The organism is Saccharibacillus brassicae, from assembly GCF_006542275.1.
GTDB lineage: Bacteria > Bacillota > Bacilli > Paenibacillales > Paenibacillaceae > Saccharibacillus > Saccharibacillus brassicae.
In genome coordinates this window covers 747,016-804,686 of sequence record NZ_CP041217.1, presented here as the reverse complement: position 1 = coordinate 804,686, position 57,671 = coordinate 747,016, and the positions used below count along the sequence as shown (strand labels likewise).

Genomic DNA, 57,671 nt, shown 5'->3' with positions numbered 1-57,671 from the left:
GCGATACGACGTGGGACAAGATCGATACCGTCTACGCCGAATACGACAAGATCAAGATTCCTTATCCGTACGGTCAATTCGTCTTCGACAAAACACCGGTCGAAAGCGAACTGACAGCCATCTCGCAGGTCGCCGGCGAACTCGGTCCCGCGATCAACTTCGGCAAAGTCGCCGATCCGGTCCAGGCTGTCGAAGAATTCCGCGCCAAGCTCAAAACGGCCGGCTACGACAAAGTCAAAGCCGAGCTGCAAAAACAGCTGGACGCGTACAAAGCGAAAATGGAAGCTCAGAAGTAAAGGCGCAAGCTTTGACTCGGGGCGAAGCGGAGAAATCCAAGCGATCGTTGTATGCGATCTAAAGAAACCCTCGACTGTCCAGTCGGGGGTTTCTTTTTTTGTATTCGGTTTGCGGTTCGGGATCAGATTCCGGCCCGAATATTTTTGACCGTCCTGGCTTCCAGCGAAAAGTCCGAATAGATGCGTTCTCCGCCTTGTCCGGTCGGGGCCTGCGGCACGAATCCGACTTTGACCGTATCGCCGACAGGCAGCGTGAAGTAGCGAATCATATCGTAGCGAATCCCGTCTACCGAATAGTGGAAAGCGAACGACGGACCGACGCGTGCGATCTGAAGCCAGGCCTGCTTGCTGTCCAGATTGCTGCCGTTGGCATCGTCGGATACTTGATTGGTGACGACGCTGACCACCGCATTCGTTGCGAAATCGGTACGCTCCAAGCAGAGTTTGGCCCAGACGTTCAAGTCCTGCATGACCATGACCGAAGCGGAATCGTAGACGTCTTTGAAGTCGTGTTCGACTTTGACCCGCATCACAAAATCGCCTTCCGCTTCCGTGTAAAAGAAAGGAGCGTTCGTGAGCGATTCGGGAGTCGTCCCTTCTTCGGAAGCATTCCCATGATTGCAAAAAAAATCGCTGTTCGCAGGAGCTTCCAGAACGATTCGATGCTCTTCGAAACGGATCTTGCTTTCGTTCAACCAGCGGAAATGTTGGAAATCGGACAGATTCAAACAAAATTCCTCCTTTATGTAATTCGGATTGGAGAAGCTTCCCCTCAAGGAACGTTTCTCTCTATGATTATACCCTCTATTATGATAGTTTGGATTTCGGACCGAACATCAAACGGAGGGGAGCGGAAATTCCGAATACCTGTCGGTCCCTATTCGGAGTTTCTTCGTGAAGAACTATGATTACTTTGCTGCTTATTATGATTTATTTGGCTTTTATCGGCTTGGGTCTGCCCGATTCGCTGCTTGGCAGCGCCTGGCCGGTCATGAAGTCGGACTTGAACGCGACGACGGAAATGGCGGGCCTCGTCCCGTTCGTCGTCTCGCTGTGCACGGTCGCGTCCAGCCTGCTGGCGAACAAGCTGCTGTACCGGTTCGGCACGGGCAAAGTGGTCGCGTGCAGCCTGCTGTCGACAGCGCTTGCGCTCGTCTGCTACGCGCTTGTGCCGAACTTCGCACTGCTGCTTGTCGGCGCGGTGCTGCTCGGATTCGGGGCGGGCGCGGTCGATGCGGCGCTCAGCAATTACGTGGCGCTGCACTTCAAAGCCAGGCATATGAGCTGGCTGCACTGCTTCTGGGGGATCGGCGCGACGGCCGGTCCGCTGGTGATGGCGGCGCATCTGCGCGGCGGCGAAGACTGGCGCGGCGGATTCATGACGGTCGCGCTGATCCTGCTCGGGCTCGTCGCCGTACTGCTGCTGGCGCTGCCGCTGTGGAAAATATTCGAGAGCCGCGTGCAGCCGGAAGAAGAAGAGCCCAGGTACATGAGCGGCCGCGAAGCTTCCCGTATTCAGGGAGTCAAGCCCGCCATGCTCGTGATGCTGCTCTATAACGGTTCGGAGACGGCAATCGGCTTATGGGCGGCGTCTTATCTGATCGCCGGCAAAGGATTGGCCGTCAACGAAGCCGCGGCGTATTCGTCGCTGTATTTTATCGGCATCATCGTCGGCCGCGTCCTGTCGGGCTTTTTGTCCGAACAGCTATCCGCCAAACGGCTGATCCGCTACGGCATCCTGATCGGCGCTGCGGGATTGATCGTATTAATCGGTTCTTCGAGTCTTCTGCTGGCGGGAGTCGGATTGTTCGTGCTCGGCTTCGGCGGCGCGCCGATCTATCCGAGCCTCGTGCATATGACGCCGGAACGATTTGGCAAAAAAGCTTCGCAAAGCGTCATCAGTCTTGAAATGGCGAGCGCGTATACCGGTTCCACCGTCATTCCGCTGCTCGTCGGCCTCGTCGTCGGATCGCTTGGCATGGGAATGATGCCGGTCGTCATCCTGGTCCTGTTCGCGGGGATGTTCGTCTCGTCGGTGTTGGTGCGCTGACTCCGGGCAGCGGGCCATACTCCTCGGCCATACTCCCCGCCGCTGCGCCCGGCGCGTGCCGCTTGCCCGACAGCAAAAAGAGCAGACCGCGGTCTGCTCTTTTTGCTTGGCGTATTCGGCTTGGGCTTGGCGCGTTCCCGGCCGATGTCGGGTTCGCCGGGGCCGCGGAAGCACCACGTTAGGACTTAACGCTGCAATTTCTTCGCCCGTTCTTCGTCTTCGGCCGCGATCTCGCGGCGCCATTCGTCGAGCTCGGGCAGCAGGCGGCCCATCATGACGCAGCAGGCGTAGACCGACTCTTTCAGTTCGACGTAGTCTTTGTCGTAGCCGATCTTCACGAGTTCCTGCACGACCGGCAGCGCCTGCTCGGAGCCGAGGCGGCACAGGCCGTCGGCGAGTTTGGCGATGCGGGTGAAATGGTCTTCTTTTTCGAGCAGGGCAATCAAGGCTTCTTCGGCGGACGGCAGCAGGATACGCGACAGAATATCGACGATGCCGAGCAGCAGGAAGCCGTCTTTTTCCTCGGCGTACATCTGTACCAGCTTCTCGACCACTTCTTCGCTGCCGACGCGAACGAGCGCATCGGCGGCCTGTTCGGCCACGAGATCGTTGTCGGACTTGAGCGCGTCGTAGAACAGCGGCAGCGCGTACGCGATCTTCAGTTTGCCGGCCGCCTGCATCAGGTACACCGTGCGGACGGATGCCGGGTCTTTGGTATACTGTTCCTGCAGTTCGTCCATCGTCTCGCGCGGCTGCAGCATCTCGCGTTCGATCATTTCGCCCAGCAGCAGATCGAGCGTATCGTAGTCGATCTCGCCGTAATCGAGGCCGCTGTTTTTTTGCGTTTCTTCATTAAAAAGACGACGGACCCATTCGTCGGTCAATTCCGACACGCGCACGCGCTCGGCCGCTTCGCCTTGCCAGTCTTCGTCCAGCTCCCGGATCGCCGCCAGATGGGGCTTGAGCAGTTCCGGGCTGCTGCCGAGCAGCATGCGGGACAGGAAGATGCGCGCGTTGCCGGTCACGAGATTCGCTTTGAGCAGATGGAGCATCGCCTGTACGGTGATTTTGGTCTGCGGAAAAGCCGCGGCGCGGTGCAGATACACGTCTTCTTTGCGCGGGGCGGCGACCAGTTTCTCCAGCACCAGCGCGGAGATGTCCTGCGGGTATTTATACGTCTCGGCCAAAAACCGGATCGCCGCGTTGCTGACGAGCGGGTCGGCGTGCGTGATAAACGGTTTGACCTGTTCGGGTGTGAACATATGAAAATTCCTCCTCAAGTGCTTCGAGTGCGCCTACCAGTATACCACAGCTTGAGAGCGGAAGGCGCGGAGTCATTGACTTTTTGCGTTTGTTTTCTATATAATAGGGGCATTGCACAGGTAAAAAAACTCGTCGATGATGAGGAGCAGTAGGCAGCGGTGCGTTTCCAAGAGAGTCGGCGGATGGTGGAAGCCGGCAGCGAACCCTGTACGAACTCGCCTCGGAGATATGCGGCAGAAGGCGGCACGTCCGGTATGACCGGCATGCGCGCGGTAAGTCGCATCGGCTCATCCCCGATAACGGATGCTTAAGTGAGCGGCAGCAGAGAACATTCGGCCGCTAACTAGGGTGGTACCACGGGAAGCAGCGCCTCTCGTCCCTAGCGTCGTTGACGCTGGAGACGGGAGGCTTTTTGATTTCAGAAGCGAAGGGGACAGATGACGATGAGCGAAAGATACGAGCAGGGAAGCGGTCCGCAAGGTTACCGCGCCCAGACGATCGAACCGAAATGGCAGCAAAAATGGGACGAGGAAAAAACGTTCAAAACGGACGACGCCGATCATTCCAAACCGAAATTTTACGCGATGGACATGTTCCCGTATCCGTCCGGCGCCGGCCTGCACGTCGGTCACCCGGAAGGCATGACCGCCACGGACATCGTGTCGCGCTACAAACGGATGAAAGGCTACAACGTCATGCACCCGATGGGCTGGGACGCGTTCGGCCTGCCGGCCGAGCAGTACGCGATCGACAAGGGCGGCCATCCGCGCGAATTTACGATTCAGAACATCAACAACTTCCGCCGTCAGATCAAATCGCTTGGCTTCTCGTATGACTGGGACCGCGAGATCAGCACGACCGACCCGGAATATTTTAAATGGACGCAGTGGATCTTTATTCAGCTGTACAACAAAGGACTGGCTTACGTCGCCGAAATTCCGGTGAACTGGTGTCCGGCGCTTGGCACGGTGCTGGCGAACGAAGAAGTCATCGACGGCAAAAGCGAGCGCGGCGGCCATCCGGTCATCCGCAAGCCGATGCGTCAGTGGATGCTGAAAATTACCGAATATGCCGACCGTCTGCTGGAAGATCTGGACGAACTGGATTGGGCGGAAAGCATCAAGGACATGCAGCGGAACTGGATCGGCAAGTCCAAAGGCGCGGAAGTGACGTTCCAGGTGGAAGGCACGAACGAGTCGATCGACGTGTTCACGACCCGTCCGGACACGCTGTACGGCGCGACGTACTGCGTGCTGGCACCGGAGCATCCGCTCGTGGACGTCATTACGACCGAGCACGAAAAAGAAGCGGTCAAAGCGTACCAGGAAAAAGCTTCGCATAAAAGCGATCTGGAGCGCACCGACCTGAACAAAGACAAAAGCGGCGTATTCACCGGCGCTTACGCGGTCAATCCGGTCAACGGCGCGAAGCTGCCGATCTGGATCGCCGATTACGTGCTGGCCGCTTACGGTACCGGCGCGATCATGGCCGTACCGGGCCACGACGTGCGCGACTGGGAATTCGCCAAGAAGTTCGGCATTTCGATCATCGAAGTCGTCAAAGGCGGCGATATCGAACAAGAAGCCTATACGGGCGAAGGCGAACACGTCAACTCCGGCTTCCTCGACGGCCTGAACAAGGAAGACGCGATCGCGCGCATGATACAATGGCTGGAAGAAGGCGGCAAAGGCGCAGGCAAAACGACTTACCGTCTGCGCGATTGGCTGTTCAGCCGTCAGCGCTACTGGGGCGAGCCGATTCCGATCCTGCATCTGGAAGACGGCAGCATGAAGACCGTGCCGGAAGACAGCCTGCCGCTGCTGCTGCCGGAAATGGACGAGATCAAGCCGTCGGGCACCGGCGAATCGCCGCTTGCGAACGCGACCGACTGGGTCAACATCATCGATCCCGAGACGGGCATGAAAGCCCGCCGCGAGACGAACACGATGCCGCAGTGGGCCGGCAGCTGCTGGTATTATCTGCGCTACCTCGATCCGACCAACGATCAGGAGCTGTGCAGCAAAGAGAAGCTGGATCACTGGCTGCCGGTCGATCTGTATATCGGCGGCGCGGAACACGCGGTTCTGCATCTGCTGTACGCAAGATTCTGGCATAAAGTGCTGTACGATCTCGGCGTGGTCAGCACGAAGGAACCGTTCCAGAAGCTGGTCAACCAGGGCATGATCCTCGGCCCGAACAACGAGAAAATGAGCAAATCGCGCGGCAACGTCATCAACCCGGACGAGATCGTGAACGAATACGGAGCGGACACGCTGCGCATCTACGAGATGTTCATGGGACCGCTGGAAGCGACCAAACCGTGGAACACGAACGGCGTCGAAGGCGCGCACCGTTTCCTGGCCCGCGTCTACCGCATGTTCGTCGACGACAACGGCAGCTTGAGCGCGAAAATTTCCGATACGGCAGCCGGAACGGACGAATTCAAGCGCACGTGGCACAAAACGATCAAAAAAGTGACGGAAGACATGGAAGCCCTGCGCTTCAACACGGCGATCAGCCAGCTCATGATCTTCACGAACGACGCGTACAAGCAGGAAGAACTGCCGCGCCAGGCGATGGTGGACTTCATTCAACTGCTGTCTCCGCTTGCGCCGCATCTCGCGGAAGAGCTGTGGGAAAAAGTCGGACGCGGCGACAGCCTGACGTATGCGGCCTGGCCGGCGTTCGACGAAGCGTGGACGACGGAATCCGAAGTCGAGATCGTCGTGCAGGTAAACGGCAAAATCGTGCAGCGCGCCAACGTCCAGAAAGACTGGGACGCCAAAGCGCTGGAAGATCACGCGATGAGCCTGGAAAACGTGCAGAACGCGCTGGCCGGCAAAACGGTCCGCAAAGTGATCGCCGTACCGGGCAAACTGGTCAACATCGTCGCGAACTAAAAGTTTATCCGGTCGGATAAGCGGTGCTGTATGTGCAGGATTCGTACAGGCTCGAAAGCGAATCCGGCGGATAACGGGAGTGGGAATGACATGGGGAGCAGTCCGCGCAAAGATTGGGATACGTATTTTATGGATATCGCATTTATGGTGTCGACGCGTTCGCAGTGTCCGAGGCGGCAGGTCGGCGCGGTGCTGGTGCAGGGCAAAAAGCTGCTCGGCACCGCCTATAACGGAGCGCCGATGGGCGTGCCGGACTGTTCGGAAGCGGGCTGCATGATCGCCGAAGAATACGAGCTGGTGCAGGCAAACGGCGCGGAACAGGTAATCAAAAAGCAGCGCTGCGTGCGGACGATCCACGCCGAGCAGAATCTGCTGCTGTTCACCGACCGCGCCGACCGCGAAGGCTCGACGGTCTACGTGACCGACGAGCCGTGCTGGACGTGCGCCAACATGTTGGCGAACAGCGGCATCACGGAAGTGGTCTACTGCCGCGCCTATCCGAAAGACAGCGGCAAAGTGCAGGCGATGATGAAGCAAAAAGGCATCGCTTTTCGCGGCATCGGACCTTACAGCCCGCCGACGGCTTCGGCGGAGCCGCTTGTCTGAGCGTCATGCCGTATGGATTCGGCTCGGTTTATTTTTGGATCGATCCAATTTCAGTGTGATATAATGAGGGCAGTCGATGGCTCTTTTTACGAATCATGCAGATTCCGGTTCATCTCCGTTAGCGGATGATAGTCAATGACGGGCGAAGCACGCCCGGTCATTCACTAGGGCAGCAAGGGAATCCAACCCCTCGTCCTAGCGTATACCGCTGGGGACGAGGGGTTTTTGCGTTTTCCAACGAGGGGTCAAATCCAGTGTCGAGCAGGAGAACAGGGTTTGCGGCCGGCTGCTTGCAGCGCAAGGCACAGCTCACCGAAGAAGCAGGCATCGCTGGCGATGCCGCTTCACATAGCCCAAGGAGCGTCCGAACGAATCGCCGCCTGACCCGAAGCGAAGAATCTTACATCTTTACATTCGGGAGGCAAAAAAGATGAAAAAGCAAGTATGGATCGCAGTGTGCGTATCGGCGATGTTGGGAACGGGCGTCCTGCTGCTGTCGGGAGGCCGCGAAGCGGAAGGTCTGCCCTGGCAAACGTTGAACGGGAAAATCGAGACGGCGTTGGCGGTGCAGGAAGAGACGAACGAAGCGGCGGAGCGGAGCCGCAGCGGGGGGACGCAGGCCGAGTGCGCGAGCGCAAGTTCAGGCCAAAGTCAAGCCGGGAGCGGCCGGTCTGCCCGCGGCGCTCTTCCCGCGCAGCCGAGCCGGCCAAGCGCGAAGCCGGCCGCGGAGAACGGAAACGCCGAACCCAAGGCGAAAACGGCTCCACGTTCGACTACGGCGCAAGCGGCTTCGGGCGCGACCACGGCGAAATCTTCCGCAGCCGAATCTCCGCCGGGCGACGCAGCGCCGGGCGAAGCCGGAAAGATCCGGCTGAACTCCGCCGATGCGGCCGCCCTGATGGAACTGCCCGGCATCGGGGCGAAGAAAGCGCAGGCGATTCTCGATTATCGCGCCGAGCACGGTCCGTTCCGCGACGTGACCGAGCTTTTGGAAGTCAAAGGCATCGGGGCAAAAATGCTGGAGAAGATGATGCCGGAGCTGGCACTGTGAGGGGCGGCCGATGAATCGAAGACCTCTGGTCGCTTTTACGGTCTGTTGGCTGTGCGGCGCGGCGTCCGCGCATTTGTACGGAGGGATCAGATTGGCGGCCGTGCTGTCCGGGTTGACGCTGCTGCTGATCGCGGCCGCGCTGTGCGCCCAAACGCCGCGCAGGCTGCTGCTCCTCTTGGCGCTGGCGTTGTGGACCGCTGCCGGTTACGGCACGTTTCGCGAAGCTTCCAACGTCTCCGCCGTGCCGCAGCGGCTCGGCGCCGCGGTCGAAGGCGGTTACGCCGGCGTCCGGCTTCAAGGGGAAATGGCCGGTCCCGCGAAAGTGGACGGCGATCTGGCGATGTTCGAAATGAAAGTGGACCAGGTGGCGGGCGGTACGGCGGCCGACGGTCCGAAGCCGGCGGCGGCAGGAACCGCGCACGCCCCGAACACCGGCAAAGCGTTCAAGCCGCTGTCCAAAAGCGAAACCGTGGTCGTGCGCGTCAAGCTGGCGGCGGAAGCCGAGCAGGCGGTTGCCGCTTCGTGGCGCCGGGGCGACCGGCTGGTCGTCTCCGGCGATCTGGAACGGCCTGCGGAAGCGCGCAATTTCGGCGCGTTCGATTATCGCCGTTATTTGCGCGACAAACGTATTCATTGGGTCGCACGCGCGGCGGGGGTTTCCGGCGTAAGACGATCGGAAGCGGCGCCGGGCGGATTCAATCTGCTGCGCCGCAACGACGAACTGCGCGCCTTGTTGGCCGGGCGGCTGGATCGGCTCTATCCCGGTATCGGGGCCGGGTACATGCAGGGGCTGCTGCTCGGCCTGCAGGACGGCCTCGATCCCGCGACGTATACCGATTTTATCCGGCTCGGTATGACGCATGTCCTGGCTATTTCCGGTATGCATGTCGCGCTGTACGTCGGCGGAGCGCTTCTGCTGCTGCGCCGAAGCGGGATGCCCAGAGAAACGGCGCTGCTGATCGTGCTCTGCCTCGTTCCGCCTTACGTGCTGCTGACCGGCTCGTCGCCGTCCGCGGTTCGCGCCGGGATCATGGGCATGATCGCCCTGTACGCGGCAAGGCGCGGCTGGCTCAAGGACGGCCTGCCGGTTCTGTGCCTCGCCGCGCTGCTGATGCTGGTCTGGGACCCGTATTATCTGACTTCGATCAGCTTCCAGCTGTCGTTTGCCGTGACGGCGGGCATTATTGTGCTGACCGCTCCCATGCGGCGTATCCTGCGCGTGCTGCGCGGTCTGCCCAAAGCGGTCGCGGCGGGAGCCGCCGTCTCGCTCGTCGCGGACCTCGTTTCTTTTCCATTGAGCCTGTATTATTTCAATCAATATCCGCTGCTGGGACTGGCCGCGAATCTCGTGCTCGTGCCGCTGATCAGCTTCGTGTCGATCCCGGTCGGAACGATCTCGCTCCTGCTCGGCACGTTCTGGATGCAGGGCGCGCAGTGGACCGCGTATCCGGTCCGGCTGCTGAACGCCGCCGTGTTCCGCAGCGCGGAAGCGGCCGGTTCCGTGCAGGCGGCCCGAACGATCTGGGCGTCGCCGTCGCCGCTCTGGATTCTGCTGTACGAAGCGGCGCTGATCGGCGCCCTCTGCCTGCTTGCCGCACATCTCGAAGCGAGGCGTCCGTCGCCCGCCGACGACTCGGAAGCGCTCGGCGGAGCGCCCGCGCCGCCGCAGGCAGACTGTTCGCCGGGCGGCTTCGCTCCCGACACCGTGCCGCTTGCGCCGGGTCTGCGCGCGGCCGGACTGCCCGCCGCAGCGGCGTCGCCGTCGGTCCGTTACGGCGGCCCGCTGGACGATCGCCGCGCGAAGCTTCGGCCGATCGGGGCGGCTGCGGCCGGCTTGGTATGGGCCTGCCTGATCGCAAGCGCGTATACGCCCCGCTTCGATCCGGCAGGCGTCGTGCAGATGCTGGACGTCGGGCAGGGCGATTCGATCCTCGTGACGACGCCGCAGGGCAAACAGATTCTGATCGACGGAGGCGGAACGGTAACGTTCGAGCGTCCGGGCGAAGCCTGGAAGCGGCGGCTCGATCCGTATGAAGTGGGCCGCGAAGTGGTCGTGCCGCTGCTTAAGCAGCGCGGCGTCCACGCGCTGGATGCGGTCATCCTCACGCACGGCGACCGGGACCATTACGGCGGGCTGCTCGCCGTGCTCGACGAGATTCCGGTCGATCGCTTCATTATGAACGGCACCCGCAGCGGCGGCGAAGACCTCGACAAGCTGTTCGCCGCGGCGCTTGCGCACGGGACCGGGATCTACGCGCCGCAGGGCGGGGATCTGTGGCAGCCCGACGAGCGGACGTCGCTGGAATTTTTGAGCCCTTCGGGCGCTTTGGCCGACACGTCCGTACTTCCCCGTCTGGAAGAGCAGAACGAACATTCGGTCGTGTTCCGCATGGAGATGAACGGTCACTCGTTTGTGTTTACCGGAGATATCGGAGCCGAGGCCGAACGCGATATACTGGAACATTTCGGCGGAAGCGAGCAGGCCGGGGAAGTGGAAGTGCTCAAAGTCGCGCATCACGGCAGCAAACATTCGTCGTCGCCCGCTTGGGTCCGTTCGTTTTCGCCGGAACTGTCGCTGATCTCGGCCGGAGTCAACAACACGTACGGCCACCCGAATCCGGACGTGGTACAGCGATTGGAAGACGCCGGTTCGGCCGTTCGGCGGACCGATCTGGACGGCGAGATCCAGGTATCGGCGCCGCTTGGCGAACCGCTGCGTATCCGCACGAAGCTCGCAAGAGCCGCCGATCCGGCCGGGGCCGAGCGTTGAACCGGGCGTGGCAGCGAGAACGATTTTACCCCGATCGGCGGCGAAAAATCATTGAGATGACGGGCATATGCGTTTCTGGTAGACTGATTGGAGATATGCGCAGAACCGGGAAGTCGGCGCCCGGCCATTTCGACACCCCGGATTAGGAACGCAGCAACTCAATTTGAAACGATTTTTTTGAAAAAACAGAAAAAGAACGCAACCTTTCGGCGGGAACGCTCGTCTGAAAAGGTGCAAGAGAGGGGGACCCTTAGTGGTCGAGCAGGAACTCATTAGAGCCGCTCAATCGGGCGATCGCGATGCTCTTATCACCCTATTGCGAGAAATTGAACCGGCCGTCTACAAGACGGCTTACTATACGCTGAACAACGAACAGGACGCGATGGACGCGGCGCAGGAAGCGCTGATCCGCATTTATACCAAAATCGGTTCTTACGAAGAGAAAGCGCAGTTCAAGACCTGGGTGCAGCGAATCGTGACCAATATTTGTATCGACAAATTCAGACGCGCCAAGCCTACGGTGTCGATCGAAGAACACGAGATGGTGTTCGAAGGAAGCGACAGCGTGGAAGGCGAAGTCATGCGGGCGTATACCCGCGAAGATATCGACCGGGCGATCAACCTGCTGCCGGAACATCACCGGACGGTCGTGATCCTTCGCTACGTGCAGGATATGTCGTACAACGAAATCGCCGGATGCCTGGACCTGCCGCTTAATACGGTGAAATCTTATTTATTCAGAGCCCGGAGCCAGCTGCAGCAGCTGCTTCGAGATTATCAGAAAGGAGGTGCGCTGTAGATGAAACGTGAAGAAGCGTTGGAATATATGAACCGTTATCTGGACCACGATCTGGATGCCCAAGAAACGGAGCAACTGCTGCGTCATCTTGGCGACTCTCCGGAAGCGCAGGCCGATTTCGATTTTTTGCAAAGTCTGTCGGACAAGCTTGAATCGCTGCCGGACGTAAAGCCGCCGATCAGCCTGGTCGACTCGATTCTGCCCCGCCTGAACGAAATCGACATTGCGGCTTCGGCAGCCGCGCCGGAACCGGAGAAACTGTCGGAAATGGAAAGCAAGCGCATGTTCGGCGAAGAAGCGCCGGCCCGCCGCCGGGCGTCTTCGTTCTGGCGCTCCACTTTGGGCCGCGCCGTCGGCGGAACGAGCGTTGCGGTCGCGGTGCTGGGCATTTTCGTCGCCACCTACGAACCGCAGCAGATGCCGAACGCGGAAATCACGTCGTCCACGGCCGTATCGGGCGCGCTGGACGACACGCTCGTCCCGTCCGACAGCGGACAGACAACGAACAGCGAAGGGCTGCCGGACGTGACCGATCCGAGCACGGAAGTGGAACCGATCGAGCCGGAAGCGACGCTCAAAGCCGAAGACGACGTCATGGCGCAGCGGTCGACCGTGCCGGAAGACGGCGCGGCGCAAGAGCCGGCCCAGCCGGAAGATCCCGCCGAACCTTCGACCGACGTACCGGCTGCGGGCGACAGCCCGAAAGCTTCGACGCGCAGCGCCGAAGACAGTTCTGCGGCCAACGACGCGGCGCCGTCCGGCGGCGCCAAGACGCCTTCCGAGGCTCCGCCGGTACAATCGAGCCCTTCGGGCACCGCTCAAGACCGTTCCGACGACGCGGCCGCCAACACCGAAGACAAAAACAAGCATTCCAAAGAACCAGTCCCACAAGATAAAGCGCCAAAAGAAAATGCTAAAGACAAGCCCAAAGACAAACCACAAGACAAACCCAAAGAAAACGCCGCCGCCGCGAACGAAGGACAGCCTGCGAACGATTCCATCTCCGCAAGCGAAGCGCCGACGGGCGAAGACCCGGCCGCTGCCGGCAGCGCGGACGAAGAGACGCAGCCGAACGAAGGCATGGGCACGTTTTCGCCCAAAGACCGGGTGCCGAGCGATCCCGAAGGTACCGAATCGTCCGAGTCGACAAGCGCCGATGCCGCGCCGCCCGAAGTGGCGGACAGCCGGATCTTCGGATTGACGGCGGTCGCTTCGGAATGGGTCTCGCCGAACAATGCTTACCTTGTGACGTATTCGCAGAACACGCTGAAGCTGCTCAAAGGCGACCGCTCGATCGAGCTGGGCAGCCGCAAAGTGGACGGAAGCGTCGCCGGAGGCGTCTGGTCGGCCGACGGCCGGACGTTCACTTACGATCTGATCAAGCCGGACGGCACTTCTGCCCAGGGCACGTGGAAGGTCGAAGACGCCAAGCCCGAGACGGGCAGCAAGTAAGCGGGCACTCTCGCATACGCATACGCATATTCATACCGGCCATGCGCCGTTTCAACGCTCCGCTTTGCGGACGGGGTGACGGATGCACGGCCGGTTTTTGCGTTTTTTTGCGGGAAAATAACGGGAAAGGAGACGTCCGCGGATGCGTTTCCCGGCATAATTCGGTACAATGGAAGCAGTGCGGGCGGCGCAGGCGCGAAGCCGTACCTATTCAACGAGTGAAGCCGGTCGACCCGATTGGCGCAAGCGGAAAAGAGGCTGTGAACCCATGGATTTGAAAACGGCGGTCAAACAGGTCAAAGCGGGCGAAGTGTCGCCGGTGTATCTGTGCTACGGCACCGAAAAATACAGAATCAAAGAATTCGTCTCCATGCTGGAGAAAGAACTGATCGCCGAAGATCAGCGGGCGTTCGCGATCGCGCATTACGATCTGGCGGAGACGCCGGTAGAGATCGTGGTCGAAGAAGCGGAGACGGCTCCGTTCCTGTCCGAACGCAAGCTGATCGTCGTGCGCGACAGCAGCCTGTTCATGGCGGGCAAAGAATCGACCAAAGTGGAGCACCGGATCGAGAAGCTGCTGGAGTATCTCGCCAATCCGGCGGACTACAGCGTGCTCGTCTTTTTGGCCTATGCCGACAAGCTCGACGAACGCAAAAAGCTCGTCAAGTCGTTCAAAGCGTCGGCGCAGGTCATTGCGTTCGCGCAGATGAACGAAGGCGAGCTGTCCGGCTGGATCGCCAAACAGTTCGCGCATAACGACGTGTCGATCGCGCCGGACGCGGCGAACCTGCTGCTCAAGCGGGCCGGCACGTCGCTGGCTGCGCTGTCGGGGGAAATCGAGAAGCTGTCCCTGTTTGCGGGAAAAGGCGGGTCGGTCGCGGCGCTGGACGTCGAGACGCTCGTGGCGATCGGGACGGAGCAGAGCGTGTTCGTGCTCGTCGAGCATATCGCCAACCTCAAGCTGCAGCAGGCGCTCGGCGTCTTCTACGACCTGCTGAAGCAGCGCGAAGAACCGATCAAGATCGTCTCGCTGATCGCGCGGCAGTTCCGTATCATTCTTCAGGTGAAAGAGATGGCGGGGCAAAATTATTCGCAGCAGCAGATGGCGGGGCAGCTGGGGCTGCATCCGTATGCGGTGAAGATCGCGTCCGAGCAGGCGCGGCGGTTCGAGGCGGCGCGATTGCGGCGCATTTTGTCTTCGATTGCCAAGCTCGATCACGAGATCAAGACGGGCGCGGTGGACAAAGTGTTCGGTCTGGAAATGTTTTTGCTCAAACTGGGCGCGTAGGCTTGGGGTGGATGTAAGCCGGGCTATCAGGATTGGACGTAAACAGGATTGGACGTAAAAAGGGCAGGTTTGACGCGGAAATCCGCATCGAACCTGCTTTTTGGGTGTTGAAAAACTTAAAAACCCCGATATCCTGAAGGATTCCGGGGTTTTGTAAGCAAGGTTGTATCGAGCGATTATATCGCAAAACGCGATTGCCTTAGGCTTTTTCAGCTGTCAGAGCGTTCGCTTTTTTAGCGAGACGGGATTTTTTGCGCGCTGCCGCGTTTTTGTGGATCAGGCCTTTGGTTACGGCTTTATCCAGCTTCTGCGAAGCGTTCTTGACTGCAGTTTGTGCAGTTTCCACATCGTTGCTTTCCAGTGCTGTCGTAGCGGTTTTTACTGCGCTGCGAAGTGCGGATTTTTGCGAAGCGTTAAGCGCACGGCGTTTCTCGTTCGTCTTCACGCGTTTGATGGCGGATTTGATATTAGGCATTGCATTCACCTCCTGTAAAGCATATACGAAACATCGAAAGTTTCACAACTTAAAGTATCTTACCATGAGCCAGGCAAAAAGGCAACCATTCTTCGCCATTTTACATTTTGTTTTTGACGCATGTCTCAAAGACAGCCGTTTGGGCGGTTCATGGGATTGCTGGGATTATCGTCAACTGCTATAATGAGTGGATTGATTCGACTTGTCAAATTGAGGCGGAGGTAAGGAATGACTGACATTGCAGCAAGACAGAAGAAGATAAGGAACTTTTCCATTATCGCGCATATCGACCACGGCAAGTCTACGCTTGCCGACCGGATTCTTGAATATACCGGCGCTTTGACTTCCCGCGAGATGCAGGAGCAGGTGCTCGATCAGATGGAACTCGAACGCGAACGCGGCATCACGATCAAACTTCAAGCCGTACGCCTGACCTACAAAGCCGATGACGGCGAAGAGTATTTGCTCAACCTGATCGATACGCCGGGACACGTCGACTTCACTTATGAAGTCTCGCGTTCCCTGGCCGCCTGCGAAGGCGCGCTGCTGGTCGTCGACGCCGCTCAGGGCATCGAAGCGCAGACGCTGGCCAACGTGTACCTGGCGCTCGACAACAATCTGGAGATTCTGCCGGTTATCAACAAGATCGACCTGCCGAGCGCCGATCCCGAACGGGTGAAGCAGGAAGTCGAAGACGTGATCGGCCTTGACGCGAGCGACGCCGTTTTGGCTTCCGCCAAAGCGGGCATCGGCATCAAGGAGATTTTAGAACAGGTCGTTGCCAAAGTGCCGGCGCCTACGGGCGATCCCGACGAGCCGCTCAAAGCGCTGATCTTCGACTCGCACTACGATCCGTACAAAGGCGTTATCGTCTACATCCGGGTACTGGACGGCAAGATCAGGTCCGGTTCCAAGATCAAGATGATGGCTTCGGGCAAAACGTTCGAAGTTATCGAAGTCGGCGCTTTCATGCCGCGCATGACGATGGTGGACGAATTGAACGTCGGCGACGTAGGCTTCGTGGTCGCGGGCATGAAATCCGTCGGCGACACGCAGGTCGGCGACACGATTACCGACGCGAAGAATCCGACGGCCGAACCGATGCCGGGCTACCGGAAGATCAATCCGATGGTGTTCTGCGGCCTGTACCCGATCGAATCGTCGGATTACAACGATCTGCGCGAAGCGCTCGAAAAGCTTCAGCTCAACGACGCTTCGCTGACCTTCGAGCCGGAAACGTCCAGCGCGCTCGGCTTCGGGTTCCGCTGCGGATTCCTCGGCCTGCTGCATATGGACGTCATTCAAGAGCGGATCGAACGCGAATTCGATATCGCGCTGATCACGACCGCACCGAGCGTGGTGTACAAGATCGGCATGACCGACGGTTCGATCATGCAGATCGACAACCCGTCGCACTATCCGGAAGTCGGACGGATCGACTATGTCGAAGAACCTTACGTCAAGGCGGCCGTTATCGTCCCGAACGATTACGTCGGTACGGTCATGGAACTGTGCCAGAACAAGCGCGGCGAGTTCGTCAACATGGAATACCTCGATACGACGCGCGTTACGCTGACGTACCAGATTCCGCTGTCGGAAATCGTATACGATTTCTTCGACCAGCTGAAGTCCGGCACCAAAGGCTACGCTTCGTTCGATTACGAAATTTCGGGCTACCGCAAGTCGAATCTCGTCAAAATGGACATTTTGCTCAACGGCGAACAGGTCGATGCCCTGTCGTTCATCGTGCACCGGGACCGCGGCTACCAGCGCGGACGCATCATCTGCGCCAAGCTGCGCGAACTGATTCCGCGGCAGATGTTCGAAGTGCCGATCCAGGCTTCGATCGGAACGAAGGTCGTGGCGCGCGAGACGGTCAAAGCGATGCGCAAAAACGTCCTCGCCAAATGTTACGGCGGCGACATCTCGCGTAAGCGGAAGCTGCTTGAGAAGCAAAAAGAAGGCAAGAAGCGCATGAAGCAGGTCGGCAACGTCGAAGTGCCTCAGGAAGCGTTCATGGCTGTGCTGAAGCTGGACGAGTAGTTTTCTTTTTGCGGGGAGTAGGCGCGAAAGTTCAAGGGCGGCTCGGGCGCGGCAGTTCGTGCCTCGGTCGGCCGGGAAAAAGGATCGGGCTTGACCGCCGTTGGAATCGGGAAATAGGATGGAAGCCGGATAAGGTGGATTTCCCGATTTCCAAATGCGGCTGTTTAGTTTATAAGTGAAAAACAGCGCGGAGTATTCGACGCTGGGTATGCAGAAGGAAAGCCGGACTCCGGCTTTCCTTTTTGAAGATTTAAGGCGCTTTTACGCGTCGGCATATTGGATAGCATCTGTCCAACCATTAGTTAGGAGGCTCCACCCATGACTACAGAAATCGACCGGAACCGTGCCGCAGCAGCGCCGGAAGCCGTCTATATCCATATTCCGTTTTGCACCAACAAATGCTTCTATTGCGATTTCAACTCTTATGTCCTCAAAGACCAGCCGGTGATGGATTATTTGCGCGCGCTGGACCGGGAAATGGAGCAGACCGTCGCGCTTACGCCGCCGGGCGTGATCAAGACCATTTTCGTCGGAGGCGGTACGCCTACGGTATTGAAGCCCGACGAGATGGCCTTTTTCCTGGCGTCGGTCCGCAAGCATTTTCCGAATTGGGCCGACAATATCGAATTTTCGATGGAAGCCAATCCCGGCACGACCGATCTCGACAAGATGCAAGTCATGAAAGACGGCGGCGTGAACCGTGTCAGCTTCGGCGTGCAGGCGTTCCAGAACAGTCTGCTCGGCGAAATCGGACGGATTCACAACACAGACGACGTGTACCGCTCGCTGGAGAACGCGCACAAAAGCGGCCTGCACAATCTGTCGATCGACCTTATGTTCGGGCTGCCGAACCAGACGGTTGCGATGTTGGACGAGAGTATCACGCGCGCGCTTGAACTCGACCTGCCGCATTATTCGATCTACAGCCTCAAAGTCGAAGAAAACACGCTGTTCCATACGCTGTTCAACAAAAACAAGCTGCCGCTGCCGAACGAAGACGACGAGCTGGCGATGTACAAGCTGCTGATGGACCGGATGCGGGGCGCAGGTTACAAGCAGTACGAGATCAGCAATTTCGCCAAGCCGGGCAAAGAAAGCCTGCACAATATCACGTATTGGAAAAACGAAGATTATTACGGCTTCGGCGCGGGCGCGCACGGCTACGTCGGACGCAAGCGCCATATCAACATCAAAGGCGTCAATCCGTACAACGAAGCCGCGGGCCGCGGACTGCCGAGACTCGAAGAGTTCGAAGTGCCGCGCGAAGAAGCGATGGAAGACTTCATGATGGTCGGGCTGCGCATGCTGGACGGCATGGAAAGCGCACGCTTCCGCGACCAGTTCGGCGTGCCGGTGGAAGAGATCTTCGCGGCTCCGCTCAAAAAGATGACGGATCTCGGACTGATCGAGCGCCGCACGGATCTCGAAGGCTACCGACTGAGCGAAAAAGGCATCCTGTTCGGTAACGACGTGTTCGGCGAATTTATCGGGTATTTGACGGTAGGCGCGTAATAACGTCGGTCTTCGAAAGTTGTCCGGACTTGGAAAACAACGCGTTTATGCACAGCGGGTACAAAGCGTGCAGCAAAAGCGCCTAACAGGAAACATGTGCTTTTCAGGCGGCCGTCGAGCGGGTCTCGGCGGCTTTTTTGCGTTTTTTTGGCGAAAAACGATCCGGGCTGCTGAAGCGGCATGCAGGCCGAAGCTTGGCGGGTTCTAGGTGTTAACGCTTTCCCCGGCGGCTCGCTTACGGTTACAGATGCCGAACATCGGGTAAAGAGTGCCAAGCGCGGTTTCCGGCTTTATTTTAAATTCAAACAAAAGTTCTCGACAAAAGTGTTGAAAAAGTATGCGTATTGATGTATATTTATCCAATCGAAAACTTATCCGGCCTCAAGCTTTTACGAAACCATTCCCAGAACAATCCTAATGAACAGGGAGGTGAACGGCTTATGCCTGCCGTTACCGTGACATGCAGACAAGCGAATACAGAAGATGTTGAACCGCTGTATCTCATGATCGAAGAATACGCGCGCAAGGGGATCATGCTTCCGCGCTCCAGAGAAGTGCTGCGGCGCCAGATCGACAATTTCGTCGTGGCGGAAGAAGACGGCAGAGTCATCGGGTGCGGTTCGCTCTGCCTGCTGGGCCCGGATCTCGTGGAGATCCGCTCGCTCGGCATTATGGACGGGAACAAAGGCAAAGGCATCGGGTCGAAGCTCGTCGATCGCCTGATCGAGCTTGCGATCGAGCAGCAAATTCCGAAGATCATCGCGCTGACGTACGAAGTTTCTTTTTTCGTGAAAAACGGCTTTACCGTCGTGCCGATGGACGTGTTTCCCGAGAAGGTATGGACCGACTGTATCCACTGCGCGAAGCGCGACCGCTGCGACGAAATCGCGGTGCTCAAAATCATCGGCTGATTTTGTCCGCCGGGAATACAAAAACGTCCATTTAAGCGCCAAACCGAACTTGACAACGCCAAGTCCGGTTTGGTATTTTTGTATTAGAGTTTAGCACTCATTTGAATAGAGTGCTAACGGAAGAAGGTTCCGATTGGCTCTTATCGATCCGGACAGGAGGGGATCTCGTGTTAAGCGAACGTCAGAGCATGATTTTGAACGCCATCGTGGACGACTACATTCGCTCGGCCGAACCGGTCGGGTCCCGCAGCATCTCCAAGCGGGGCGATGTGGCGTTCAGTCCGGCGACCATACGCAACGAAATGGCCGATCTGGAAGAGTTGGGTTTTCTGGAGCAGCCGCATACGTCGGCGGGGCGTATTCCTTCCAATAAAGGATATCGTTATTACGTCGATCACCTGGCTCCGCTGCAGCCGCTTCGGGCCGAAGACCTGAAGCTGTTCAAGCAGTTGGCCGCGGAGAAGCTGAGCGCCGTGGAAGAAGTCGTCCAGCATGCCGGAACCATTCTGGCTTCGATGACCAATTACACGTCGATTTTGCTCGGACCGGAAATGTTCAATACTTCGCTGCGCCACTTCCAGCTGCTGCCGCTCAACGAGACGACAGCGGTCGCGATCATCGTGACGAGCACCGGCGAAGTCGAGAACCGGACCGTGTCCATCCCGCCGGGTCTGTCGGCTTCCGATATGGAACGCACGGCGAACCTGCTCAACGCCAAGCTTGCCGGCGTGCCGATGCACAAGTTGAAGGCGCGCCTGTACTCGGAGATCGGGCAGGAGATCCAGCGCCATGCCGAACACTACGAGGAACTGATGAAGCTGCTCGACGATTCGTTCGCGAGCGGCAAAGACCAGAAAGTGTTCCTCAGCGGAACGACCAACATGCTGATCCAGCCCGAATTCCGGGACATCGGCAAGCTCAAGACCGTGCTCGACCTGCTGGAAGAGACGCCGACGCTCACGCGTCTGCTGAATTCCGAGCGGAAAGGCATCCAGGTGCGGATCGGCAGCGAGAACGTCCATCAGGCGTTTATTAACTGCAGCCTGATCACGGCCACGTATTCGCTCGACGGCGAAGCGTTCGGCACCATCGGCATTCTCGGTCCGACCCGGATGGAATACGCCAAAGTCATCGGAACGCTCGACCTGCTGTCGCGGGCGATGAGCCGTGCGCTTGGAGGCAGGTACGGAGCGTAACGTCGTATAGAAGTCTGTCACACCCGTGCAGGCGGCAAGCCCGCCGCATACAAGCTTGATCTACACAAGGAGGTGAATGCATCTTGAAGAAAGAACAACCGCTGCACCCGGAACACGAAGTCGAAATCATGGAAGATCACCAGGATGCACAGACAGCCGAGAACGATACGGAAGAGTTCAAGGCGCAGGCCGCAGGCGAACCGGCTGCCGCAAGCGCAGACGAACTGCAGGAGCGCGTTCAGGCCCTGACAGCGCAGTCCGAAGAATATATGCAGCGCCTGGCCCGTTCGCAGGCCGATTTCGATAACTTCCGCAAGCGCACGATCCGCGAAAAAGAAGAACTCGGCAAATACGCTTCGTCGAAGCTGATCTCCGAACTTCTGCCGGTCATCGACAACTTCGGCCGCGCGCTGGAGACGAGTCCGGAAGGCGAAGGCTCCGAGTCGTTCGTCAAGGGCGTGCAGATGATCCACCGCCAATTCGAAAACGTCCTGCTGGCCGAAGGATTGACCGCGATGGAGACGATCGGGCAGCCGTTTAACCCGGAATTCCATCAAGCCGTCATGACGGTCGAGAGCGACGAATACGAAGAAGGCATCGTGGTCGAAGAACTGCAAAAAGGCTATCTGCTCAAAGACAAAGTGCTTCGTCCCGCCATGGTGAAAGTCAGCGGCTGACCCGCGTTTTCGCAAAAAGGCACCCAAGTTTGAAAACGCGCGCCAAACCGTTATGATAGAGCGTAGGGTCCGAAGTCTGGACGCAGCGCATGGGTACGCCCAATGTTCCGACATGAATAAGCAGTTTCAAAATCAATCGCATTTTACCTGAGGAGGATATTTACTGTGAGTAGAGTAATCGGGATTGACCTTGGTACAACGAACTCCTGTGTGGCTGTTATGGAAGGCGGCGAAGCCGTCGTTATCCCTAACCCGGAAGGCGCACGTACGACCCCTTCGGTCGTAGGCTTCAAAAAAGACGGCGAGCGCATCGTCGGCGAAACGGCGAAACGCCAGGCGATCACGAACCCGGACCGCACGATCGCTTCGATCAAGCGCCATATGGGCACGAACCACAAAGAAACGATCGAAGGCAAAGACTACACGTCGCAAGAAATTTCGGCCATGATCTTGCAGAAGCTGAAATCCGATGCCGAAGCTTACCTCGGCCAGACGGTTACGCAGGCGGTTATTACCGTTCCGGCTTACTTCAACGACGCCCAGCGCCAAGCGACCAAAGACGCCGGCAAAATCGCGGGCCTCGAAGTGCTGCGGATCGTCAACGAGCCTACGGCTGCGGCACTGGCTTACGGTCTGGAAAAATCCGAAGATCAAACGATCCTCGTCTATGACCTCGGCGGCGGCACGTTCGACGTATCGATCCTTGAACTCGGCGACGGCTTCTTCGAAGTCAAAGCGACGAGCGGCGACAACCACCTCGGCGGCGACGACTTCGACCAAGTGATCATCGACTACCTGGTAGCCGAATTCAAAAAAGAGCAGGGCGTAGACCTGAGCAAAGACAAAGCGGCTGTGCAGCGTCTCAAAGACGCGGCAGAAAAAGCGAAGAAAGAACTGTCGGGCGTTATGACGACGACCATCTCGCTGCCGTTCATCACGATGGTAGACGGGGTTCCCCAGCATTTGGAGCTCAACTTGACCCGTGCCAAATTCGAAGAAATTTCCGCTACGCTCGTCGAGCGCACGCTCGCTCCGACGCGCCAGGCGCTGAAAGACTCCGGCCTGTCGTCGAACGAAATCGACAAGATCGTGCTCGTCGGCGGTTCCACGCGGATTCCTGCCGTACAGGAAGCGATCAAAAAGCTGACCGGCAAAGATCCGCACAAAGGCGTTAACCCGGACGAAGTCGTCGCTCTCGGCGCTGCCGTGCAAGCGGGCGTCCTGACGGGCGAAGTCAAAGACGTGGTTCTGCTGGACGTTACGCCTCTGTCCCTCGGGATCGAGACGGCGGGCGGCGTATTCACCAAAATGATCGACCGCAACACGACGATTCCGACCAGCAAATCGCAGGTCTACTCGACGTATGCCGACAACCAGCCGAGCGTTGAGATCCACGTTCTGCAGGGCGAGCGCGAAATGGCGGCCGGCAACAAAACGCTGGGACGCTTCACGCTGGGCGATATCCCGCTGGCGCCTCGCGGCGTGCCGCAAATCGAAGTCACGTTCGATATCGACGCCAACGGCATCGTGAACGTGTCGGCGACCGACAAAGGCACGAACAAGAGCCAGAAGATCACCATCACGTCGTCGAGCGGTCTGAGCGACGCCGAAGTCGAGCAGATGATGAAGGACGCCGAACTGCACGCGGAAGAAGACAAGAAGCGCAAAGAACTGGTCGAAACGAAAAACAACGCCGATCAGCTGCTGTACCAAGTCGACAAAACGATCAAGGACCTCGGCGACAAAGTCGATGCGGCCGAGATCGAAAAAGCGAACGCGGCCAAAGAGAAAGTCCAAAAAGCGCTGGAAGGCGACAACGTGGACGAGATCAAATCCGCAACCGAAGAGCTGACGGAAATCGTCCAACAGCTGTCCGTGAAGCTGTACGAGCAGGCCAATGCCGAAGGCGCCCAAGCGGGCGGCGAACCGGAAGGCGGCGCTTCTTCGCAAAATCGCGATAACGTGGTCGATGCCGATTACGAAGTCGTCGACGAAGACAAAAAAGACTAATTGCCCCTACAGGCGATTCTGATCCATAAACGAGAGCCCGTTTCCGCCGGTTGGGCGGACGGGCCGGCTGGGGAGGTCAGGCCGGGTCATCCCGGACCGGACTTCCCTTTTGCGTGAAAAAACAGATTATGAGCATAAAGGAGTTGGAGTGCACCGATGGCGGACAAGCGCGATTACTACGAGGTGCTCGGCATCGAAAAAGGCGCGGGCGATCAGGACATCAAGTCGGCTTACCGCAAGCTGGCGCGCAAATATCATCCGGACGTCAACAAAGCGGATGATGCCGAGACGAAGTTCAAGGAAGTCAAGGAAGCGTACGATGTATTGAGCGACGGCCAGAAGCGGGCCCGTTACGACCAGTACGGCCACGACGATCCGAGCCAGGGCTTCGGCGGGGGCGGCGGCGATTTCGGCGGCGGCGGATTCAGCGACATCTTCGACATGTTCTTCGGCGGCGGAGGCGGCGGAAGATCCCGCAACCCGAACGCGCCGCAGCGGGGCAACGACCTGCAGTACACGATGACGATGGAGTTCAAGGAAGCGGTGTTCGGCAAAGAGCTGGATATCACGATTCCGCGCACCGAGAGCTGCGACACGTGTCACGGCAGCGGCGCCAAGCCGGGCACGCAGCCGGAAGTCTGTACCATCTGCCACGGCAGCGGGCAGGAAGAAGTCGTGCAGAACACGCCTTTCGGCCGCATGGTCAACCGCAGAGCCTGCTCGAACTGCAGCGGCACCGGCAAGATCATCAAAGACAAATGCTCCACGTGCAGCGGCAGCGGCCATGTGAAAAAGCAGCGTAAAGTGCATATCCGCGTTCCGGCGGGCGTGGACGACGGCGCTCAACTGCGCATGACCGGCGAAGGCGACGGCGGCCTGCGCGGCGGCCCGGCCGGCGACCTGTATATCGTCATCCGCGTCAAACCGGACGAGTTCTTCGATCGCGAAGGCGACGACATCTACTGCGAAGTGCCGTTGACGTTCACCCAGGCCGCTCTCGGCGACGAGATCGAAATTCCTACGCTGACCGAAAAGGTCAAGCTGAAGATTCCGTCCGGCACCCAGACCGGCACGTACTTCCGCCTCAAAGGCAAAGGCGTTCCGCGCCTGCGCGGCACCGGGCAGGGCGATCAGCACGTCAAAGTGGTCATCGTGACCCCAAGCAAGCTGACCGAAGAGCAAAAAGACCTGCTGCGCCAGTTCTCCGGCTTGAGCGGCGAAAACACGCACGAGCAGGAGCAGTCTTTCTTCGACAAAATGAAGCGCGCTTTCCGCGGCGACTGATTCCGGGAATCTCAGGAACGGCACACGCATGCTCCATCCCTTATAAGCAAAGGACCGTCCATTCGGACGGTTCTTTTTGTTTTTTTAAAAAATCGTAAGGAAGACCCGACAGGCCGCGTTCCTCATACAGAGACCGAACACGATAGGGAGGACAACGAGATGATTTTTGTGATTTTATTGGCGATTTCGGCAGTCGGTTACGGCTGTATGCATTTTCTGATTCGTTCCCTTAACCCGACCGCGGAAATATATGTGCGGGAATGGGCGAGCTTTTTCTTTGCCGCCTTGCTTTTTGCGCTGTGCGGATACTTTTATCTGATCGGCTCCGCCTCATAAGGCGATAAAGTTCTCCGCGCTCCGAGCCGTTAACCGCTCGGCACGATTCCCTGCCTTTTAAGCCTTCAAGCGCAGCTCCCGATAGGAGAGCCTGCGCTTTTTTGCGCGAAAGCGTTTAAAATTTTGAGCCGCGCTTAAATATAAAAGACAGACTTCCGAATCGGCTTTGCCCTTGCGGTCGGCGAAGCCGCCGCCTTCCTGTTCGTTCTCGCCCTTGCAGCCGGCAGAGCCGCTGCCCATCCGCCCTTGCGGTCGGCGAAGCCGCCGCGCCTTCTCGCCCTTGCAGCCGGCAGAGCCGCTGCCCGTCCGCCCTTGCGGTCGGCGAAGCCGCCGCCTGCCCGCCCGGCGGTCCGGCCCGAGGGGCCGCCTGCTTCCCCCGGATCGGAAGCGGGATTTTCGGGGCTGAGCGACTTTTGGCTTTCCCTTTACTCGCGGACTGCTTTGCAGTCCCGAGCAGGAAAACAACCCGAGCGAAGCACCGAAAATCCCGCTTTTTCTATGTAAATGTTGACACTATAAAAATTTGCGGTATAATAGTTCGTATACGAATTGTTCTGGTACCAATTATTGCTATAGAAACATTTCGCAGGAGAACGTTCAGGCAGGTGAGAAAGGACAGCGATATAGGTGAACACCAATACGGAGATTGAACTGCATGAAATTGTCGATTCTTTCCGGGAAGTGAAGCAGCTCTTTTTTCAACTGATGTCGGAAATGTCGTGCCGGTTCGGCGTGACGGGCATTCAGCTGATGACGCTCAAAGCGCTACGGGACCGACCGGAGATCGGGCTCGGCGAACTGGCGGAGCATATGCGGCTGGTCAGCAGCACGGTCAGCGGCGTCATCGACCGGCTGGTCAAGGCCGAGCTCGTCAGCCGGGAACGTCCGAACCACAACAGGCGCTCGATCGTGCTGAAGCTGTCGCCCAAAGGGATGCAGGTTCTGGAAGAAGCGGACGCCGCCTACCGCAAGTATTTGTCGGGGTTGAACGATCTCGATCCCGAAGAAGTCCGGGCCATGCTCGGCGTGCACCGCAAGATCATCAAAAAATTAGAAGAAGTGAGAGATGAAAACCACCATGAATAACCGAACCGCTGTACAAGATATTCAGACCCTGAAAAAGGGACCGATCCTCGTCGCTCTGCTGATCGGCGCTTTCGTGGCGCTGCTGAACCAAACGCTGCTCAACGTGGCGCTGCCGACCATGGCAATCGACCTCGGCGTCGAGACGACCGTCATTCAATGGCTGAGCACGGGCTTCATGCTCGTCAACGGCGTCATGGTTCCGGTCACCGCTTACCTGATGGCCCGTTTCACGTCGCGTAACCTGTTTATTACCGCGATGAGTTTGTTCACCGCCGGCACGCTGCTGTGTGCGTTCAGCGAATCGTTCGGTCTGCTGCTCGCGGGCCGTATGGTCCAGGCTGCCGGAGCCGGCATCCTGATGCCGCTGATGACGTTCACGATCCTTACCATTTTCCCAATCGAAAAACGCGGTTCCGCCATGGGCCTCGTCGGCGTGGCCATGATCTTCGCTCCGGCGATCGGACCTACGCTGTCCGGCTGGATGGTCGAGCATTACGACTGGCATTACCTGTTCTACCTGATTCTGCCGTTCGGCGTGATCTCGATCATCCTCGGCATCCTGTTCATGCGCAACGTCACCGAGACGTCGCGGCCGAAGCTTGATATGCTCGCCGTCGTCCTGTCGACGATCGGATTCGGCGGCATTCTGTACGGCTTCAGCCAAGCGGGTTCGCAAGGCTGGGAATCGGCGGAAGTGCTGTGGACGCTTGCGATCGGCGCGGCTTCGCTGCTCTGGTTCGTTATTCGCCAGCTCAGAAGCGAGAAGCCGATTCTGGAAATGCGCGTATTCAAATACGACGTATTCACACTCACAACGATTATTAACGTCATCGCTACGATGGCGCTGTTCTCCGGCATGATCCTGCTTCCGCTGTATTTGCAAAACGTCCGCGGCTTCACGCCGGTCGAATCCGGTCTCATGCTGCTGCCGGGCGCGATCCTGATGGGCATCATGTCGCCGATCACCGGTTATATTTTCGATAAAATCGGCGCGCGTTGGCTCGCCGTCGCAGGTCTTGCGATCATGACCATCACGACGTACCAGTTCAGCCAGCTTAGTATCGATACGACGTATCGCCATCTGATCATCGTGTACACGGTGCGGATGTTCGGCATGTCGCTCATGATGATGCCGATCCAGACCGCCGGTCTGAACCAGCTGCCGGCCCGTCTGAACGGCCACGGCACGGCGATGTCCAACACGCTGCGCACGATTGCCGGCGCGCTCGGCACGGCGCTGCTCGTCTCGATCATGTCCAACAAAGCGGCCGAAGTCGGCAAGCAGTTGGTCGTCAGCATGGGCATCAACCCGCAGGATGCGGCGCAAATGGCGACCGTCACGCGCGAAGCGACCGTGCAGGGCATCAACCATTCGTTCGTCGTCGCCACGTGGATGACGGCTGCGGCGTTCGTACTCGCTTTCTTCATCAAACGCGTCATCGTGGAACGCCAGGGCGTACCGGCCGCGAAAAAAGTACCGACCACGCCTGCGGAAAACGCAAAAGCGTAAATCACGCTTTTCCGGCAGCTCCGCCTGGCGGAACGTTCGAATCTGTCCAATCCGCCGCGTGAGATGAAAAACCCCGTGCTCCGAAAATCGGAGCACGGGGTTTTTGCTGTTTGGTGACTTAGGCCCAACGATTACCTTGTGCATTGCCGAACTTCAATCCGCCGCCTGCCGCAAGCAACAAGCGCCGCTACAGATCTTCGCGGTAGCGCGTGCCGGACCGTTCTTTCTCCGCGCGTACCGCGCCGCGCAGCAGGTCTTTGACTTTCTCGGCGTCCCTGACGTCTTCGAGCAGCACCGTCGGCGTGGTCGGGTCGCTCGAATGGACGGTGATCGTGCCGACGCCCATCATGCGGTCCATCGCCGTTTTTTCCAGCGTAATGTCTTTGACCCGGACCAATTCCAGTTCTTCCGACTTTTTGCCGATCAGGCCGGTCGTAACGATCAGCCGCTGGCTCGTAATCGTGTAGCGGACGTTGTTGAGCAGCAGCCCCGTACGGATCTGGTCGCCCAGATCGGACGGACGGCCTTCCCAGAGCGTTTGCTCCGCGCCCGCAGACTGATTTTCCTCTGCCGTAGACGGCGCCTGACGCGATATGTCGCCCGGCGCGGCGCCTCCGCTCAACGCATGTCCGCATTTTCCGCAAAACTTGGCGTCGTCCGGACACGGGGCTCCGCAGTTTGTGCAATAGATCATCGGTTTGTCCTCTTTTCTCCCGAAAAGATTCAGGGTTTTGTGCTGTCTCTTCGTCTATAGTACAATGAAACGAACGCAAAAGTTAATATTGAGGAGCGATTGATGATGCTGTGGCACGAATTGACCATACATACGACCGAGGAAGCGGTGGAAGCGATCTCGAATTTCCTGCACGAAGCGGGAGCGGGCGGCGTTTCGATCGAAGAATCCGGCAATTTGAATAAGAAGCGCGAAAGTCCTTACGGCGAATGGTACGATCAACCGCTGAACGATATTCCGGAAGGCCGCGCCGAGATCAAAGGCTATTTTTCCGAAGACGTCGATATTGAGTCGGTGCTGGAAGAAGTGCGCAATCGCACGACGGAACTTGCGACGTTCGATATCGATACCGGCAGTCCGACGTTCGCAAGCCGCCTGGTGGACGAAGAAGAATGGGCGACCGCCTGGAAAGCGTATTACAAGCCGCTCAAAGTGTCCGACAAACTGACGATCAAGCCGTTATGGGAAGAGTATGAAGCGGCGGAAGGCGAACACGTGATCGAACTCGATCCGGGCATGGCGTTCGGCACCGGCACCCATCCGACGACGGCGCTGTGCCTGCGGGCGCTCGAAAGCATCGTTCAGGGCGGGGAAGAAGTGATCGACGTCGGCACGGGTTCCGGCATTCTGGCGATCGGCGCGATCAAGCTCGGAGCCCAAAGAGTCATGGCGCTCGATCTGGACCCTGTCGCCGTGCGAAGCGCGCGGGAGAACGTGACGCTGAACGGGCTGGATGAACAGATTCTGGTCAAGGAAAGCGATCTGCTGTCGGTGCTGACCCCGAACGAAGAAGGGCAGTCTGCCCCAATCAACGTGGAGCTGCCGGTGCAGATCGTCGTCGCCAACATTTTGGCCGAAGTGATTCTCCTGTTCACGCACGACGTATACGCGGCGCTGCGTCCGGGCGGCCTGTACCTGGCGTCCGGCATTTACAAAGACAAGGAACAAGCGGTGCGCGACGGTCTGACCGCGGCCGGCCTGACGATTCGCGACGTGCATCGCGAGGAGGAATGGTTGGCGTTTATCGCGGAAAAGGTGGTGTAAATGGAAAACTTTCTCGCTTTTTCGTTCGACGAACTTCCGTTCGTCCTGATCGTGCTGATTATCGCGTTCACCGTGCACGAATTCGCGCATGCGTACGCGGCGTACAAACTGGGCGATCCGACGGCGCAGCTGCTCGGCCGCGTCACGCTGAATCCGGCGCGCCACGTCGATTTTCTCGGCATGATCCTGATTCTGATCGCGGGATTCGGCTGGGCGCGTCCCGTCCCGGTCACGCGCGAGAACTTCAGCCGTCCGCGCCTGATGGGCGTCATCGTCTCGGCGGTCGGCCCGCTGAGCAATCTGCTGATCGCTTTCGTCGGGGCGATCGTCTATGCGGGGCTGCAGGTGAACGGCGTGCTGGACGCAGCTTCGACGTCGAGAGGGATCGAAGCGGTCGTCCTCTTTTTCGAAAAACTGATCCAGCTCAACGTGTTGTTGTTCCTGTTCAACCTCGTGCCGCTGCCTCCGCTGGACGGGTACCGGATTATCGAAGATATCGCGCCGAAGCCGCTGCGCCGCAAGCTTCAGGCGATCGAGCCGTATTCCATTTTCATTTTCCTGATGATCGTGTTCATCCCGCCGCTTCGCGACAATACGATCGGCCGGCTCGGCATCTGGGTGTACGAACTTTCGCAGGCGATGTTCGATTTCGGCGTCCGATTGTTCACGTAACGTTTCTGCCGGTTTTCCCACGCGGGAAAGCCGGTTTTTCGCTATGTCCACTGGTCAGCGGCGGGCAAATTGTGTATGATGGAATTTGGTCAAAAACGGAAGAGAAGTGGATGAGACATGCAGAGATATTTTGTGGAAAAAGAGCAGTTTGAACAGGATAAAGTTCGTATCGTCGGCGAAGACGCGCGCCATATCGGCAAAGTGATGCGCGGTCGGCCGGGAGACCCGATCATCGTCTGCGACGGGCGGGAACGCCTCGTGCTGGCCGAACTCGAAACGGTCGAGCAGGGCGAAGTGATTGCGTCCGTGCTGGAAGAGATCGCGGAGAAAAGCGAAGCCCGTTTCCGCGTCAGCATCGCCCAGAGTCTGCCCAAGGGAGACAAGCTGGAGACGGTGATCCAAAAGTGTACGGAGATCGGCGCGGCGGCGTTCGTGCCGTTCCTGTCGGAGCGCACCGTGGTGCAGTACGACGCGAAGAAGGAAGAGAAACGGCTGCAGCGCTGGAGCAAGATCGCCAAGGAAGCGGCCGAGCAGAGCCATCGCAGCCGGATTCCGGGCGTGCTTCAGCCGCTGACCTACAAGCAGCTGCTCAAGACGTTCGAAGCGTACGACCTCGTCTTATTTTGCTATGAAAAAGAAAACGGACAACAGCTGCGGGATCTCGTGCGCCCGTTTGCGGAAGGACGGCCGGAAGGCGCGGCGAACATTCTCGTCGTCGTCGGCCCCGAAGGCGGGTTCTCCGAGCGCGAAGCGGACGAAGCGTCCGCGGCGGGCGCCAAAGTCGCCGGTCTGGGCAAACGCATCCTGAGAGCGGAGACGGCCGGGATGACCGCGCTGTCTTGCATTCTGTACGAGTCCGGAGAAATGGGAGGAATTTAACGATGCCATCGGTCGCTTTTTATACGCTGGGCTGCAAAGTCAATTTCTATGATACGGAAGCCATCTGGCAGCTGTTCAAAAAAGAAGGGTACGAACAGGTGGAGTTCGATCAGACGGCGGACGTCTACCTGATCAATACATGTACGGTCACGAATACCGGCGACAAGAAAAGCCGCCAGATTATTCGCCGCGCCGTGCGCCGCAATCCGAACGCGATCGTCGCGGTGACAGGCTGCTACGCGCAGACGTCCGCGGCCGAAATTTTGGAAATTCCCGGCGTCGATCTCGTCATCGGCACCCAGGACCGCGAGAAGATCCTGCCGCTCGTCGACGAGATCAAAGCCAAGCGCGAGCCGATCAACGCCGTGCGCAATATCATGAAGACGCGCACGTTCGAAGAACTCGACGTGCCGAGCTTCAACGGCCATACGCGCGCGTTTCTCAAAATCCAGGAAGGCTGCAACAATTTTTGCACCTTCTGCATCATCCCGTGGTCGCGCGGACTGTCCCGCAGCCGCGATCCGCAAAGCGTGCTGAACCAGGCGCGCCAGCTGGTCGCCGCCGGGTACAAAGAAATCGTGCTGACGGGTATCCATACGGGCGGCTACGGCGACGATATGGACCAGTACCGCCTGTCCGACCTGATGGAAGAACTGGACAAGGTCGAAGGACTGGAGCGGATACGCATCAGTTCGATCGAAGCGAGCCAGATCGACGACAAGATGCTGGATGTGCTGAAGCGGTCGACCAAAATGTGCCGCCATTTCCATATTCCGCTGCAGGCGGGCGACGATTCGGTACTCAAACGGATGCGCCGCAAGTATACGGTCGCCGAGTTTGCCGAGAAGATCGCGCGTATCCGCGAGACGATGCCGGACGTGGCGATCACGACCGACGTAATCGTCGGCTTCCCGGGCGAGACCGAAGAAATGTACCAAAACGGCTATACGTTCATGCAGCAGATCGGATTCTCGGAAATGCACGTTTTCCCGTATTCGCAGCGTACCGGCACGCCGGCCGCGCGGATGGAAGACCAGGTGGACGACGAGGTCAAAAACGCGCGCGTTCACGAACTGATCCAGCTGTCGGAACGCATGCAGCTTGAATACGCGGAGAAGTTCGTCGGCCAGGTCGTCGACGTCATTCCCGAGAAAAACGAAAAAGGACTGTATCCGCAAGGCTGGGTTGCCGGACACAGCGACAACTACCTGACCGTCCTGTTCGAAGGTTCGCAAGAACTGCAGGGCAAACTGTGCCGGGTCAAGATTACCGAAGCGGGCGCGAACGAATGCCGCGGCCAGCTGCTGCGCGTTCTGGACGAAGTCCAGGCGGCGTCGGTATCCTGAGCACGATCCGAATGATGTCCGGCGCGCAGCCGGGCGGAAGCGGGAGACAGGCAGCAGGGGACTTCGCCGACAGCCGCGGAGTCCTTTTGTTTGCGGGACGGTCAAGCACGGACGAGGAGAGAAGACGGTGAGCAGAACGGAAATATCGGCGGGCGGCGTCGTATATCGCAGAGAAAGCGGAAAGCTTCAGATCCAACTCATTCAGGACCGCTACGGCAAAGTCTCGCTCGCCAAAGGCAAGCGCGAAGTCGGCGAGACGCCGCGGGAAGCGGCCCTGCGCGAAATTCGCGAAGAGACCGGAATCGAAGGGCGGATCGTGGAGCTCGTGGACATCATCCGCTACCAATACGAGAACGAAAAATACGGGCTGGTCGACAAGGAAGTCCGGTATTACCTGGTCGAAGCGCTCGGCGGACAGCTGAGAGCGCAGCAGGAAGAAATTCGGGGCGTCGAGTGGTTTTCCCCGGAAGAAGCGCTGATCCTGCACAAAAAATCGGGGTACGAAAACAACCACCCGATTCTGAGATCGGCTATGCAAATGCTCGGCCTGAAGCTGTAAGCGCGGCAGACAGGCAAGAGCGGCAATTTGAGGAGGAACGAATTTGGCAAAAGTCATACTGGACAAAAACCGGAAAAAGCGTCTTGAAGAAGGCCATCCGTGGATTTATAAAAGCGAGATCGCCGGTACGGAAGGCGCCATAACGCCGGGCGATCTGGTCGAAGTGACCGATCACCGCGGCAAGCCGCTCGGCACGGGCTATTACAACGAAAATTCGCAGATCACGGTCCGGCTGCTGTCGCACGGCGTCGTCGAAGAGATGGACGAGCGCTTTTTCGCGTCGCGTTTCCGGGACTGCCTGCGCCACCGCGACCGGTTCGTCGGCGGCGACGCATATCGCCTCGTCTACGGGGAAGCCGACTTCCTGCCGGGACTGATCGTGGACCGCTTCGCGGACATTCTCGTCGTGCAGATTCTGACACTCGGCATGGACCGCCGGCGAGACGAAATCGTCAGCGCGCTGGTCGAAGTGCTGTCTCCGGCCGGCATTTACGAGCGCAGCGACGTATCGGTGCGCCTGCTGGAAGGACTGGAAGAAACGACAGGCGTGCTGTATGGCGAATGTCCGCGCCACGTGACCGTATCCGAGAACGGGCTGAAGCTCAAAGTCGATATCGAGCAGGGGCAGAAGACCGGTTATTTCTTCGATCAACGGGAGAACCGCGCTTCGATCGCTCCGCTCATGACCGGCTGGGGAGAGCGCAGCGGCATCGAACTGCAGGACGTGGAAGGCACGCGCCGTCCCGTCAACAAAAACGGCAAAGTCGTCGATTTCCCGTATTGGGACGGTGCGACGGTGCTGGAATGCTTCTCGCACACGGGCAGCTTCACGCTGCATGCCTGCGCCTACGGAGCCAAAAAAGTAACGTGCCTCGACATTTCGGCGCATGCGATCGAAAGCGCGCGGGAGAACGTCAGCCTGAACGGCTTCGACGATCGGGTCGAGTTCGTCGTGGCGGACGCGTTCGATTATCTGCGCGAAAACGTCAAAGGGCTTGAAGAGCGCAAACGCCGCTCCGAAGGCACGTCCAAAGTCGATACGTCGGTTCCGATGCCGGCCGGCGGCGGACGCAGCTGGGACGTCGTTATCCTCGATCCGCCGGCGTTCGCCAAAGCGCGCGCGGCCGTCAAAGGCGCGGTGCGCGGCTACAAGGACATCAATCTGCACGGCATGAAGCTGGTCAGCGAAGGCGGTTATCTGGTGACGGCGAGCTGCTCGTACCACATGAAGCCGGATCTGTTTCTGGACACGATCCACGAAGCGGCGCGCGATGCGGGCAAAACGCTGCGCCTGATCGAATGGCAGGCGGCCGGCAAAGACCATCCGCAGCTGCTCGGCGTCGAAGAAGGCCATTATTTGAAGTTCGCGATTTTTGAAGTGCGCAGCCGGTAAACGTCCGATCCGCGTTCGGTTCGATTTATTCAAAAGGTAGCCCGGGCAGGGCCCGCGTTTCGCTGTCGGCGAAACGCGGGCTTTTTGCGCAGGGCGGCAAAAGGGTTCGGAACGTTTGTTCCCGTTTTCTGTTTTTCTGCCGCGCGATGCGGTATACTATAAGAAGAAGCTGAATACGAGATTGCAGAACAAGGAGGCCGTCGGCCGATGACTTTACAGATTAGGCTCGGACGTTCCGGAAGCGGCAAAACCAGCCGGATTCTGGACGAGATTCGCGCGAAAATGCAACAAGACCCGCTGGGCCCGCCGCTGCTGCTGATCGTGCCGGAACAGTCGACGTTCCAGACGGAATACGCGCTGTTTGCCGGCAAGGAAGGCGGGGGAAGCCTGCGTGCCCAGGTGCTCAGTTTCCACCGCCTCGCGTACCGCGTCATGCAGGAGACGGGCGGTTCCGCGCTGACGGCGATCGGCGACGAAGGCAAGCGGATGCTGCTGTACCGGCTGCTCCGGGAGCGCCGCGGCGATCTGCGGCTGTTCGGCGCGTCGAGCGAGCAGCCGGGATTTATCGCCAAATTGAACGATTTGTACACGGAACTGAAACGGTACAAAATCGATTCGGCCGTGCTGGAGCAGCATATGCAGGACCTCGTGTCGGCCGGCCATTCGCCGCTGCTGCGCGAGAAGCTCGAAGACGCGCTGCCGGTATACCGGGATTTTGAGAGCAAGCTGTCCGAGTTGTACGTCGATTCGGAAGATACGCTGATCCGCCTGGCGGAGCAGTTGGGGGAATCGTCGCTCGTGCGCGGGGCGCAGGTATGGATCGACGGATTTTACGGATTCACACCGCGCGAATACGAAGTGATCGCGGGGCTGCTCGGGACGGCGGAGTCCGTCGTGTGTTCGCTGACGCTCGACCGGCCGTACGACGGCGGGGAACGACCGGACGACCTGGATCTGTTCCACCAGACCGCTTCGACTTACCGGAAGCTGTGCAAGCTGGCCGAAGGCGCGGGAAGCGGCTGCGAGACGGTAGAAGCCGAAGCGGGTTCGCTGCCGCGCTTCGCGGGCAGCCCGCTGCTGGCCGCGCTGGAAGAACAGCTGCGCGGCGGCCGGCGCGGAGCGCGGGAAGTCGGCGAACGCGAACGGCTGAACGCCGACGGGGAAGCTGCGATCACGCTGCACGCCGCCAACGATCGCCGGGCGGAAGCCGACGCGGCGGCGCGGGAGATGCTGCGCCTGTCGCGGGAGCATGGGGCGCGTTATCGGGACATGGCCGTTTTCGTGCGTAATTTGGACGATTACGAGTCGGTGCTGGCGCCGGTGTTCGAAGAATACGGCATTCCGGTGTTCACCGACCGCCGCAAAAACGTGCTGCATCATCCGCTCGCCGAATTCGTGCGCGGCGCGCTTGACGTCGTGCAGTACCGCTGGCGGTACGAAGACGTTTTCCGCTGCGTGAAGACCGACCTGCTGCTGCCGGAAGAGCGGGAAGGCGGTATTTCGCGCGACGATATGGACCGCCTGGAGAACTTCGTGCTGGCGTCGGGCATACGCGGCACGCGCTGGACGGACGGTCGGCCGTGGCGCGACGCGCCCAAAATGTCGCTCGACGACGAAGGACGTCCGGTAGTGGAAGAAGAAGCCGCGGAATCGGCGGCGCGCATGGAGCGGCTCGAAGCGTGCCGCGACCGCATCACGGCGCCTCTGGCCGCGTTCGAACGCGAACTGAACCGGGCGGGTACGGCCCGGGAAATGTGCGAAGCCGTCTACCGGATGCTGGACGCGGCCGAAGCGCCGCAGCGTCTCGACCGGATGGCGCACGTCTCGGCGCAGCAGGGCGATCCGCAGGCGGCGGACGTGCATCGGCAGATCTGGGGAGCGATGATGGATCTGCTCGACCAGATCGCCGAGCTGATCGACGCCGAGGAAGTGACCGTGGAGCAGTTCGCGGGCATGCTGGAGACCGGCATCGCGGGCCTGACGCTCGGCCTCGTGCCTCCGGCGCTCGATCGCGTCCTGCTCGGCGATATGACCCGGACGCGTCCGCTCGGTATCCGGTACGCGTTCGTGCTCGGCCTCAACGACGGCGTCGTGCCGCTGTCCCCGCTGCAAAACGGGCTGCTGAGCGAACCGGAGCGGATTCGCCTGGCCGAAAGCGGGCTGGAACTCGCGCCGGGTTCGGAGCGGCGGCTGCTCGACGAGAAGCTGCTCGTCTACCATACGCTGACCAGCGCTTCGCACAGGCTGTGGCTGAGCTACGCGCTCAGCGACGACGAAGACAAGCCGCTGCTGCCGTCGGAGATCGCGCTCGACCTGCGCGCCGCGTTCCCGTTTATCGGCGAACGCCGCGAAAATGCCCTGCCGCTGCCGGGCCTGCCTGCGGCCGAATACCGGAATTTCGTCACGCGGCCGGAAGCGACGCTGCCGCATCTGCTGTCGCAGCTGCGGCTGTGGAAAGCGGGCACCGAGATCCATCCGCTGTGGTGGGACGTGCTGAGTGCTTACCAGGAACGGCCCGAATGGGAATCGCTGCTCGTCAGCCGGCTGGCTTCGCTCGTGTACACGAACGAATCGGACCGGCTGACGCGGGAGACGAGCCAGCGGCTCTACGGCCGCAAGCTGCGTTCGAGCGTCTCGCGCATGGAGAAATTTACGGCCTGCGCGTTTTCCCATTTCGCTTCGCACGGGCTCAAGCTCAAAGAGCGGCAGCTGTACAAGTTGAACGCGCCCGATATCGGGCAGCTGTTCCATGCGGCGCTGAGCGATATCGCCATGCGGCTCAAACTGGAGAACCGCAGCTGGGGCTCGCTTTCAGCCGAGGAATGTCTCGCCGAAGCGCGCGCGGCCGTCGACAAGATCGCGCCGAGGCTGCAGGGCGAGATTCTATTCAGCACGAGCCGGTACGGCTATATTTCGCGCAAGCTGATGGATATCGTCGGCCGGGCTTCGATCATTTTGGGCGAGCAGGCCCGCCGGGGCGATTTCGAACCGCTCGGCATCGAACTCGATTTCGGTCCCGGCAAAGACCTGCCTCCGCTGATGTTCGAGCTGGACAACGGCTGCACGATGGAAATCGTGGGCCGGATCGACCGGGTCGACGTGGCCGAAGGCGAAGACGGGCTGCTGCTGCGCGTGATCGATTACAAGTCGAGCGGCAAGGAGCTGCATCTGCACGAAGTGTATTACGGATTGTCGCTGCAGATGCTCACCTATATGGACGTGCTGCTGACCCACGCGGAAGACTGGATCGGCGCGCCGGCGCTGCCGGCGGGAACGCTCTATTTCCACGTGCAGAATCCGCTGCTGACGTCGGCCAACGGCATGGCGCGCCAGGAAGCGGCGCAGGAGATGCTCAAGCGCTTCAAGATGAAAGGGCTTGTGCTGGCCGACCCGGACGTCGTATCCAAAATGGACCGCGACCTGACGAGCGGCCAGTCTCCGGTCATTCCGGTCGCGGTCAAAAAAGACGGCGGCTTCTACAGCAGCTCGACCGTCGCCGATCCGCAGCAGTGGGAATCGCTGCTCAAAGGCGTCCGGCGCAATATCGCGGGCATCGGCAGACGGATCACGGAAGGCGAATCGGAAGCCCGTCCGTACCGGATCCAGCAGGAAAAAGCGTGCGATTTTTGTCCGTACCATTCGGTCTGCCAGTTCGATGAGAGCCTGGACGATTCGGGTTACAACCATCTGGGCAAACCGGGACGCGACCGGGTCTGGGACCTGTTTCGCGAAGCGGACGGAGACGTCTACAGGGAGGAGAATCGATAAATGGTCATAAACATTGCCGACAAGCCGGAAGGCAGCCAATGGAGCGACGATCAATGGACGGCGATCGCCGCTTCCGGCGGCAACATGCTGGTTGCCGCGGCGGCCGGTTCGGGCAAAACGGCGGTATTGGTCGAACGGATCATCCGCAAAGTGACCGATCCCGCCGGAGGAACCGGCGTCGACCGGATGCTTATTGCCACCTTTACCAAAGCGGCGGCGTCGGAGATGCGCCAGCGGATTCGCGACGCCCTGAACAAGGAACTGGCGGCGAATCCGCAGGATGAACATCTGCGCCGCCAGCTGTCGCTGCTCGGGCAGGCGTCGATCACGACGCTGCATTCGTTCTGCCTCGAAGTGATCCGCCGTCATTACACGCTGATCCCGCTCGATCCGGGCTTCCGGATCGCGAACGAGCACGAGAGCAAGATGATGCGCCAGGAGACGCTGGAAGAACTGTTCGAAGAAAAGTACGCGCTGGAACAAAACGGTGCCACGTTCCGGCGGTTGATCGACTGGTTCGGCGGCGAACGTTCCGACGATCCGGCGTTTGCGCTCGTGCAGCGGTTGTACGATTTTGCGCGCAGCCATCCGTGGCCCGAGAACTGGCTGCGGCAGTCCGCCGCCGATTTCCGCGTCTCCGATCCGGAGGCGCTCGGCGAGACGATCTGGGCGGCGAGCCTTGCGGCCGATGCCCGGATGGAACTTGCGGGTACGGAAAACTTGCTGCTGCGGGCGTTCGACCTTTGCTCGCTGCCGGGCGGACCGGTCCCTTACGCCGAAGCGCTGCAAAGCGACCTTGAGCAGATGCGCCGGCTGCGCGCCGCCGCGGAGCAGGAACCGTGGCCGAAGTTGTACGCGCACTTCGAGTCGCTTGCGTTCGTCACGCTCAAGCGGGTCAGCGCCAAAGACCAATACGACCCCGAACTTCAGAAGCAGGTCAAAGATCTGCGGGATGCGGCCAAAAAAGACCTGGGACGGATCCGGGACTTCTATTTCGGCCGTCCGCCCGAAACATTTCTGGCGGAACTGCACGAAGCCGCCCCGCTGATGGAAGAACTGGCCGAACTGACGATCGAATTCGGCGAACGGTACGCCAAAGCCAAAAAGGCGAGAGGGATGGTCGATTTCTCCGACCTGGAGCATTACTGCCTGCGTATCCTGCGCGATCCCGCTTCCGAGCCGGGACGCCCGGTTCCGTCGGCGGCCGCGCTGGAATACCGGGAGCGCTTCGACGAAGTGCTGCTCGACGAATACCAGGACATGAATTCGGTCCAGGAAGAGATCGTCTTGCTGATCGCGCGCGAAGGAGCCGGCAACCGCTTCATGGTCGGCGACGTCAAGCAGAGCATCTACCGGTTCCGTCTGGCGGAACCGGGACTGTTCCTGCATAAATACCGCGCTTACGGCAGCGATTTTTCGGACGGCGGGCTGCGCGTGGATCTGGCGCGCAATTTCCGCAGCCGGAATGAAGTGGTGGAAGCGGTCAACGGTATTTTCCGCCGCATCATGAATCAGCGGGTGGCGGAGATCGAATACGACGAGCGGGCCGAACTGGCGTACGGCGCTTTGTCGTACCCGGCGGCGCAGCATGACGAATACGCGCCGGAACTGATGCTGATCGAACGCGCAAACGCCGCGGACGGAGCGGATGGCGGCGAAGCGGCGGACAGCGAAAGCGCCCTTGCCGCGGAAGCGGCGGAGATCGAGACGGCGCGCCTCGAAGCACGCGCGATCGCCGCGCGCATTCACGAACTGACCGGACAGGCCGAAGGACATGCGCCGCTGATGATCTACGACAAAGGCGCGGGCGGACTGCGTCCGGCGGCCTACGGCGACATGGTCATCCTGCTGCGCGCGGTGAGCGCGTGGGCGCCGCTGATGATCGAGGAGCTGCGGCTGGCCGGCATTCCGGCGATCGGCGATGCGGCGCGGGGGTATTTCGACGCGACCGAAGTCGAGATCGTCATGTCGCTGCTCAACATCATCGACAATCCCCAGCAGGACATTCCGCTCGCTTCGGTGCTGCGTTCGCCGATCGTCGGATTGAACGAAGACCAGCTGGCGCGGATTCGGCTGCACGGCCCGCGGCTGTCGTTCTACGACGCGGTCCGCGCAGCGGCCGGGACCGACTCGGACGCGGAGATCCCGCAGGAAAGCGGCGGATCTTCGGCGGAGCGTTCCGACGCGGCGTCGGCAGGTTCCCTGCCCGGCGAAGCATCCGGCGATGCGGAGCTTGCCGGCACGCTGCGGCAGTTCCTCGCTTCGCTTGAACGCTGGCGGGCTCTCGCGCGAAGCGGGGAACTCAGCGAACTGATTCGCACGCTGTACCGCGAGACCGGCTATGCCGACTGGGCGTCGGGTCTGCCGGGCGGAGCGCAGCGCCGGGCCAATCTGCTGGCGCTGCATAACCGGGCGGTACAGTTCGAAAAATCGACTTCGGCGCAAGGGTTGTTCCGCTTCCTGCGCTTCGTCGAACGGCTCAAGGAAAACGGCGGCGATCTGGCCGAAGCGCCCGCCGAAGCGCTGCACGATTCGGTGCGCGTCATGACGATCCACAAAAGCAAAGGGTTGGAGTTCCCGGTCGTCTTCATCGCCGGGCTGTCCAAAAATTTCAATATGCAGGATCTGAACGCTTCCTTTATGACGCATAAGGAACTGGGCTTCGGCCCGCGGTTCGTCGACGAAGAGAGCCGGGTCGGTTATCCGACGCTTCCCGCGCTCGCCATTCGCCGGCGGATGCAGATGGAACTGCTGGCGGAAGAGATGCGCGTGCTCTACGTGGCGCTGACGCGCCCGCGCGACAAGATGATCCTCGCCGCTTCGGTCAAAGACCTGCCCGCCCGCATCTACTCCTGGATGCAGGCGGCCGGAGGAGCGGAAGGGATCGCCGATTATACGCTCGCCAAAGCCCGCTCGTACATGGACTGGATCGGGCCGGCGCTGATCTTCGAGCCGGGAGCGGCAGAGCTGCGCGGCTTGTCGGACGCATCGCTGCTGCCCGACGATGCCTTCGCCGGACACGGCTGGACGTTCTCCGTCCGGTCCGGCGATGCGGAATCGGCCGCCGAACGCGACGGGGAAGAGCTGTACGCCGAGCGGATTCAGCGCCTCAAAGCGCTGATCGCCGGCGAGTCCGCGGGCGATCAGGGCGAGCGCTCCAGGTTCGCCGAGCGGTTCGCGTGGCGTTATCCGCATGAAGCGTCGGGCATGGCCGCGGCCAAAACGTCGGTCACCGAAATCAAGTCCCGCTTCGCGGGAGACGATTATCCGGCCGCCGACGCGCTGGAAGCGGCGCGCCTGCTGGCGGGATATGGCAGCGAAGTCGACGAGCGCGAAGCAGGCTCCGCGCCGCAGGGCGATCAGACGCCCGGCGATACGGACCGCTCCGCCGGGCCGGCCGGAGGCACGACGCTGCAGCTGCGGCGTCCGCGCTTCATGGAACGGCGCAGCTTGACCGGAGCCGAACGGGGAACCGCGTACCATACGCTCATGCAGCATCTGCCGCTGCATGCCGATACCGGCGAGCGCGAAGTAACCGAGACGCTGGCCGAACTCGTTCGCAAAAACATCCTGCTGCAGGCGGAAGCCGATACGGTGCAGGCCGGCGACGTCGCCGGCTTTATCCGCAGCGATATCGGCAGCCGGGCCGTCTCGGCGGAATGGCTTCGCCGCGAACAGCCGTTCAGCACGGGCGTCGGCGCGGACGAGGAGCTGGGTTCGCTGGTGCTGCCCGTTTACGGAGGCGCCGCCGGCATTCCGGAATCGGAAGACGCGCGGCCAAGCGCGAACGGCGCGCGCCGGATCCGGCTGGAAAGGTTGCCGGGAGAGCGGGTGCTCGTGCAGGGCGTGCTGGACTGCCTGTTCCGGGAAGACGGCAAGCTGATCCTGCTCGATTACAAGACCGACCGGATCAAGCCCGGACGGGGTATCGAAGAGCTGGCCGACCATTACCGGTTCCAGCTCGACTTTTACGCCCGGGCCGTCGAAGACATGCTCGGCGAGCCGGTGCACGAGAAATGGCTGTACTTTTTCGATGGAGGTCAGGGCGTTCGCTTGTAGCGCTGCCGGATCGGTTGACACATAGACAGAACGGCTTGGAAGCCGTCACGGGAGGAGCTCCAACGATGCGCGTGCTGCATACGGCGGACTGGCATCTGGGGAAAACCCTGGAAGGCCGGAGCCGCTTCGAAGAACAGGAAAAATTTATGGACGAACTCGTCGGGATCGTGCGGCGGGAAAAGGTCGATTTGATACTGATGGCGGGAGACGTCTACGATACGGTCAACCCGCCTGCGGCGGCGGAGCAGCTTTTCTACGAAAGCGCGGCCCGGATTCGGGCGGAAGGTTGTCTGCTGGCTGCGATCGCGGGCAATCACGATCATCCGGAACGGGTAGCGTCCGTGCGTCCGCTTGTAAAAGGCAGCGGCATTTCGCTTGTCGGCCTGCCGACTGAACGGGCGCTGAAGCTGAACGTGCCGAGAACAGGCGAACAGGCCGTGATCGCGGCGCTGCCGTATCCGTCGGAAGCCCGGCTCAACGAGCTGTTGACGATTGACGGCACCGACGAAAACTTGCTGCGCAAAGCGTACAGCGAACGGGTCGGCCTGCTGATGCGCAAGCTGGCCGAAGAATTCTCGCCGAGCACCGTCAATCTGGCGATGAGCCATATTTACGTGCTTGGCGGGCTGGAATCCGATTCGGAACGTCCGATTCAGGTCGGCGGCGCCTACACGGTCGATCCGTCGGCGCTGTCGTGCGGCGCGCAGTATACGGCGCTTGGCCATCTGCATCGTCCGCAGGCGGTCAAAGGCGACGCGATTATTCGCTACAGCGGTTCGCCGATCGCGTACAGCTTTTCGGAAGCGGGGCAGACCAAGTCGGTCATGCTGATGGAGATCGAACCGGGCAGCGCACCGAAGCTGCAGGAGATCTATTTGTCCTGCGGACGTCCGTTGGTGGAATGGAACGCCAAGGAAGGTCTGGCGCAGGTCCAATCCTGGCTGGATGAAGGCCGCGATGCCGGCGCGTTTATCGACCTGCGCATCACGCTGACCGAAGCGATGGCGCTGGGCGAGATCCAGGCGCTGCGGCGGGCATGCGACGGGCTCGTGCATATTAGGCCCGTCTATCCGCAGCTGGAGCAGATCGATATGCCGGAAGAACGGGTACGGCTGCCGATGCACGAATTGTTCAAGACGTTCTATCGCCGGCAGACCGGCGGAGCGGAGCCGGACGACGCGCTGATCTCGCTCTTTATGGAATTGGCCGCCGACGAACGGGAACAGCCGGAAGGAGGCGAAGTCGAATGAAGCCGATTACGCTCCGATTGTCCGGTCTGCAAAGTTACCGCGAAGCGCAGGAGATCGATTTCACGGAACTGTGCGAAACGGGTTTGTTTGGCATTTTCGGTCCGACGGGCAGCGGCAAGTCGACCGTGCTCGACGCGATCACGCTCGCCATGTACGGCAAAATCGAACGGGCTTACGGCGGCACGCAGGGCATTATGAACCATTCGGAAGACACGCTGTACGTCGCGTTTACGTTCGAGCTGGAATCGGCCGCGGGCGTGCGGCGCTTCCGCGTGGAGCGCCGCTTCAAGCGGACCGGCGAAGTGTCGGTCAGCAATACGCTCAGCCGGTTCATCGAGGTCAAGCCGGAAGGCGACGAAGTGGTAGCCGACAAGCTGGCCGAAGTGACCAAAGCGGTCGAAGAACGAATCGGCCTCAAAATGGACGATTTCACCCGCGCGGTCGTGCTGCCGCAGGGCAAATTCGCGGAATTTCTGTCGCTCAAAGGCAGCGACCGCCGGCAGATGCTGCAGCGGCTGTTCCATTTGGAACAGTACGGCGACCGGCTGGTGCAGAAGTTGAGCAAGCGCACGCGCGAGACGGAGTCCGCGCTGCGCACGCTCGAAGCCGAGCAGCAGGGGCTCGGCCTCGCTTCGGCCGAAGCGGTCAAAGACGCGAAGGCGGCCCTGGACGCGGCCGGCCTGGCGGCCGAAGCCCGGCGCGCGGAGCTTGACGCGGCGGCCGAGGAACACGGCCGGCTGACGCGCGTACGCGAACGCGCGGGCGAGCGCCGCGAGACTGCGGCGGCGCTCGGGCAGCTGCAAGCGCGCGGCGAAGAGATCCGTGAGCTGCAGGCGCGCACGGAGCGGGCGCGCGCGTCGGCGGCGCTGCTGCCGGCGCTGGAACGTTTCCGGGCGGCATCGGCGCGCTCGGAACAGCTGGCCGCCGCCGCGGGGCGGCTTCAGGCCGCGCTGGGCGAAGCGCGCGGGCGGGCCGACCTGGCCGCGTCGGCCGAAAGCGCGGCGCGCGAAGGGCTGTCCGGCGAAGAGCCGACGCTGCTGCGCCGCATCGCCGAACTGGAACAGGCGCTGCAGCTTGAGCGCGAACTGGAGACGCTGCGCGAAGAGAGCCGGCGGCTCGAACGCGGCCGGACCGAAGCGGCGGCGCGCCTGGAACGGGCGCGTAGCGACGCCGACGAGCTGCGGCGCAAGCTCGACAAGGCCGCGCAGCTGCGCGGCGAACTGCAGGAGCAGCTCGTCGGCTGCGAAGTGCGCAGTTCCGACCGGACGGAACTTGAAGTCGCCGGCCGGCTGGCGGATTCGATCGCCGGGCTCGAAGCGCAGCTTCCGGACATTCGCCGCGACCTCGAAGAAGCGCGGCGCCAAGAGGCGGAAGCGGAAGCCGAACTGTCCGCCGGCCGCGAGCGGGAAGTTGCCTGCCGCGCCGATCTGCTCCGCGCGGCGGAGAACGCCGAGCGGCACGCCGCGTCGCTGGATGTGTTCGACAGGGAGATCGCCGCGCTGATCGAAGCGGCCGAAGAGCGGCAGTCGCTGCTCGAACAGGCGGACCGCGATTCCGCGCAGCGCCGCATGGCCGCCGAGCTGGCGCACGCCCTGACCGACGGCGAGCCCTGCCCGGTCTGCGGCGCGACCCATCATCCGCTGCCGGCGGACGAAGACGCTTCCGCCGCCTCGGCCGCGGCGGAACTCGAACCGCTGCGTGCCCTGCAGCTCCGGGCGCGCGAGCTGCGCCTCGCCGCCGCCCGCCTGCGGCAGGGCGGCGAAGGACTGGCCCGGCGCCTGCGCGAAGAACTGGCGCAGACCCCGGGCGGCTCCGCCTCCGGGCAGGGTCAGCCCTCTCCCGGCGTCGAAGCCGCACCCGCGCAAGCGCCCGATTCGGCGCCTGCCCCCGCAGCTTCGCCCGCATCCGCCCTCGCGGGCGATGCCGCTTCCGCGGCTTCGCCCGCGCCGGACCTTGCATCCGCGCCTGCTCCCGCGGCTTCGCCCGCGCCTGCCCTCGCGTCCTCGCCTACCCTCGCGCCTGGGACCGCCTCCGCGCCCGAGCCCGCCCCCGCAATCCGCCCCGCTTCCCCGCAGGCCTGCGCGGACGAACTGCTCCGCCTGCAGGAAGCGGCGGAACGCTTCGAGCGCGAATCCGCGCAGCTCGACAGCGCCGCGCGCGACAGCGAACGCGCTTTGGCCGCCGCTTCGCGCGCAGCCGAAGCGCCGCGCGTCAGGCTCGACGGCGCTGCGCGTCAGCGCGTGCGCGCCGAAGAACGCCTCGGCGAGCTGGAACGCCGCCTGGCGGAAGCGGAGCAGCAGTGGGCGGCTTCGTTCGCCGGACTGCGGCGGGAAGAACTGGAAGCCAGACGCGCGGATATTCGCGACCGGGACAGCCGGGCCGAAGAACTGAAGCGCCGGCTCGACAAGAGCGGTCCCGTTATCCGCGATATGGAAACGGCGCTGAAAGCGCACGAGCAATCCGCGGCCGAAGCGGAACGCGGCCTGGTGCTGTTCACGGCGCAGGCCGAAGGCCGGGCGGAACTGCTGGCCGAGAAAGAACGGCGCCTGCGCGAGACGTCCGGCGGCGATTCCGCGGCCGAGCTGCTGCGCCTGGCGTCGGAACGCCTGGAGAGCCTGCGCGAAGCGGCGGAGCGGACGCGGCTTGAACTTGAAGCGGCGCGCCGCACATGGCAGACCGCGGCGAACGATTCCGCCGCGGCGCAGCAGGCGGCATTATCGGCCGCCGAACATGCGTCCGCCGCCGAGCAGGGCTGGAACGAAGCGCTGGACGGCTCGCCGTTCGGCGCGGCGGAAGAAGCGGAAGCCGCTGTCATGCGCGGCGAAGAGATGCAGGAAGCGGAGCGCCTTGCCCGGACGCACCGGGAGCGGGAGAACGAACTTTCCGCCCGGCTGCGGGAGCTGGAGAAGCTGCTCGGCGGCGCCGACGTGTCGGAAGATCAATGGGCGGCCTGCGCCTTGCGGCTGGGCGAAGCCCGGCGGCAAGACGAAGAAGCGCTGTCCGCCAAAGCGCGGGCGCAGCGCGACCTCGAAGACGTCTCGGTCCGCAACGGGCGCTGGAACGAACTGGAGCAGGTGCGCCGCGTGACCGCCGCCGAGATGGAGCGGCTGTCGAAGCTGCAGGCCTGCTTCCGCGGCAACGCGTTCGTCGAATACGTGGCCGAAGAGCAGCTGATCCAGATCAGCCGCGCGGCGTCGAGCCGGCTGCGCTTTTTGACCAAGCAGCGTTATTCGCTGGAAGTCGATTCCGGCGGCGGATTCGTCGTATGCGACGACGCGAACGGCGGCGTGCGCCGTCCGGTCTCGACCTTGTCCGGCGGAGAGACGTTTTTGACTTCGCTGTCGCTCGCGCTGGCATTGTCGGCGCAGATCCAGTTGAGAGGCGAATATCCGCTGCAATTCTTTTTCCTGGACGAAGGATTCGGTACGCTCGATCCCGAGCTGCTCGACACGGTCATCACGTCGCTTGAGCATCTGCACAGCGACCGGCTGTCGGTCGGCGTTATCAGCCACGTGCAGGAGCTGCGGGCGCGCCTGCCGCGCCGCCTGATCGTGCAGCCGGCCGACCCTGCCGGAGCCGGCTCCAAAGTGCTGCTGGAGAAAATGTAGCCTGCGGAACGTGACGCAGATCACAGATACAGATTCACCGGGCTGTTACACTACAGTCAGCCGACATGCCATGGAAGTCCCCCGAAGCGCCAACTGTTCGAACGTCCCATACGTTCGCTCCGGCCGGCGCTTCAAGCAAACGAATCCCGCCGGGATTCGCGGGGGGCTTCTTTTTTTGTTTTTTGCGCGCATAATCGGTACAATAAACGGAGCCGAATGCCCAACCCCGTACCTATGAGGAGGAACACAGATGAGCGAGACGATTTTTACGAAAATTATTCAGGGCGATATTCCAAGCCGAAAAGCGTTCGAGAACGAACGGATCTACGCGTTCCACGATATTCAGCCCGCGGCTCCCGTTCACGTATTGATCGTACCGAAAAAGCCGATTCCGTCGCTGAACGATATTGCGGACGAAGATCTGGCCGTGATCGGAGAAATTCACCGCGTCGCCGTGCAGCTGGCCGAAGAGCTGGGCATCGCGGAGAGCGGATACCGCGTCATCAATAACTGCGGCCGCGACGGCGGCCAGACGGTGCCGCATCTGCATTTCCATCTGCTCGGAGGCGGCAAGCTCGGCGCGCTGACCGGAGCGTCGGACTCGCACGCTTGACTGATCGGCGCAGCCGGGCATCGTGAGGTGGGCCCGGTAAGCGGGAATGCGCCTGTTGGGGTCGCTTTTCCGCTCCGGCAGCATTTGTTTTGATGGCGCAAAGCGCGCGGCTTGGGCCTTCGGGGTTCAAAACCGCCTGCTTGCCGGCTGGATCGAAACAGACTTTTTTATAGGCATTGACACGGACTTTTGTTTTCGCCTATAATGAAAGTTGATTAACCGTGTTATGCTCTTGGACGGTCTGGTCGGAGGGAGGGGAAACTGGTGTCTGAAACTAAAGTTCGCAAAAACGAGACTATTGATGCTGCTCTTCGCCGCTTCAAACGCTCGATCGCAAAAGACGGCGTGCTGGCGGAAGTTAAAAAGCGCAAGCATTATGAGAAGCCTAGCGTAAAGCGCAAGAAGAAGTCTGAGGCTGCTCGCAAAAGAAAGTTCTAAGTAGTGTTTAACCCGGTCGCTTTTTTTGGCGATTCGAATAACACGTCTTGGTAGGAGGATTTATTGTTAAATGAATCTTAGCGAACGATTAAACGAAGATATGAAGCAAGCCATGCGGAGTAAGGATAAATTCAAACTCTCGACCATACGAATGATTCGCGCGACGATCAAGAACCAAGAGATCGATTTGAAGCGGACTTTGGATGACGCAGAAGTGCTTGAAATTCTGAGTCGTGAGATCAAACAGCGCAAAGATGCCCTCCATGAATTTGAAAAAGCAGGTCGTGACGATTTGGCCGAGACTGTCAAAGCCGAGATCGTTATTGTTGCTGACTATCTTCCTACCCAGCTTAGCGAAGAGGAAGTGAAAGCCATTGTACAACAGACCATCCAAGAAACCGGCGCTTCTTCCAAAGCCGATATGGGAAAAGTCATGGCCGCTTTGATGCCGAAAGTCAAAGGCCGTGCCGATGGGAAGTTGGTTAATCAAGCGGTTCAGCAGGGCCTGCAATAAACGAGCGAAACGAACACCCTTCCGGGTTTCCGGAAGGGTGTTTTTGTTGTTTTTTTAGTAAAACGGGATTTTTTTGGAACCTCGCGGCCGAAAGCACGTATACAATACTGAGAAACTGTTGTTTCGTCAAGCCTAAACAGAGGGAAATGAAGAGTAACAAGTTGTTTCGTAAGCGCCTCACATTTTAGAGAAGGAGGGGAAATCGATGCATACACAAGCACGGTCCAAATGGTGGGTAGGATTCGCCGCGGCGCTGTGGGGTGCCGTCTGGCTGATCGGGATTCCGTTGATCGTCTGCACCTCGTTCGTGTCTACGGCTTCTGCGGCCGGTACGGCCGTTTCGTCGCAGGGCGCCGAGCAGGCCGGGTTTTTGTCGGATCTTTCAGGATTTCTGACAGAGCCCGTCATGCTGACGCTGCTGCTGTTTATCGGACTTGCCGGCGTAGTGATCGAACTGCTCGTGCCGGGACTCATTTTTCCGGGAGTGCTCGGGGTCAGCGCGTTCATCCTGTATTTTTTCTCCAGCACGTTCCAGGGTTTGGCCGATCCTTACGTTTGGCTGCTGTTCGCAGCGGGAATCGTTTTGATGGCACTCGAAATCGTTCTGCCGAGTTTCGGGATACTGGGCCTGCTCGGAGCGGGCTCGCTTATAGGGGGAGTGGTTATGGCAGCATGGGCAACCGGACACGCTTTGCAGACGCTCGGAATCGCTTTCGTATTGGCCGCGGCGGCTGTAGGCATCGTCGTATTCGTGTTCAAGGAGCGGGGCATTTGGAATCGCTTCATTCTTAAAGACAGTTTGACGTCCGAAGCCGGTTACAATTCCGCGGTCACGCGGTTCGAACTGGTCGGACGCGACGCCGTTACCCTGACGCCTCTGCGTCCGTCGGGCACCGTCCTGATCGAAGGCGAACGTCTCGACGTCGTTAGCGACGGCGCTTTTATCGAACGCGACAAAGCGGTCGTCATCGTCAAAACGGAAGGCGGCCGTATCGTCGTTCAGGAGAAATGGCACAGCGGGCTGGGACCGATCGAACCGATCTGATCTCCGTCCAGCCAGCAAGACGCGCACTCACGCAACAGTTCACGCAACAGAACGACATAACGGAGTTTGAGGCCGCCGAACCGGAACCCATTTTCGCTTCGGCGCTGCGAACCCGAAACTTGGAGGGGTACTTATGGCAGATGCAGTTTGGATTACTCCGCTGCTCATCGTAGTGGTAGGCATTATTCTTTTGAGCATTTTCTTCAGCTTTTTCCCGGTCGCCCTGTGGATCTCGGCGCTCGCTTCCGGTCTGCGTATCAGCATCATTACGCTGGTCGCCATGCGTTTGCGGCGCGTAACGCCGTCCCGGATCGTCAATCCGATGATCAAGGCGCACAAAGCGGGCCTGACGCTGACCATCAATCAGCTTGAGAGTCACTATCTGGCCGGCGGTAACGTCGACCGCGTCGTCAATGCGCTGATCGCGGCGCATCGTGCCAATATTCCGCTCGAATTCGAACGGGCGGCCGCGATCGACTTGGCCGGCCGCGACGTGCTGCAGGCGGTACAGATGAGCGTTAACCCGCGCGTCATCGAGACGCCGAACGTTTCGGCCGTTGCGCGCAACGGTATCGAAGTGGTCGTTATTGCCCGCGTTACCGTACGTGCGAACATCGACCGCCTTGTCGGCGGCGCCGGCGAAGAAACGATCATCGCCCGTGTCGGCGAAGGCATCGTTACGACTGTAGGTTCCAGCGATACGCACAAGGAAGTGCTGGAGAATCCGGACAAAATCTCGCGCACGGTGCTTGAAAAAGGACTGGATGCCGGTACGGCGTTCGAAATCCTGTCGATCGATATCGCGGACGTGGACGTCGGCAAAAATATCGGCGCTTTCCTGCAAACCGAACAGGCGGAAGCCGACAAACGGATCGCCCAGGCCAAAGCCGAAGAACGCCGCGCCATGGCCGTAGCGGAAGAACAGGAAATGAACGCCCGCGTCGTCGAGATGAGAGCGAGAGTCGTCGAAGCCGAGTCGGAAGTGCCGATTGCTATGGCCGAAGCGCTTCGCAATGGCAAAATCGGCGTCATGGATTATCTGAACATCAAAAATCTCGAAGCCGATACGGAAATGAGAGGTTCGCTCGGCGGCATGAACGTGACGCATGTCGACAAGCAGGACCCGAACAAATAAGGCGACACAAGTAATCAGGCGGAACAGGAGGGGATATCGTGCCCCAATTCTTGGATTGGATCGTAAGCAATTTCTTCATCGTCATCATTATTATAGGTGCGCTGATGTCCGTGTTCGGCAAGAAGAAAAAGAATCCCAACGGAGGCGCCGAGCCGTTCGGCGGCCGCGGCGCTTCCGATCCGGGCAGGCAGGCAACGCGGCCCATGCAATATGAAGAAGAACAAGCCGGGCCGCGCCAGTCTCCGTTCGGCCGCGCTCCGGCTCCGAATCAGCAGAGAGCGGACGTTCGCGGCACCGACTCGGCTTCCCGCGAGAATAAGCGTCCCGAGAGAACGAATCTGGAAGAAGCTTCGCTTCAGATGCACCAGGAAATCGAAAAAAGGCTGCAAGCGGCCCGTTCGCAGCAGAAACGATCCGAAGGGGTCCCCAAGGCCGTACGCGAGATCGACCGCAAGTCGACCCGGGGCGGCGGCAGCCGTCCGCAGACCGCCGCTTCCTACCGGCAGGTAGGAGGCCGGGCCGCACCTGCAGAGACGCCGGTCGCCGCGGCGGACCTGTTCGTCAAACCGACGGCCGAAGATCTGCGCAAAGGGGTCATGTGGGCCGAGATCCTCGGCACGCCCCGTTCCAGAAAACCGTATCACTCCGGGCGCAGGTAATTCTGCGGAATCGCCGTTTCCCGACGGCGCAGCTGCCGGCCTTTTCCGTCCCCGACGAAAAAGGCCGGCTTTTTGCGTCCTGCGCGTCCCCGAACACGCTCCCAAAATCTTTTGCATGGGGCCTCTTAGAATGGTAAAGTTGAGAAATAAGGTTTGATCCGGCCGCTGCCGGATTCCGTCGGCCCGAAGCGGCAGGCGGAATCCGCGCGGCGCCCGGCAGTTCAAGATTCCGATAGGCGAACAAGGGCCCGGTTCCGCACAGGAAGCCGAGGCCTCCCATTATATCGATATTAAGGAGACTGAGAGCTTTTGACAGAACAGACGAGAAGTATCAAAATTCCGCTGCATAACGCGGGAGAAGGTTTGGCCCTGTTTGGTCCGCAGGACACGTATCTCAAGTTGATCGAACGGCAGTTCGGAGCACGGATCGACAGCCGCGAGGAAGAAATTGGCATATACGGACCCCAACAGGAAGCGGATCAACTGGAGCAGCTGTTCGACGTCCTGCTGCAGTTGGTTCGCAACGGCTACAACTTGACCGAACGGGATGTGCAGTACGCGCTTGATCTGGCCAAAGATTTCCGCGCCGATCAACTGCTCGACCTGTTCAAAGGCGAAATCGCCCTGACGTTCCGCGGCAAGCCGATTCGTCCCAAAACGATCGGCCAGAAGCATTACGTCACGACGATCAAGAAAAAAGACATCGTGTTCGGTATCGGTCCGGCCGGTACCGGCAAAACATATTTGGCGGTCGTCCTGGCCGTAACCGCGCTCAAGGAAGGTCTGGTCAAGCGTATCGTGCTGACGCGTCCGGCTGTCGAAGCGGGCGAGAGCCTCGGCTTCCTGCCGGGCGATCTGCAGGAGAAAGTCGATCCGTATCTGCGTCCGCTCTACGACGCGCTGTACGACGTCATGGGCACGGAGCAGGTAGCCAAAGCGCTGGAGCGCGGCCTGATCGAGATCGCGCCGCTCGCGTATATGCGCGGACGGACGCTCGACGATGCGTTCATCATTTTGGATGAAGCCCAGAACACGACGCCCGAGCAGATGAAGATGTTCCTGACGCGGATCGGATTCGGTTCCAAAATGGTCATCACGGGCGACGTCACGCAGATCGACCTGCCGCGCGGCAAAAAGTCTGGCCTGGTCGAAGCCCGGCTGATCCTGAACGAAATTTCCGATATCGGCTTTGTCACGTTTGCCCAGGAAGACGTCGTTCGTCACTCGATCGTACAGAAAATCATCGTGGCTTACGAAAAGGCAGCGGAAAGCATCGAATAAGAACCGATTCCCAAACGATAGCGCGTCTTTCATTTTGGAATAGGCTCAGGAGTCTAATACCGGAGGTTCTTCCACATGGCTTCAAAAGAAAAATGGAACAGAAAAACCGATCCCAAAATTTCCGGCTGGAAAAACAGTCGTCTCGTCAAGCTGGCTTTGTTCGCCCTGATCACGATCATGTTCTACGTCGGGCTTGCGCCCAAACTGCTGCCCGAAAAATACGATATCCAGGTCAACATGCCGAGCGACAAGGAAATTCTGGCTCCGGCGCAGATTCCGAACAGCAAAGCGACCCTGCAGGCGCAGGAAGAAGCTGCGGAGCGCGTGCAGCAGGTATACCGCATCGTGCCGCTTCGCAACGATACGCTGATCAATCAGCTGCTGGACCGGATCGATACGCTGAATCAGGACGACCAGCTGACGGAAGCGAACAAAATCGAGATTTACCGGGAAGAGCTGCCGCAAAAAGTCAATCAGTTCATGGCGAACAGCATTCGTGGCAGCGGCAGCAACGGAGCGTATTCGGCCGCGCTGCTGCGCGAAGTACAGACGCGGCTCGGCGAGCAGGAGTACGATATTCCCGAAGAAACGTTTTACAAGATCCCGGCGCTCACTTCGATCCAAATCCAGCAGATGAAGTCGGAAGCGACCGGAATCGTGTCCCGGCTCATGAGCGATCAGGTGGCGGATGCCCAGACGGCGCGCGCCCAGGTCGCGGAGTTCGTCAGCCGCAGCACGTTGACCGACCGCACTTCGCGCGAGGTCGTGCAGGAGCTGATCAAGCTCGCGATTACGCCGAACCGGTTCTATGACGAAGAAGCGACCAAGGAAGCGGCCGTGCAGGCCCGCGAGAATACCGAAACGGTATATATCGAGCAGGGCGACGTGCTGGTGCAGCGCGGCGAGACGATTACGCAGGACATGTACAATCTCCTCAAAGAGAACGACATGCTCAAGACGGAGATCAATTACTGGCCGCAGTTCGGCCTGCTGCTGCTGTCCGGCCTGCTCTCGCTCGGGATGTTCCTGTTCACGCGGCTCAGCGGCAACGAATTCAAATACAGCAATCCGCAGCTGCTCATGATCATCTTGATCTATTTCATCATGCTGATCGCCATGCATCTGACGGCGCTCGTGCAGAGCGATACGGCGCGGTACGTCGGTTATCTCGCGCCTGTCGCTATCGGCTGCACGCTCATTACGCTGCTGCTGAACAATCCGTTCGCTTATTTCAGCGCCGTCATTTTCTCGGTGCTCGCGAGCGTCGTACTGAATGCCGGACAGACGGGAAGCGACATTTTCGATTTCCATTTCGGCTTCTATACGCTTGTCGTCTCGTACGCGGCCATCTTCACCGTGCACCGGGCCAGCCAGCGGTCGACCCTGCTCAAAGCAGGCATCATGGTCAGTTTGTTCGGCGCGTTGGCGGTATTGGCGCTGTCGTTGATCGGAGATCCCGATCCGGACCGCAACACGATTCTGTATCCGGTCGCGTTCGCGTTGGCTTCGGGCCTGCTGACCGCCATTTTGGCGATCGGGCTTATGCCGTTCTTCGAAGTGACGTTCGGCATTTTGTCGGCGCTCAAGCTTGTGGAGCTGTCGAATCCGAACCATCCGCTGCTGCGCAAGCTGCTGATCGAGACGCCGGGCACGTACCATCACAGCGTCATGGTCGGCAACTTGTCCGAAGCTGCGGCGGAAGCGATCGGGGCCAACGGCCTGCTCTGCCGGGTCGGTTCGTATTATCACGATATCGGCAAGACCAAGCGTCCGAGCTATTTTATCGAAAATCAGAACAATATCGAAAATCCGCACGATTCCATCGATCCGAAGCTGAGCAAGTCGATCATCGTGGCCCATGCGCGCGACGGCGTCGAGATGCAGAAAGAGTACAAGCTGCCCAAGCGTATCCGCGATATCGCGGAGCAGCATCACGGTACGACGTTCCTCTATTTTTTCTATCAAAAAGCGCTGAAGCTTGCGGAAGAACGCGGCGTCGAGCCGGACTTCACGGAAGCGGAATTCCGTTATCCCGGACCGAAAGCCCAATCGAAAGAAGCGGCGGTCGTCGGGATCGCGGACAGCGTCGAAGCGGCGGTCCGCTCGCTGCACAAGCCGACGATCGACCAGGTGGAATCGATGATCGGCAAGATCATCAAAAGCCGGCTGGACGACCAGCAGTTCAACGAGTGCGACATTACGCTCAAAGAGCTGGACGTGGTGTCCAAGACGCTCAAGGAAGCCGTAATGGGAATTTTCCATTCGCGGATCGAATATCCCGAAGAGGTCAAGCCCAAGACAAAGGAGAACTGAAGCATGAGCCTGCAACTGGAATGGAGCAACGAACAAGACCAATACGAGATTAGCGAGACGCTGATCGGGCAGCTGCGCCTGCTGCTCGAAGCCGCCGGACAGACGGAAAACGTGACCGACGGCGAAGTGGCGCTGACTTTCGTGGACGACGAAGAAATCCACCGGCTGAACAAAGAGTTCCGTCATATCGACCGGCCGACCGACGTGTTATCGTTCGCGATGCGCGAATCGGCGGGCGAAGAGCCGGAGATCGTGTACGAGATCGAAGCGGACGAAGCGGCGGAGCCGGCACTTGAGGAAATGCTGGGAGACATCATTATTTCCGTGCCGCGCGCCATCGCGCAGAGCGAAGATTACGGACATTCGGTCGAGCGGGAGCTCGGCTTTCTGTTCGTGCACGGATTCCTGCATCTGCTCGGCTACGACCATCAGACCCCGGAAGACGAAGCGGAGATGATGGCCAAGCAGGAAGCGGCTCTGCAAAAAATCGGGCTGACGCGCTGATGGACAAGCGGCGCACCTGGGGAGACGTATTTCGGAATGCCTGGGACGGCGTCCGGGCAACGGCTTCGACGGAACGAAACTTCAAGGTGCATCTGGCGCTGTGCGCGGCGGTGCTGCTTCTGGGTGCGCTGCTGCGGGTCCCCCGGCTCGACTGGGGACTGTTGTGCCTGGCGATCGGACTCGTGCTGTCCGCCGAATTGATGAACACGGCGGTGGAAGCTGCGGTCAACCTGACCGTGGGCGAACGGCTGCATCCGCTGGCCAAAAAAGCGAAAGATGCCGCCGCGGGAGCGGTGCTGGCTTCCGCGGTTTTCGCCGCCGTGATCGGCCTTATCGTGTTTGCGCCTCCGCTGCTGCGCTTGGCGCAAGACTGGGGCTGGCTGTAACGGGCGGACGGATGTACAATAGAATGCACCCGACAAGAAGCGGATACGGAGAGGGGAAACAGGTCGAATGGATGCAGCGGTACTGATTCAGGAAGCGATCAAAGCGCGGGCGCAGGCTTACGTGCCTTACTCGGGCTTCAAAGTGGGAGCGGCTCTGCTGGACGAGCACGGACAGGTGCACCACGGCTGCAATATCGAAAACGCGGCGTACGGGCCGTCCAACTGCGCCGAGCGCACGGCGCTGTTCCGCGCGGTGGCGGACGGCCATCGTCCGGGCAGCTTCAAGATGCTGGCCGTCGTCGGCGACACGGAAGGCCCGATCGCGCCGTGCGGCGTATGCCGGCAGGTGTTGGTGGAATTGTGCAAACCGGATATGCCGGTCATGCTGAGCAATATGAAGGGGGACATTCGCGAGACGACGATCGGGGAACTGCTCCCGGACGCGTTCGGTCCCTGGGATCTGGATAAGGCGTAAGGCAAGAGCAAGTGGCAAAAATGGAAAAAACGCATCAGACATCAAGAGGAGGAATAGAATGGAGAGCAAAAAAGGCTTCAAGTCCGGGTTCGTCGCTATCGTCGGCCGCCCGAACGTCGGCAAGTCGACGCTGATGAACCAGATTATCGGGCAAAAGATCGCGATCATGTCCGACAAACCGCAGACGACACGGAACAAGATTCACGGGGTATACACGGGGGAAGGCAAACAGATCGTGTTCCTCGATACGCCGGGCATTCACAAACGTCAATCGAAGCTGGGCGATTTCATGAACAACACGGCGCTGAACACGCTGGGCGAGGTGGAAGCGGCCATGTTCCTCGTCGACGCTTCGGAAGGCATCGGCGGCGGCGACCGCTACATTATCGAACAGCTCGGCAAGATCAAGACGCCGGTGTTCCTGATTATGAACAAGATCGACCTGATCGAACCGGAAGCGCTGCTGCCGCTGATCGAGACGTACCGCAAACTGTACGAGTTCGCGGAAGTGATTCCGATCTCCGCCAAGTTCGGCAATAACGTGAACACGCTGATGGAACAGCTGGGCAAATATTTGCCGGAAGGCCCGCAGTATTATCCGGCCGACCAAATCACCGACCATCCGGAACAGTTCGTGATCGCCGAACTGATCCGCGAGAAGATTTTGCAGATGACGCGCGAAGAAGTGCCGCACTCGATCGCCGTCACGATCGAAGACATGAAAGTGCAGGACAACGGTATCGTCTACGTGGGTGCGGTCATTTTCGTGGAACGCGATTCGCAGAAGGGCATTGTCATCGGCAAGCAGGGCGCCATGCTCAAGGAAGTCGGCAAGCGGGCGCGTCAGGATATCGAGAACCTGCTCGGCTCCAAGATTTTCCTGGAGCTGTGGGTCAAGGTGAAAAAGGACTGGCGCAACCAGGATCGCGTGCTGCGCGACCTCGGCTTCCACCGGGACGCCTAGGATGCTGTACCGTCTCGAAGGAATCGTGATTCGGGCGATGGATTACGGCGAAACGAACAAAATCATTACGCTCTGCACCCAGACGCACGGCAAAATGGGCGTGATGGTGCGCGGAGCGAAAAAGCTCAAAAGCCGGCACGGTTCGCTGACCCAGCCGTTCACGTACGGCATATTCAGCTTTTTCCGCGGCGGAAGCGGGCTGGGAACGCTGAACGACGCGGAAATCTACGAGTCGAACCACAAGCTGCGCGAAGATCTGGTGCTTGCCGCGCACGGCGCCTATGCCTGCGAGCTGATCGACCGGGCGCTGCAGGACGAAGATACCGGCAGTTTTTGGTTCGAGCAGCTGCAGGCTTTTCTGACCGGCATGCGGGAAGGCAAAGATCCCGAAGTGATGATGCGCTTGTTCGAAATGAAGATGCTGCAGGCGTCCGGCTACGGACCCGAACTCGACATTTGTTCGGCCAGCCGGCGTCCGGTCGAAGGCGATGCGCTGATCAGCCCGCGTCTTGGCGGCG

The 57,671-nt window shown here is 60.0% G+C and carries 46 protein-coding genes and 1 other annotated feature (2 of these 47 only partly in view); of the genes, 42 read left to right on the top strand and 4 right to left on the bottom strand.

Features of this window, described 5'->3' with window-relative positions; translation table 11 throughout:
• A protein-coding gene (locus tag FFV09_RS03185; protein WP_141446341.1) for an ABC transporter substrate-binding protein crosses the window boundary here: on the top strand, nt 1–296 show its final stretch. Its footprint begins 1,279 nt before the window's first position; the window shows 296 of its 1,575 coding nt (coding positions 1,280–1,575); its start codon lies beyond the left edge, outside the window; it ends in the stop codon at nt 294–296.
• 122 nt (nt 297–418) lie between these two features.
• On the opposite strand, the gene FFV09_RS03180 is transcribed toward FFV09_RS03185, so the two are convergent.
• On the bottom strand, nt 419–1,024 hold the full coding sequence (locus FFV09_RS03180) for a DUF1349 domain-containing protein (RefSeq protein ID WP_141446340.1): 606 nt from the start codon (nt 1,022–1,024) through the stop codon (nt 419–421).
• Nucleotides 1,025–1,209: 185 nt separating this feature from the next.
• On the opposite strand from FFV09_RS03180, the gene FFV09_RS03175 reads away from it, so the two are divergent.
• Complete coding sequence (locus tag FFV09_RS03175) at nt 1,210–2,346, top strand: MFS transporter (protein WP_170314918.1); 1,137 nt, start codon at nt 1,210–1,212, stop codon at nt 2,344–2,346.
• A 185-nt stretch (nt 2,347–2,531) separates the two neighbouring features.
• Here the strand turns inward: FFV09_RS03175 and FFV09_RS03170 are convergent, their stop codons facing one another.
• Nucleotides 2,532–3,608: a HEAT repeat domain-containing protein gene (locus tag FFV09_RS03170; RefSeq protein ID WP_141446338.1), complete on the bottom strand. Its 1,077-nt coding sequence runs from the start codon at nt 3,606–3,608 to the stop codon at nt 2,532–2,534.
• 127 nt (nt 3,609–3,735) lie between these two features.
• Nucleotides 3,736–3,993 (top strand) — a binding site (T-box leader).
• 59 nt (nt 3,994–4,052) lie between these two features.
• Here FFV09_RS03170 and leuS point away from each other — a divergent pair.
• The 7 genes from leuS to holA all read left to right on the top strand — a co-directional run bounded on the left by leuS (nt 4,053) and on the right by holA (nt 14,475).
• Nucleotides 4,053–6,509, top strand: coding sequence for a leucine--tRNA ligase (gene leuS, locus FFV09_RS03165; protein ID WP_141446337.1), 2,457 nt, complete (start codon nt 4,053–4,055; stop codon nt 6,507–6,509).
• Between the two features lie 90 nt (nt 6,510–6,599).
• On the top strand, nt 6,600–7,115 hold the full coding sequence (locus FFV09_RS03160; RefSeq protein WP_141446336.1) for a deoxycytidylate deaminase: 516 nt from the start codon (nt 6,600–6,602) through the stop codon (nt 7,113–7,115).
• A 430-nt stretch (nt 7,116–7,545) separates the two neighbouring features.
• A complete protein-coding gene (locus tag FFV09_RS03155) occupies nt 7,546–8,166 on the top strand; it encodes a ComEA family DNA-binding protein (protein WP_246098458.1) in 621 nt (206 codons plus the stop codon).
• 10 nt (nt 8,167–8,176) lie between these two features.
• Nucleotides 8,177–10,936, top strand: a complete 2,760-nt coding sequence (locus FFV09_RS03150; protein WP_141446335.1) for a ComEC/Rec2 family competence protein — start codon at nt 8,177–8,179, stop codon at nt 10,934–10,936.
• 253 nt (nt 10,937–11,189) lie between these two features.
• Nucleotides 11,190–11,735, top strand: a complete 546-nt coding sequence (locus tag FFV09_RS03145; protein WP_141446334.1) for an RNA polymerase sigma factor — start codon at nt 11,190–11,192, stop codon at nt 11,733–11,735.
• Nucleotides 11,736–13,187: a hypothetical protein gene (locus FFV09_RS03140; protein ID WP_141446333.1), complete on the top strand. Its 1,452-nt coding sequence runs from the start codon at nt 11,736–11,738 to the stop codon at nt 13,185–13,187. It begins immediately after the preceding gene.
• Between the two features lie 268 nt (nt 13,188–13,455).
• Nucleotides 13,456–14,475 (top strand): DNA polymerase III subunit delta, encoded by a 1,020-nt coding sequence (gene holA / locus FFV09_RS03135; protein ID WP_141446332.1) that lies wholly within the window; start codon nt 13,456–13,458, stop codon nt 14,473–14,475.
• 199 nt (nt 14,476–14,674) lie between these two features.
• On the opposite strand, the gene rpsT is transcribed toward holA, so the two are convergent.
• Entirely contained in the window at nt 14,675–14,950 is a 276-nt protein-coding gene (rpsT, locus tag FFV09_RS03130) for a 30S ribosomal protein S20 (protein ID WP_141446331.1), read from the bottom strand.
• 228 nt (nt 14,951–15,178) lie between these two features.
• On the opposite strand from rpsT, the gene lepA reads away from it, so the two are divergent.
• The 10 genes from lepA (at nt 15,179) to FFV09_RS03085 (ending at nt 27,515) form a co-directional block, all read left to right on the top strand.
• A complete protein-coding gene (gene lepA / locus FFV09_RS03125; RefSeq protein WP_141446330.1) occupies nt 15,179–16,993 on the top strand; it encodes a translation elongation factor 4 in 1,815 nt (604 codons plus the stop codon).
• A 318-nt stretch (nt 16,994–17,311) separates the two neighbouring features.
• Entirely contained in the window at nt 17,312–18,505 is a 1,194-nt protein-coding gene (gene hemW / locus FFV09_RS03120) for a radical SAM family heme chaperone HemW (protein ID WP_141446329.1), read from the top strand.
• A gap of 440 nt (nt 18,506–18,945) precedes the next feature.
• Nucleotides 18,946–19,416 carry an N-acetyltransferase gene (locus FFV09_RS03115; RefSeq protein ID WP_141446328.1) on the top strand — a complete coding sequence of 157 codons (471 nt, stop codon included), beginning with the start codon at nt 18,946–18,948 and terminating at the stop codon, nt 19,414–19,416.
• A gap of 167 nt (nt 19,417–19,583) precedes the next feature.
• The gene (gene hrcA / locus FFV09_RS03110) at nt 19,584–20,612 is read left to right on the top strand and encodes a heat-inducible transcriptional repressor HrcA (protein ID WP_141446327.1); all 1,029 of its coding nucleotides are present in this window, start codon (nt 19,584–19,586) and stop codon (nt 20,610–20,612) included.
• A gap of 83 nt (nt 20,613–20,695) precedes the next feature.
• Nucleotides 20,696–21,289: a nucleotide exchange factor GrpE gene (gene grpE / locus FFV09_RS03105; RefSeq protein WP_246098457.1), complete on the top strand. Its 594-nt coding sequence runs from the start codon at nt 20,696–20,698 to the stop codon at nt 21,287–21,289.
• A gap of 165 nt (nt 21,290–21,454) precedes the next feature.
• Entirely contained in the window at nt 21,455–23,299 is a 1,845-nt protein-coding gene (gene dnaK / locus FFV09_RS03100) for a molecular chaperone DnaK (RefSeq protein WP_141446326.1), read from the top strand.
• A 156-nt stretch (nt 23,300–23,455) separates the two neighbouring features.
• On the top strand, nt 23,456–24,583 hold the full coding sequence (dnaJ, locus tag FFV09_RS03095; protein ID WP_141446325.1) for a molecular chaperone DnaJ: 1,128 nt from the start codon (nt 23,456–23,458) through the stop codon (nt 24,581–24,583).
• 159 nt (nt 24,584–24,742) lie between these two features.
• On the top strand, nt 24,743–24,919 hold the full coding sequence (locus tag FFV09_RS23670) for a hypothetical protein (RefSeq protein ID WP_170314917.1): 177 nt from the start codon (nt 24,743–24,745) through the stop codon (nt 24,917–24,919).
• 627 nt (nt 24,920–25,546) lie between these two features.
• Complete coding sequence (locus FFV09_RS03090; RefSeq protein ID WP_141446324.1) at nt 25,547–26,005, top strand: MarR family winged helix-turn-helix transcriptional regulator; 459 nt, start codon at nt 25,547–25,549, stop codon at nt 26,003–26,005.
• On the top strand, nt 25,986–27,515 hold the full coding sequence (locus FFV09_RS03085; RefSeq protein WP_141446323.1) for a DHA2 family efflux MFS transporter permease subunit: 1,530 nt from the start codon (nt 25,986–25,988) through the stop codon (nt 27,513–27,515). Before FFV09_RS03090 ends, FFV09_RS03085 begins: the two co-directional genes overlap by 20 nt.
• Nucleotides 27,516–27,702: 187 nt before the next feature.
• Here FFV09_RS03085 and FFV09_RS03080 read toward each other — a convergent pair whose 3' ends face one another.
• Nucleotides 27,703–28,209, bottom strand: coding sequence for a PH domain-containing protein (locus FFV09_RS03080; RefSeq protein WP_141450304.1), 507 nt, complete (start codon nt 28,207–28,209; stop codon nt 27,703–27,705).
• Between the two features lie 105 nt (nt 28,210–28,314).
• Between FFV09_RS03080 and prmA the strand changes: the two genes are divergently transcribed.
• The 23 genes from prmA to recO all read left to right on the top strand — a co-directional run.
• Entirely contained in the window at nt 28,315–29,292 is a 978-nt protein-coding gene (prmA, locus tag FFV09_RS03075; protein WP_141450303.1) for a 50S ribosomal protein L11 methyltransferase, read from the top strand.
• Nucleotides 29,293–29,964: a site-2 protease family protein gene (locus FFV09_RS03070; RefSeq protein WP_141446322.1), complete on the top strand. Its 672-nt coding sequence runs from the start codon at nt 29,293–29,295 to the stop codon at nt 29,962–29,964.
• A gap of 117 nt (nt 29,965–30,081) precedes the next feature.
• Nucleotides 30,082–30,843: a 16S rRNA (uracil(1498)-N(3))-methyltransferase gene (locus FFV09_RS03065; RefSeq protein ID WP_141446321.1), complete on the top strand. Its 762-nt coding sequence runs from the start codon at nt 30,082–30,084 to the stop codon at nt 30,841–30,843.
• A gap of 2 nt (nt 30,844–30,845) precedes the next feature.
• A complete protein-coding gene (mtaB, locus tag FFV09_RS03060) occupies nt 30,846–32,189 on the top strand; it encodes a tRNA (N(6)-L-threonylcarbamoyladenosine(37)-C(2))-methylthiotransferase MtaB (protein ID WP_141446320.1) in 1,344 nt (447 codons plus the stop codon).
• Between the two features lie 127 nt (nt 32,190–32,316).
• Nucleotides 32,317–32,748, top strand: a complete 432-nt coding sequence (locus FFV09_RS03055; RefSeq protein WP_141446319.1) for an NUDIX hydrolase — start codon at nt 32,317–32,319, stop codon at nt 32,746–32,748.
• 43 nt (nt 32,749–32,791) lie between these two features.
• A complete protein-coding gene (locus FFV09_RS03050) occupies nt 32,792–34,141 on the top strand; it encodes a class I SAM-dependent rRNA methyltransferase (protein ID WP_141446318.1) in 1,350 nt (449 codons plus the stop codon).
• Nucleotides 34,142–34,348: 207 nt separating this feature from the next.
• Nucleotides 34,349–37,909 carry a helicase-exonuclease AddAB subunit AddB gene (gene addB, locus FFV09_RS03045; RefSeq protein WP_141446317.1) on the top strand — a complete coding sequence of 1,187 codons (3,561 nt, stop codon included), beginning with the start codon at nt 34,349–34,351 and terminating at the stop codon, nt 37,907–37,909.
• Entirely contained in the window at nt 37,910–41,968 is a 4,059-nt protein-coding gene (gene addA, locus FFV09_RS03040; RefSeq protein ID WP_141446316.1) for a helicase-exonuclease AddAB subunit AddA, read from the top strand.
• A 65-nt stretch (nt 41,969–42,033) separates the two neighbouring features.
• Complete coding sequence (locus FFV09_RS03035; RefSeq protein ID WP_141446315.1) at nt 42,034–43,218, top strand: exonuclease SbcCD subunit D; 1,185 nt, start codon at nt 42,034–42,036, stop codon at nt 43,216–43,218.
• The gene (locus FFV09_RS03030) at nt 43,215–46,826 is read left to right on the top strand and encodes an AAA family ATPase (RefSeq protein WP_141446314.1); all 3,612 of its coding nucleotides are present in this window, start codon (nt 43,215–43,217) and stop codon (nt 46,824–46,826) included. The genes FFV09_RS03035 and FFV09_RS03030 overlap by 4 nt, the downstream gene beginning before the upstream one ends.
• 250 nt (nt 46,827–47,076) lie before the next feature.
• Nucleotides 47,077–47,439, top strand: coding sequence for a histidine triad nucleotide-binding protein (locus FFV09_RS03025; RefSeq protein WP_141446313.1), 363 nt, complete (start codon nt 47,077–47,079; stop codon nt 47,437–47,439).
• Nucleotides 47,440–47,703: 264 nt separating this feature from the next.
• Nucleotides 47,704–47,877: a 30S ribosomal protein S21 gene (gene rpsU / locus FFV09_RS03020; protein WP_005547957.1), complete on the top strand. Its 174-nt coding sequence runs from the start codon at nt 47,704–47,706 to the stop codon at nt 47,875–47,877.
• 70 nt (nt 47,878–47,947) lie between these two features.
• On the top strand, nt 47,948–48,391 hold the full coding sequence (locus FFV09_RS03015) for a GatB/YqeY domain-containing protein (protein WP_141446312.1): 444 nt from the start codon (nt 47,948–47,950) through the stop codon (nt 48,389–48,391).
• Nucleotides 48,392–48,596: 205 nt separating this feature from the next.
• A complete protein-coding gene (locus FFV09_RS03010) occupies nt 48,597–49,436 on the top strand; it encodes an NfeD family protein (protein ID WP_141446311.1) in 840 nt (279 codons plus the stop codon).
• A 133-nt stretch (nt 49,437–49,569) separates the two neighbouring features.
• Nucleotides 49,570–50,571: a flotillin-like protein FloA gene (gene floA, locus FFV09_RS03005; protein WP_141446310.1), complete on the top strand. Its 1,002-nt coding sequence runs from the start codon at nt 49,570–49,572 to the stop codon at nt 50,569–50,571.
• 38 nt (nt 50,572–50,609) lie between these two features.
• A complete protein-coding gene (locus FFV09_RS03000; RefSeq protein ID WP_141446309.1) occupies nt 50,610–51,230 on the top strand; it encodes a hypothetical protein in 621 nt (206 codons plus the stop codon).
• A 309-nt stretch (nt 51,231–51,539) separates the two neighbouring features.
• Entirely contained in the window at nt 51,540–52,511 is a 972-nt protein-coding gene (locus tag FFV09_RS02995; protein ID WP_141446308.1) for a PhoH family protein, read from the top strand.
• Between the two features lie 75 nt (nt 52,512–52,586).
• Entirely contained in the window at nt 52,587–54,824 is a 2,238-nt protein-coding gene (locus tag FFV09_RS02990; RefSeq protein WP_141446307.1) for an HD family phosphohydrolase, read from the top strand.
• Nucleotides 54,825–54,827: 3 nt separating this feature from the next.
• Nucleotides 54,828–55,328: an rRNA maturation RNase YbeY gene (gene ybeY / locus FFV09_RS02985; RefSeq protein WP_141446306.1), complete on the top strand. Its 501-nt coding sequence runs from the start codon at nt 54,828–54,830 to the stop codon at nt 55,326–55,328.
• The gene (locus FFV09_RS02980; RefSeq protein WP_141446305.1) at nt 55,328–55,714 is read left to right on the top strand and encodes a diacylglycerol kinase family protein; all 387 of its coding nucleotides are present in this window, start codon (nt 55,328–55,330) and stop codon (nt 55,712–55,714) included. Before ybeY ends, FFV09_RS02980 begins: the two co-directional genes overlap by 1 nt.
• A gap of 67 nt (nt 55,715–55,781) precedes the next feature.
• Nucleotides 55,782–56,189 carry a cytidine deaminase gene (locus FFV09_RS02975; protein WP_141446304.1) on the top strand — a complete coding sequence of 136 codons (408 nt, stop codon included), beginning with the start codon at nt 55,782–55,784 and terminating at the stop codon, nt 56,187–56,189.
• A gap of 58 nt (nt 56,190–56,247) precedes the next feature.
• The gene (gene era / locus FFV09_RS02970) at nt 56,248–57,153 is read left to right on the top strand and encodes a GTPase Era (RefSeq protein WP_141446303.1); all 906 of its coding nucleotides are present in this window, start codon (nt 56,248–56,250) and stop codon (nt 57,151–57,153) included.
• Nucleotide 57,154: 1 nt separating this feature from the next.
• On the top strand, nt 57,155–57,671 hold the 5' portion of the coding sequence (gene recO, locus FFV09_RS02965) for a DNA repair protein RecO (protein ID WP_141446302.1). Its footprint extends 242 nt past the window's final position; 517 of the gene's 759 nt are visible here — the first part of the coding sequence; the start codon lies at nt 57,155–57,157; the stop codon falls past the right edge of the window.

What these genes read in the sequence shown, in the direction of transcription:
- FFV09_RS03170 (WP_141446338.1), bottom strand. Translation starts at nt 3,608, where the DNA reads ATGTTCACACCCGAACAGGTCAAACCGTTTATCACGCACGCCGACCCG.
- leuS (WP_141446337.1), top strand. Translation starts at nt 4,053, where the DNA reads ATGAGCGAAAGATACGAGCAGGGAAGCGGTCCGCAAGGTTACCGCGCC.
- FFV09_RS03160 (WP_141446336.1), top strand. Translation starts at nt 6,600, where the DNA reads ATGGGGAGCAGTCCGCGCAAAGATTGGGATACGTATTTTATGGATATC.
- FFV09_RS03155 (WP_246098458.1), top strand. Translation starts at nt 7,546, where the DNA reads ATGAAAAAGCAAGTATGGATCGCAGTGTGCGTATCGGCGATGTTGGGA.
- FFV09_RS03150 (WP_141446335.1), top strand. Translation starts at nt 8,177, where the DNA reads ATGAATCGAAGACCTCTGGTCGCTTTTACGGTCTGTTGGCTGTGCGGC.
- FFV09_RS03140 (WP_141446333.1), top strand. Translation starts at nt 11,736, where the DNA reads ATGAAACGTGAAGAAGCGTTGGAATATATGAACCGTTATCTGGACCAC.
- holA (WP_141446332.1), top strand. Translation starts at nt 13,456, where the DNA reads ATGGATTTGAAAACGGCGGTCAAACAGGTCAAAGCGGGCGAAGTGTCG.
- rpsT (WP_141446331.1), bottom strand. Translation starts at nt 14,950, where the DNA reads ATGCCTAATATCAAATCCGCCATCAAACGCGTGAAGACGAACGAGAAA.
- lepA (WP_141446330.1), top strand. Translation starts at nt 15,179, where the DNA reads ATGACTGACATTGCAGCAAGACAGAAGAAGATAAGGAACTTTTCCATT.
- hemW (WP_141446329.1), top strand. Translation starts at nt 17,312, where the DNA reads ATGACTACAGAAATCGACCGGAACCGTGCCGCAGCAGCGCCGGAAGCC.
- FFV09_RS03115 (WP_141446328.1), top strand. Translation starts at nt 18,946, where the DNA reads ATGCCTGCCGTTACCGTGACATGCAGACAAGCGAATACAGAAGATGTT.
- dnaJ (WP_141446325.1), top strand. Translation starts at nt 23,456, where the DNA reads ATGGCGGACAAGCGCGATTACTACGAGGTGCTCGGCATCGAAAAAGGC.
- FFV09_RS23670 (WP_170314917.1), top strand. Translation starts at nt 24,743, where the DNA reads ATGATTTTTGTGATTTTATTGGCGATTTCGGCAGTCGGTTACGGCTGT.
- FFV09_RS03085 (WP_141446323.1), top strand. Translation starts at nt 25,986, where the DNA reads ATGAAAACCACCATGAATAACCGAACCGCTGTACAAGATATTCAGACC.
- FFV09_RS03080 (WP_141450304.1), bottom strand. Translation starts at nt 28,209, where the DNA reads ATGATCTATTGCACAAACTGCGGAGCCCCGTGTCCGGACGACGCCAAG.
- prmA (WP_141450303.1), top strand. Translation starts at nt 28,315, where the DNA reads ATGCTGTGGCACGAATTGACCATACATACGACCGAGGAAGCGGTGGAA.
- FFV09_RS03070 (WP_141446322.1), top strand. Translation starts at nt 29,293, where the DNA reads ATGGAAAACTTTCTCGCTTTTTCGTTCGACGAACTTCCGTTCGTCCTG.
- FFV09_RS03065 (WP_141446321.1), top strand. Translation starts at nt 30,082, where the DNA reads ATGCAGAGATATTTTGTGGAAAAAGAGCAGTTTGAACAGGATAAAGTT.
- mtaB (WP_141446320.1), top strand. Translation starts at nt 30,846, where the DNA reads ATGCCATCGGTCGCTTTTTATACGCTGGGCTGCAAAGTCAATTTCTAT.
- addB (WP_141446317.1), top strand. Translation starts at nt 34,349, where the DNA reads ATGACTTTACAGATTAGGCTCGGACGTTCCGGAAGCGGCAAAACCAGC.
- addA (WP_141446316.1), top strand. Translation starts at nt 37,910, where the DNA reads ATGGTCATAAACATTGCCGACAAGCCGGAAGGCAGCCAATGGAGCGAC.
- FFV09_RS03035 (WP_141446315.1), top strand. Translation starts at nt 42,034, where the DNA reads ATGCGCGTGCTGCATACGGCGGACTGGCATCTGGGGAAAACCCTGGAA.
- FFV09_RS03030 (WP_141446314.1), top strand. Translation starts at nt 43,215, where the DNA reads ATGAAGCCGATTACGCTCCGATTGTCCGGTCTGCAAAGTTACCGCGAA.
- FFV09_RS03025 (WP_141446313.1), top strand. Translation starts at nt 47,077, where the DNA reads ATGAGCGAGACGATTTTTACGAAAATTATTCAGGGCGATATTCCAAGC.
- FFV09_RS03015 (WP_141446312.1), top strand. Translation starts at nt 47,948, where the DNA reads ATGAATCTTAGCGAACGATTAAACGAAGATATGAAGCAAGCCATGCGG.
- FFV09_RS03010 (WP_141446311.1), top strand. Translation starts at nt 48,597, where the DNA reads ATGCATACACAAGCACGGTCCAAATGGTGGGTAGGATTCGCCGCGGCG.
- floA (WP_141446310.1), top strand. Translation starts at nt 49,570, where the DNA reads ATGGCAGATGCAGTTTGGATTACTCCGCTGCTCATCGTAGTGGTAGGC.
- FFV09_RS02990 (WP_141446307.1), top strand. Translation starts at nt 52,587, where the DNA reads ATGGCTTCAAAAGAAAAATGGAACAGAAAAACCGATCCCAAAATTTCC.
- ybeY (WP_141446306.1), top strand. Translation starts at nt 54,828, where the DNA reads ATGAGCCTGCAACTGGAATGGAGCAACGAACAAGACCAATACGAGATT.
- FFV09_RS02980 (WP_141446305.1), top strand. Translation starts at nt 55,328, where the DNA reads ATGGACAAGCGGCGCACCTGGGGAGACGTATTTCGGAATGCCTGGGAC.
- FFV09_RS02975 (WP_141446304.1), top strand. Translation starts at nt 55,782, where the DNA reads ATGGATGCAGCGGTACTGATTCAGGAAGCGATCAAAGCGCGGGCGCAG.
- era (WP_141446303.1), top strand. Translation starts at nt 56,248, where the DNA reads ATGGAGAGCAAAAAAGGCTTCAAGTCCGGGTTCGTCGCTATCGTCGGC.